Here is a 47,350-nt window from a genome sequence, read left to right as displayed (position 1 = left end):
ACCAAAAGAACAAAACCGTTGGTTATACCAGTGTCAAGAACACAACAAGTGTTTCATATGTTCTGAGACATACTGTCTCGGATCTCATGATACTGTACAGCAAGGGTCGCCCCTACAATTATTATCCCATGTAAATGATTGGGCATGATGACAAATTCATCTAAAACAATATTGGGATAACGGCGTGGCGTCATCAACCACTCCTCCCGCATCATCACCCCGGCTTCATTCAACCGCATCTCGCCATCGATCACATCACCGAACAGACATTGTTTCTCATACGTACCAATGGTAACGAAATACGCGCCTTCGGTGGCATAATCAAAATCTTTCAGACGGATGTTTCTGCGATATGGAATTTCGAGTGAATCTGCCATTTTATACTTATTCATTAAATGAATAAAATCTGTCAATCACATTATTCTTGACAATTTTCGCATCAAATCGATGGTAAATTGGTCGCGAGGGGGTATTATAGAGGAGTAATAATATAACTATGTCTAAGAGTGTGTCAAAAATGTGGATTGTCCATACCTTAATCCGGGGCAGGCTATTTTTTCGCGGGGGAACAAGTCTTGAAAATATTTAAAAACGCAAAAACAAAGCCAATTTCCTGTAACCGAATGGGACATTATATAGTACAAGGAAATATTCGTCAAAATCACCTCGAAAAAGATGGCAATTTTATTACGCCGCGTTGCACCGATAGCCCGGTGTCTCTTCCGAAGCTTACCGGACGAGATGGATTATTTCGCCTGATCCATTCTCACCAACCCAATGAGCGGGGCGCCATGTCTTGCATGCGGCCCCATTTTTCCCTTTAAAAATCTGTTAAAACATGTATCTTATTTCCCTTTGGTGCGTGAATTTCATTTTCAAGGAGGACTGATGGACATCAGGAAATGCATCGCATTGATTTCAATGATTCCCATAATAATTATCCTGGCGTGCGGGACACAGAAGGAGGCGCCGAAAAATATCTCCGATCTGGAGCTTCTGCTGTCATATATGAACGGTTCGTTTTCATCGCAGGAACAGGCCGCGGCCGATTCGAGTTATCTTGATATCCGGCTGGAGATGGTTCCGATCTGGAAAGAGCGTTCCGATGCGCACTGGCTGTATGTCGAACAGGCGACAGCGGCCACTCTCGAGACACCATACCGTCAGCGCGTGTACCGTATCAGCCAGCTTGATGACTCCACGTTCGAGAGCGCCGTTTACACTATCGAGGAGCCGCTTCGATTCGCCGGCGACTGGAAGAAAGAACTGCCGCTGGAACATCTGACGCCCGACTCGCTCAGTTTGCGCGAGGGGTGCACGATTGTTTTGAGAAAGGTTGAGGATAAGTTTGTCGGCTCGACGGTCGGGACCGGCTGTGAGAGCACGCTTCGCGGGGCCGCCTATGCCACCTCGGAAGTGGTCATCGCTTCCGACCACATGAGAAGCTGGGATCGGGGTTTTGACGCCGATGGCAACCAGGTCTGGGGCGCCGAGACCGGAGGTTATGTTTTCAGGAAAATCGAAAAGAACCCGGAATAATATTTTTTTACCGGTGTGATGTGATTGACGCATAATCAATAATGTTCTATTTTGAATAACACAAACACCACAGAAGGGAGAATTAAAATGAGGTTGGGAACGATTTTGATGCTGTTGACGCTGACGGTTCCGGCCGCGATATTTGCGCAAAGCGAAAAAGAGGCGGTACCGGAGCAGGCGCCATGGATGGAAGAAGCCATGCGGCTGTCGCAGCCGGGCCCGGAGCATGCACTGCTGGCCGGTCTTGAAGGGAAATGGGATATGACCGGCTGGATCATGCCGATGCCGGGCGCAGTGCCGATTGACTTTTCCGGCAAAGCTGTCAATGAAATGATTCTTGGAGGCAGGTTTCTGGAGATGACTTCCGAAAGCGGCGAAGGGGAGATGTACACCGAAACATTGACCATCCTTGGTTTCGACCGGCGTAGTAATAAGTATACCTTCGTTGGTTACGATACCTGGGGGACTTTTTATGTGACGGCGGCGGGCGGTTATAATGATACGACCAAAGTGATCACGATGTACGGTGAAGAGGTCGATGTTATCGCCGGCTTTACCCAGAAATATGACCAGGCCATCCAGATCATCGATAAAGATAAATTTATCCTGACGACGGTTTTTTACAACAAGGAAATGACCGGCGGCGCCGAACAGTTCAAGATGCTCGAGATCACCTATACCAGGGCCAAATAAAAAAAAGAAAACAACTTAGATTTATTTTATAAACCGGAGCGGAAGGAACCCGCCCCGGTTTTGTTTGTATCCTTAATTTTCTATTGACATTGATCTCCAAAAGCGGCAAATTAAAATAGTATTAATATTTTGGGTTATATATTTTCAGAAAATAGACGGATCTTCTCGAATATCATCATCGCCCGGCATCATTGGGAGAAGATTTAATAACCATAAGGAGGTTTATATGGGTACCTATCTCAGTACGTTCTACATTATTAAATCGGATAAGCCCGTGGAATTTGTCGTGGAGATTGGTCACGGGCAAAGGGCGGAGTCGACCGTTTACTTGAATGATTTGAAAATAGGAGATAACAAGATCGACTCATTTTCACTCGTGTTACCCGGGACAGGAAAGGACCTGAAACGTCAAATCCTGAACTGTACCACAATGGTCAGGGATGAAAGAGTCGAGACAAATGAGACCAGCGTTACCTATCAGTTAAAGGGAGGGCGCAAGGATTTCAAGGAAATGCTTCAGTCCGGCGTTGAAAAGCACGGGGATGTGAAATTTTATGTCTTTAATGTCGAATTTATCTAATTTCTAAAGGGGATGGTGAAATGAAAATAATATCTGGAGTCGGTTTCGCGCTATTTGCCATGTTATTTTTGCATTGTCCACTTTTCGCGGCAGATGCAGATAATGAGGAAAATGATGGGACAGTCTCTTTTGATATGTTGTTGCCGCCGGCATCGCCGGGTTTTGTACTAATGGGAATTGAGCCGGCTGCCGTCGAACGGCCCGGTACATCAAATGACTTGATGATAAGCATTCTTAATAATACAAACGATTTGAATAACTTCCCCAGGAACATGGCGGTGGAAATTATGCCGTACTGGATATTTTGGGGACAAAAAATCAAATATGAGGATTACTCCAGTAATAGGCCGGGTGCAAATTTGCTTCAGTCGCTGTCTTTATCATTGACGACGTCAATAGATGATGCCATTGAAGATTCGGCAGTAACATCACAAGCCGTGGGTATAAGGTTTTCATTATTTCGCGGGCGGATTATCGAAGAAATGGATAGAGAAATAGACAGTCTGTCGAGATCCCTGCTGGAGCGGTATGCTTACGAATTCTTGAGTGAAGCAGATTCTTTGGATGCTGTCAAAGAACTTGCCGCGAAAGCCATTGACATTCTCCGGAATCGGATTGAAAATGGCGGTGACAGTGTCCGCCTGGATGCCGAAATCGAAGTTTATGCAGAAATATTGGAAAAAATTTCTGCTCGAAGAACTGCTGCCGGGGAAAATGCCAAAATCAATATCGATACCGAATTTCTGGAAGACAATAAGACAATAATTGAGCGACTGCGGAAGCTGATTACTGATCGGCAACTTAAGAGACTTGGATTCAAGGCCGATTTTGCCGGAGGAATGGTCTATGATTTCCCCAATAATGATTTTGACAAAGGAAAATTCCGCCGCTGGGGTGCATGGATGACAGCCGGCTATGAATGGCGCAAATGGAGTATGCTTGGCGTTATAAGATGTCTGACAAATGATAATAATGGCGATTCCACTGTGATTGATTTCGGAAGCAGAATTATATTGGATAATGTAAAAAAACTGTCGCTATCGGCGGAAGCAATATATCGCTATTATCCCAATTTGACCGATGGGGATGATGAATACAGGTTGGCGCTTCAATTCGACTATGCCATTGCCAGGAACAAGAGCGTCTCGTTTACATTCGGTCGTGATTTCGAGGGAAAGCAGTCGGGAAATCTGATATCAATTATAAATATCATAATGGGATTCGGATCGGATCGACCCGTTATTAAATAAAAAGTCGCCGTGCGATCAGACTGTCGAGTGGGCGACGTTTTCAACCGGTGCCGGTTTCATCAGGACCCAGATCGTATATATTCCCAGAACCGTTCCAAGCGGAGAATTGAAAAGCATTATTATCCCGACAACCAGGGCGACCGGGCGGCCCCAGCTCTTTTCGTTCAATAGTCCAAACCCGCCGGCCAGACAGGGTATGGCAATAATCATCGGGATGATGATAAGCGTGGCCCAGATGATATCCATCAAAACTGCCGAAGTGATATACGGCAGCCTGTTGCCGACATAAATTGCCCCGTGAATATTGTGAAGCAGCACTTTCAGCAATCTGATGCCGATCATGGCCAGGATACTCTGGGAGACCAGCAAGAATCCGTAAATAATGTGCAGGGTCCCTAATGTTTTTATATGACGTTCCACAAAATCCTCCCGTGTGAACACGGTTCCGACATCAATGTCTGACTTAGAGTATCATTTTAATAAATAATATGTTGCCTGTGATATCTGCCCTTATTACGGTTCCCCGGGCGACAGAGTTTCGGTTTTCATGAAATATATTTTGAGGGCGCATTATCTTACAGTTAAGACAATGATATTTATCGAGTTAATAATCTTTTGCTTGTCGGATTTTCAAATATATTATATATTATAATGGAACCGGGATACTGGAATATCATCGCAGATTGACCAAGCTTAATATAGAAAATCGAGTTTTCAATAAAGGAGGTTTGTCATGCCGACTTACGTGCTTATGACCAAGCTTTCGCCCGAGGTTTCAAAGCAGATAAAGGACCGGGCGAAAATCGGCCGGGCCTGGCTGGACCAGGTTCGGGAGAAATGCCCCGATGTAAAATTCGTGGCGCATTATGCACTTCTGGGGGGATATGATTTCATGGATATTTATGAGGCCCCCGACCCGGAAACGGCGGCGAAGGTTTCGATGATATCGCTGGCTCACGGCGCCTTCGAATCGCAGAGCTGGACGGCGATACCCTACAAGCGGTTCCTGGAGTTGACGGAGGAGATATAGGTGGGAAGGTTTTCAGTTGGTGGCCTTGACGAGAACATTATAGAATAGCGAATTAATTCCAAAATATTTTTGTTAAAATTTGGAGGAGAAGTGAAAATAAAGAAACATATTGGGCTTATTGCTGCTATTGTTGCCATTCTTGCAGGAATTGCCACAATAATTACATTGGTGATTAATATTATCGACATGAAAGATAATAATAGAATTCTAAGCGATGATTTAGGTAGATATCATGATCTCGTGATTACACTTGTCTCGCAAAATAAAATTAATATCGGTGATGTATCGACATATCTGCCGGAGAAAGAAACGGAAATTATCGCGAGACAAGCAGCTTCTCAAATGCCACCATTACCGATGGATATTGACGCCTACTTTTCTTGTTCTGGATTTACGGGAGATATGGCCAATTCGCATATGGGTATAGATGTTTCGCGGACATCTGAAAGTATAAAAATTGTGCTTGAACATGCTTTCGGTAATAGATTGCAGGTATATTGGTTGTATCCTGAAAACAACTGGGGTGATAAGCCGGGTCGATCATTATCAGGAATTAATCGGCTTGTCTTTGAGGCTAAGGGTAGGTGGGGTAACGAGGTCATTGAATTCAAATCAGGTGGACTCCGCGATCTCAATTATAAGGATTCGTATGAAGTCTCCATGGGTAGAAAAGCCTTATCCATGACCTGGCAGGAATTTAAAATGGATTTATTGAATCAGGATTTGTCCAATGTGATAAGTGCGTTTTCATTGGTTTCATTGAAAGAAATTAACGGGGGAGAATGTACTATTTTTCTGAGAAATATAAGATTTGAATAAATGGCAAATGCCAAATTATTCCGCGGTTTGCCGTCAGAATGATTTGGTCAATTCTCTCCGAGAATTGACGTCAAGAATGATATGCAACAAGGATTCGAATTGTTTCTGCCGGACCACATAAAAGGAGGTGCATATATGACAAAAAAAATGGGCATCATGATGACACTCGCATCTGTCTTTCTTTTGATGTTTGCATGTTCGGGGCAGGACTCGGTCGGACTGCTCAAGAAATATGAGGTGACATACAACAGCCACAATGTGGACAATATCATGGCGCTGATTGCCGATGATGCCTCGTTCATACTGGATAACCGGGCCCTGAACGGGAAAGCGGCCATTCGCAGCCTGGCGGAATACGATTCGGTGCTCGATGTCCAGCTTGAGTTCCGCAATATGAGCACCGAAGGTGATTCGGTTCTGTTCGATGTCAGGGAGATCAACGAGTGGCTGAGACTGGCCGGCATCGATGAATATCATTACCGGAGGTGCGTGGCGGTATTCGAAGATGGTTTGATAAAAAGAATCGAGGCCAAAACCACCGAGGAAACGCTGGCTGATATCGGGAAAGTATTTCAGGAAATGGCCGAGTGGATTCCCGACAGCCTGGCTTTTGAAATAAACGACCTGCTTCAAAGCGGTTATAGCGCGAGGTCGGCCGAGCGATGGAAAGTAATTCTGCAACAGTGGCAGAAGGATAGAATGAAATAGACAGATTGAAACTACTCGGTTCAAGTAGCGTATGTACGTGAGTAATGAATTTTGGAAGGTGGAACCGTGAAAAAAGAGCTCATATTAGCCGTATTTTTTATTTCGATTTGTTCGGGAGCAATTCAGGCCGGGTCATATGGTTTGACGGTCAATGATTATGGTCTCAGTTTCGGCAACTCAAGTTATCTGAACGGCATACGGTTCAATCTGGTTGACAGACATGTCAGAAATGTGAACGGACTGAATATTACGTTCTGGAACCCGGATGAAAATCCGAATTTTGTCATGAATGGTTTGGCGCTGGCAGTGGTAGCGCCGTCGATGAGCAGACTGACCGGTGTGGCAATAGGGGGAATTGCCGGGGTTGCGGATCGGGTCGATGGACTGGCCCTGGCCGGAATAGGATTGGCGGTTGATACCGTTAATGGTGTGGCCATCGGCGGGATAGGTCTTGGCGGGAACAGTATTCACGGATTCGCAGCCGGGCTGATTGGATTGGGTTGCGATGATTTGCAGGGTATCGGCATCGGGGGGATCGGTGTCGGCGCGAGTCAAATTAAGGGCATCGTAATCGGAGGCATCGGCACTGGAGCCGATATTATCCATGGCCTTGCCATCGGCGGAGTGGGCGTCGGCGCGGATGAGATCAAAGGAATTGCCATCGGCGGTATTGGCGTTGGCGGGGATGAAATCAGCGGTCTGACGATCGGAGGAATCGGTATCGGCGGCGACTATATCAGCGGCCTGCAGATTGCCGGTCTTGAAATCAAGGGCCGGGAGCTGAAAGGAGTCAAGATTGCGTCGTACTGCCATGCCACGAGGGATATGATTGGAATATCAATCGGTCTTTTAAATTTCGCGAAAAATCTCAGGGGACTGCAGATCGGGATAGTTAATATTGCCAGAAACAATCCGGCGCCTTTTAAGGTCCTTCCCATATTCAATTATCACAAGTAGCCAGGTTATCCCGAAAACAAATCCGTATGGTGCATCAGGGCGAATAACGTAATGTTAACGATAGTTGAATCCTACGATAAAGAGTCGCTTGAGACCGCCAAATTGCTAATAGCCGAATATGCGGAGTTTTTAGGGTTTGATCTTAATTTCCAGGATTTTGCGGAAGAGATGGAAAGTTTTCCCGGGAAGTATGCGCCTCCCGGCGGCTGTCTGCTTCTGGCCAGGGATGGCGACAGAATTGCCGGATGCATTGCCCTTCGCAAAATGGACAATGATACGTGCGAAATGAAGCGGCTGTTCGTCCGCCCGGAATTCAGGGGACACGGGGCCGGACGCAGACTGGCAGAGGAGCTTCTTGCCCGGGCACGTGAGATAGGATATAAAAAAATGCGTCTGGACACAGTGCCGCAGCTGGCCTCGGCGATTGCCCTTTATGAAATAATCGGTTTTTACGATATTGAGCCATATTATCATAACCCGGTTCCGGGAGCGCGGTTTATGGAACTGGAGCTTTGATTGAATTACAGGATTGAATGAGTGAATTTATGGAAGATTACTACAATCTCAGAGCCGGAGAATATGAGGAAATATATAACCGCGATGATCCGGTTCGTCAGGCGGAGCAGAAAAAAATCGCCGAGGCTGTCAAAAGGTATTTTGACGGTCGGAGGGTGCTTGAGGTCGCCTGCGGAACCGGATACTGGACGAAGTCCTTATCGGAAACGGCCAAGTATATTTGTGCCGTCGATAATTCACCGGAGATGCTGGCCCGAGCAAAGGCCGGAAAGTACGGTTGCCCGATTGATTTTATGCTGGAAGATGCCTATAGTTTGAAGTTCAAGCCCGGGTATTTTAATGGGGGACTGGCCAATTTCTGGTTCTCGCATATACCGAAAAAGGCGATTGAAAGTTTTATGGAGTCATTTCATCGAGTCCTTGGACCGGGCGCCCGTGTTTTTATGGCTGATAATGTATTAATTCCGGGTTTGGGCGGCGACCTTCACCGGCCGGAAGGCAGCCCGGACACATTTAAACTGCGGAAGCTGCAGAATGGAAGCGAGCATCTGGTACTGAAGAATTATTATAATCCTGAACAACTTCTGGAAATATTTTCCAGATACAATTCTTCATTAAGTGCAGAAAATATCTTTTATGGCGATTGTTTTTGGTATATATTTTATGAGTTAAGTTGATACTATTAAATCGGAGTCAGCTTCAAATTGCGGCTTTTTATAAAAATATCTTTTCTCTTCAATACTTCAAAAATAAATATGAATAAAAATCGCCTGGCGGCGTTTCTGAAATATAATTTTGATGAGTATAATTTATCGGGGGAAATATGTTCGCTCGCAAACATGTGACACTCAGGATAGCCTTTTTCGCTGCTGCCTGCGGTCTGTTATTCAATTTTGCCGTGGTAAGGGCGCAGGCATTGGATGGTGATTCGGGTCTTGTTTTCGGCCCGCATGAGATCGGCTTTATGACGATTGAGAAATATGACTATACCAGAAGTTTTATGCCGAAGTATGATTATGACGGGCAACTGCTGTCGGAGGAACGGGCTCGACCAATACAGGTTTGTATCTGGTATCCTGCGGCGGGCTCGAGTGAAGCGGGATCGATGGTTTATGGCGAGTACGTATATCCATATCCCAATGTCGGCAGGTTCAACATCCTTGTTGCCGGTATGCAGGCCAGGGAATTGAATTATCTGGCACAGCTCACGAATAATAATCGCGCCATGGTGCAGGATTTCATGAACCTGAAAATGAAGGCGGTAAAGGATGCGCCCTATGCGCAGGGAAAATTTCCTCTGATCATATATCATGCCAACAGTATGGCCGGCTTTTCGGAAAATCTGGTGCTATGTGAGTTGCTGGCGAGTCATGGATATGTCGTTGCCACGACACATTCAATGGGAGTCAGGGTATTTCACCCTCAGCCCACCGAGGCCGATATTGAAGCCATGACACGCGACAAGGAATTTGTGTATTCAATTGTCAGGGATATGGGGTTTGTGGATAGGGACAAACTGGGGCTATTGGGTATTGGATTCGGGGGATTGACCGCGTTGATAATGCAGATGCGCAATAAGGAGGGCGACGCGGTCGCGGTAATCGAGGGTTCGTTTATATCGGATGATTTTATGAAATACTCGGGGTCGAATCCGAATTTTATCTATAATGATATGAGTGTTCCCATGATGCTTGTTTTCGGTAAGGACCAGGCCGGTCATGATCTGTCGGTTCTTGATTCGCTTAAATATTCCGACCGATATATTCTTGCCTGTGATGGCATGACTGGAAACGATTTCAGTCATGCCGTTCTTTTTGCCTCGCAGGCTTTTATGGAAACTACTCCAAGATCGGCGCAAATCTGCACGCGCTACGGGTCCGCTTGCCGGACAATACTGGAATTTTTCGAGGCCGTTATCGGAAAGAATGCAGACAAGCTCCGGACATTCAAAGACGGACTTTCGGATTCGGAATCGGCCGATTTCACGTTTATGGCCGGATTGGACCTTCCGCCCCTCGAGGCTGAATTTGTCAATATCATCAGAAATGAAGGAAGTGCGCGCGGAGTAGAGCTTTTCGAGAAATTCAGGCTGCAGGATCCGGACTACCGGATCTTTCGCGAAGTGATGATGAATGCGCTTGGTTATGAAATGCTCCAGTCCAATCGGCTCGATGATGCGGTTCAGATATTTCGATTGAATACCATTGCCTATCCTAATTCGGCCAATTGCTGGGATAGTTATGCCGATGCGCTTACGGCATCGGGCGACAATGATGGGGCGCTTAAATGTTATGAGCAAGTCATGAAAGTGCTGCCCGGTGATACAGCCATCGATCCCGGAATGAAAGAAATTATTCTGAATAATGCCAGGGATCGGCTGGGTTTGAATCAGGAACAAGGAGAGTCAAACTAATATATATGGGGGTATTATGACGATGTCGAAAGCATCATCGGAAATCAATCGGCGGAAATTTTTGACCGCCGCGTCGGCCGGTATCGTCTCGGCCGGAATTGCAGGGCTGGTGCCGTCCGCCGTGCTGGGGCAAGTAACTGAGAAAAAAGAAACGGCGGCGAAAAAGGAAGTCATTCAGCGGACCCTGGGCCGCACCGGGCTGAAGATGCCGATTATCAGCATGGGCATGATGAATGCCAATAATCCCGAAGTCGTCCAGGCGTCATATGAGATGGGCGTCAGGCATTTCGACACTGCCGCATATTACCAGTATGGAAGCAACGAGCAGATGGTGGGAAATGTCATCAGTAAGCTGAAGGTTCGCGATAAGGTAATTATCGGCACCAAAATACATACGCCGGGGCAGCGCAATGGGCTCGATCCGGAAGAATCAAAGAAGAAACTGATTGCCAATTGTGAAGCCAGTCTTCAGCGGCTTAAAATGGATTATGTCGATATTTTGTATTTGCATGATGTCTCCGATACCGCGGATGTTAGCAATCCCGGCATAGTTGAGGGGATGAAGCTGCTGAAGGATCAGGGAAAAGTGCGTTTTGTTGGTGTTTCGACGCATTCGAATATGACCGGCATTATCAATGAAGTGACACGGCAGGGAAGCTGGGATGTTGTCCTGACGGCCGTCAACTTTACAATGGCCGATGACGTCGATTTGCTGATGGCCATAAAAAATGGGGCGGACAAGGGAGTCGGGATTGTCGCCATGAAAGCGCTGGCCGGGGGCGGTCGCTGGCCCAATCCGGAATCGCGCCGTAATTACAGCAGTTCGACCATTGCCAGAGCGGCACTGAAATGGGTGTTGAGAAATGAAAGTATTACTACAAGTATTCCCGGATATACCAACTTTGAGCATATGAATGAAGACTTCTCGGTGGCCTTCGATCTTGATTATGCTCCCGAGGAAAAGAAATTCCTGGAGGATAATCAAATCAAGCTTGGTTTTGGTTTCTGCAGGCAATGCCGCGGCTGTCTGGCCAGTTGTCCCAACGGCGCCGATGTTCCCAATCTGATGCGGACGCATATGTATGCCGCGCAGTACGGCAATTTTCATCAGGCCCGCATTACCCTGGACGATATACCGAGGAGATCCGGCCTGGATGCATGCCGCAATTGCGATACATGTATGGCCGGTTGTGTCAACACGGTCGATATCGGGCGGCGTATCGAGGAACTGAAGCTGATCTATTCCTAGACCGGAAATTAAACTTCATAGAAGTGCGGCCGATCGGAGATAACTCCCGATCGGCCGGTTTTATTAAGGAACCTGGTCATTGAAATCATTCGCTGTCATTTGCAGGTCGGGAACGGGCCGCCCTTATAAAGATAGCTGACCAAATATGTGCCGTCCATGAGATTGACAATGCCGTCGGAATTGACATCACAATTTGCGAGTTGGCCAGGCGCCGGGCCATGGCGGTACAAATAAATCATCAGAAAAATAACATCCATCAGATTAATATTGTCATCGTTGTTGATATCGGCGCATAAGAAATATGCGTTGGTATAAATGTTTGACACTTCCGACCAGTTGCCGGCATCATCGACCGCCCTGATGGCGAAATAATAGACGGAATCGGGTTCAAGGCCCTGAATGGTAAAGCTGTCCAGATATCCGGCCGGACGGGGATAAGGGACCCCCGGGCAAAGGGTGGCCTGGCCCCACCAGGCGAGTGTATCGACTCCACAATTTTTAAAGGAACATCGAATTTGATATGAACTGGCCCGGCCGATAGAACCATCATCACCGGGTGCGGTCCAGTGAAGTGTGACCGAGGTGCCTTCCATGCTAACGGTGGTTAAGGCAAAAGATGGTTTAGCAAGCAGTAAACAGAGAATTGCGGGAAAAATGAGGATAATAAAATGGCGGGTAAAATAGAGGTGTGTAATAGACCTGCGGGTCATGGATGCTGCCCCTTTGTTTAAAGATTCCATTCTTTCAAATTCTTCGCGAGTAAGCGCTATTTTTTTCAGCTCAGTTAAATTTCACCGTTACCATTAATCGATAGGCTGTTTACTCCGGAATTTGAATGAAAAGAGCCCCAATGCCGGACATGCTTCAACCGTCATGGCACTGGAGCGCCAAATCACAAAAGGACAGCAGTATATACTGCAGTTGTTGTCAACCGTTTCCATAGTTTCCGGCCGATATATAATGAATTATGCGCATTGATGCAAGAAATATGTTATATTATTCACAAATATTGCAAAAATATTTGTCCGTAAGTTTCATAAATACATAGAGTTATGGTATAATTAGGGAAATAGAAATCTATAATAAATAGTATATTATTAATCCGGAGTGTATTCGCAGCAAGATTCTGATTGACTTCGAGGTTACATTCTTTTATCAAGCTGACATATAATTCTATGATCGAAATCAAAGGAGAAGTATCATGAAAAGATTTTATTTGATTTGTTGTCTTGCACTTAGCCTGACAGCAATGATGGTGATAACGAGTGAAGCGGCATCATCCACCGATCCTGTCGACACCCTGTCCGCTCAGGTGGATTTAACTGATCGCCAACCGCTTATCTCTACTTTTTCGATTGTGGGGCGTGATCCGGCCACCGGTGAACTGGGTGTGGCAGTGGCCTCGAAATTTTTTGCGGTCGGCAATGTCGTGCCGTGGGCGAGGGCGGATGTCGGGGCGGTAGCGACGCAGGCGTACGCCAATACGACATTTGGCTGGCGCGGGATTGACTTGCTCGAGAGCGGTTTAACTCCCAAGAACGTTCTGGATTCGCTCTTGAAGACAGATGAGAGTCCGACCCGCCGCCAGGTTGGGATTGTCGCGGCCGACGGCAGTTCGATTACCTACACCGGTGATTCATGTCTGTCCTAGGCGGGTGGAAGATCCGGCCCCAATTATGCGATTCAGGGAAATATTCTCGCCGGTGAAGATGTTGTTATGGCGATGGAAAAGGTCTTTCTTGCATCTGAAGGGACTTTGGCCGATCGTCTTTTCAATGCCCTGGTAGCGGGCGAGTCGATGGGAGGCGATTCCCGCGGCAAGCAATCGGCGGCAATGCTGGTGGTTAGGGCAAAGGCCGGGTACGGCGGTTATACCGACCATGCCATCGATATCCGTGTTGATGATCATCCCGAGCCGTTCAAGGAACTGGGGCGGCTGTTGACCCTGGCGCAGACGAATTATGCCTGGAATGATGCCTGGACCCTTTTCACCGAGGAGAAATATACCGAGGCGCTGGAGCCGATGGAGCGGGCGGCCCGGCTGGCGCCGAATTATGCCGAGGTTCTTTACGACCTGGCCTGCATCCGGCTGGCGGCCGGCAAAATAGATGGCGCCGTCGAGGCGATCACCAAGGCGCTGGCGCTTAATCCGAAACTTAAAAAGCAGGCGGCCGTAGATAATGATCTGGCGGGATTGAAGGGCAACCCCGTTTTCGAGGCACTTCTAAAATAGCAGGAGCAATCTGATGATCGGATGTACTTTTTTTATTGCTGATGTTTTTGCCGAGGATAAATTTGCCGGCAATCAGCTGGCGGTTTTCATAGACGGATCATTTCTGGCCGACGGCGAAATGCAAGGCATCGCACGCGAGATGAATTATTCGGAAACGACTTTTATTTTGTCTGATCAGGAGCGCGACGGTGGTTATGATGTCCGGATTTTTACTCCGGCCGCGGAGATGCCGTTTGCCGGACATCCCACGCTGGGTACTGCTTATATCATTCAGCAGGAGATTATCCGCAAAAAGGTCGAAAAGGTGAATTTGAATTTGAAGGTCGGACAGATTCCGGTCACCTTCAGCTATATCAATGACAAACCCGACATTCTCTGGATGAAGCAGAATACGCCGGAATTCGGAGAGGTCTGGGACCGGAACGAAATTGCCCCGCTGCTCGGGCTCGATGTTGAGGATATTGACGATAGATTTCCGATAGAAGAAGTCTCTACCGGTGTTTATACCAGTATCGTGCCGCTCAGAACCATCGATGCAGTCAGAAGAGCCAGGATTTCGGTCGGGGATTTTCTTCATTTTGTCCATGATAAAAGGTCCAAAACGGTTTTAATTTTTTGCCCGGAGACCTTTCACGAAGAGAATGATTTGCATGCCCGGTTCTTTGCCGACTATCTGGGAATTACCGAGGATCCTGCGACCGGATCGGCCAATGGGTGTCTGGCGGGGTATCTGGTCAAACATAAATATTTCGGAAAAAGCGATATTGATATAATGGTGGAACAGGGTTATGAAATCAAAAGGCCGTCGCTGCTCATGCTGAGAGCGGGTCTCAATGGCAGGCTGATTGACGTGCATGTCGGCGGCAGGGTGCAGTTGATGGCGAAGGGAGAGCTGTATCTATGAAAAATCAGCCGACCCTGACAACCGACAGGTTGATATTGAGACCTTTTTCTTTTGATGATGCACCGGCTGTCACGGAACTTGTCGGCGCTTATGAGATAGCATATAACACCTTGATGATACCGCACCCATATGAAGAAGGCATGTCCGAGGAGTGGATAAGTACGCACCAGCCGGATTTCGAGGCCGGCAAAGGTGTGACTTTCGCCATAGTGCAAAAAGACGGCCTGGCCCTGGCCGGCGCCATCAGCTTACACATTAATAAACTCAGTGAACGCGCGGAGATGGGTTATTGGATCGGCGTGCCGTACTGGAATAAAGGTATTTGCACCGAGGCGGCCGGGGCAGTTCTGGAATATGGTTTCAGCAAACTGCAATTGAATCAGATTTTCGCAACACATTTTGTTCGTAATTCGGCTTCGGGAAAAGTGATGCAGAAAATCGGGATGAAATACATCGCCTGCCTGCCGCAATGGGTCAAGAAGTGGGATGAGTATCTCGATCTGGAACTGTATGCTATTTTGAAAGATGAATTCAAAAAATAGCCTTAGCACTATTCAGGATGATTAATCTCGAATGGATATAAAAAAGAAACTGCTTCCTTTCGTCAATTCGACCATGATTCCCCTTGTGGACAAAATACCCCTATTGCGGAGCCTGTTTTCATACGTTGGGAAAAATGTCTGTGCCGACAGTTATCGCGACCTGCGCCGGAAATTCATCAAAAACGGCGAAGGCTCAAAATGGGACGTCAAGCTTCGAACCGAAATAATTCTGCGTTTTGAGGTGGTCGATGCCATGGTACCATCACAGACGACGCCTGCCGACGGTCTGATGCTGGCCGAGGCGCTGTTGTCGGTTGGGGCCGAGGGCGCGGTGGTCGAATGCGGCTGTTTCAGCGGTGCGAGCACGGCCAAGTTGTCTATTATAAGCAAGATCACCGGACGGAAGCTGCATGTGTTCGACAGTTTCGAGGGACTTCCGGAAAGCGCCACCGGTGATGCAAGCGATTTCAGCATACAGAAAGCCGGCGAAGGAACCGACTGGCGGCCGGGAAGCTTTGCCGCTGGACTGGAACGGGTGAGGGACAATGTTGAGAAATATGGTGAAATCTCGGTTTGCAGTTTCTATAAAGGATGGTTCAAAGATACTTTGATTTCCGAAAATCTGCCTGATAAAATCGCCATGGCCTTTACCGATGTCGATTTGCCGGAATCGGCGAAAGAATGCCTGGCGGCCATCTGGCTCACACTGGCTGAACGAGGTATTTATTTTACGCATGATGCCGCTTTTATTAAGGTGCTTTTGACGGTAATGGATGAGAAGCTCTGGCGGGATAAACTGGGTGAATTTCCGCCGATTTTATTCGGCGCCGGGTCGGGTTTGGCTCATTCGGCGCGGCATCTGGGCTTCGCGGTAAAAGGAAAAGGTCTTCCGGCTGAGTACTATAAAAGCCTGACAATAGAAAAATGAACATGACCTGGTATGAAGTCATATATTTCATTCTGGCACTGATTGTCATGCTGTTCGGTTTGATCGGGGCGGTTCTTCCCATTATCCCCGGCGTCCCGATAATTTTTGCGGCCTTGGTGATATATGCAGTGCTGACCGGTTTTGCCACGATCAGCGGGCAGACGATTGTTATTTTTGCCGTTTTGACGGCGGCCTCGATACTGCTGGACTGGCTGGCCGGTTCGCTGGGTGTCAGGAAAATGGGCGGCTCCACAGCCGGGATGATCGGAGCCGTGCTGGGCACGATTGTCGGGTTGTTGATCCCCGGGGCCGGATTGCTCATTTTTATTTTGAGTGCCTTTGTCGGGGCGGTCGTTTTTGAAATGATGGCCGGCAAAAAAAGCCGGACGGCATTGAAGGCGGGGCTGGGCAGTTTTATCGGATTTCTGGCCGGGACCGTCATTAAACTGGCCATCGCGGTGATTATGATTGTTTATTTCGTCTGGAGCATTCTATTTTGAAAGTTTGGTATCGCAATTTTATAATTTTTCAAAAACCTCTTGTTTATTTATCAATTTATAATTAAAGTAAAAAAACGACCCGACTTCATGCTGGTTTAAGGCATTATTCCCTTAACCTTGTTCTCCATATCAAGTTTAGCGGATGTTGCTGATATAATCAGAAGAGTTAAAGGTGAGATTTGTTATTTTAAATACATTTTGGAGGTTTTAATGAGCCAGGTAAAAGAAGGCAGTAAGGTTAAGGTACATTATGTTGGCAAGCTCGAGGACGGAACCGTTTTCGACAGTTCCGAAAATCGTCCGCCGCTTGAATTTGAGATCGGCAAGGGAAACGTTATAACGGGGTTCGAGACCGGGGTAATCGGTATGGAACTGAATGGCAAAAAGACCGTGACAATCGTGCCGGATGACGCCTATGGCCATCACCGCGAGGAGCTTATGGTGGAAGTATCCAAAGGCGATTTTCCCCCGGATATCGATCCCAATGTCGGACAGCAATTGCAGATAAAGAGACCCGATGGTCATGTTATCGATGTTACTATCACCGGTGTGGAAGGCGACAAAGTGACTCTCGATGCCAACCACCCTCTGGCCGGGAAAACGCTTATTTTCGAGATCGAACTGGTTGAAATAGCCTGATTATTGCCCTCCTTTATTTGGGAATTTGAGTAAATTCTATTATGAAGGGGGGTATTTCTTTGCCCGGAATTATTATTTTCGATTATTAGAAACATTATTAGACAATCATCGTAGATTCGGCTGTATGTTTAGCAAAAACGTGTACAATTACAACGACCTTTTCATGAAACCGGAGAAATGAAATGAAAATCAGCAGGATAATGCTGGCGGTGGCGGTTATTGCCGGCACAACAGGTCTCGGCGCAATTGCCGGGGCCGATCTTAGTGATCCCTATCAAATCGTTAATAAAAATCTTGAAGCAATCGGCGGACTTGATAAATTAAAGGCCGAGAAAACCAGTTATTTCGAAGCGGCAGTTTCAATGGCCGGTTTGGAAGGAACCATCAAGCAATGGGGCATGGAGCCGATTCTCACGCGCCAGGAATTCGATTTAAAAGTCTTTAAACAGATTTCCGGGGACAACGGTGATTTCAGCTGGGTGGTGGACGGCAACGGCAAGCTTCTGGTTATTAAAGACGAGGAAAGCCTGAAACGTAGAGAAATATCGAAGCTGAAAGCGGCCTTTGATTTCCTTGACCGGGATTCCAAAAATTTCAAATTGATTTTCGAGGGAGTCGAGCAGGTAAATGATATTGAGTGTTATGTTATCAAGACAAGCAACAGTATTAATGATGATCTATCCTTTGATTACTATAGCACGGCCGATTTCATGCTGGTTAAATCGGTTGAAAAACATCCGGACGAGGAGACCAGCATTCTTCACTCGGATTACAGGGAAGTAAACGGCATTAAAAGGGATTTTGCGCAGGAAATCGAGATTCTTCCCGTCGGGCAGCAAATATCAATGAGAGTCGAGAAATATGAAACCAATCTGGATATAGACCGGAGCCTGTTTGAGCCGCCGGCCGAAGATGTCCGGGATTTTGAATTTACCAATGATGAGAATGCCGAAAATGTTCCGTTTCAATATATCGGTGAACATATTTATCTAATGGTAAATATTAATGGCCGGGAAAGACTGTGGGTGCTGGATACCGGGGCCAGTATGACGGTCCTGACGACCAAATATGCCGAAGAATTGGGGCTCGAAATAAAGGGCAATATGAAAGGATCCGGTGCCGGGAACACGGTGGAAGTTGCTTTTGCGACCCTGCCGCCGTTCAGCCTGATGGGTATAAAATTCAGTTCCCAGCAGGTGGCAGTTATCGATATCTCTCAATTCTTCGACAAATACGGTCTGGATGTGGCCGGTATTCTCGGATATGATTTCCTGTCGAGGTTTGTGACTAAAGTGGATTATGCCAATCAAACCCTGTCATTCTATGATCCCGAGAAATTCGCTTACAATGGAAACGGCACCATCCTGAACGCACCGTTAAGAGAGAACATGTTCAGTGTCCAGGTTACTATTGACGGTAAGTACACCGGCCAATGCACCATGGATCTGGGGGCCGGTTCGACCAATTTCCACTATCCTTATGCGCTGGATAACGGATTTCTCAACCGTCCCGGCATTGACAGGCTTGGTATGGGAGCCGGCGGGGAGTTCCAGGAAAAGGAGCTTCGTTTTGAGAGCATCGAATTCGGAGGCTATACTCTTGAAAAGCCGCTAATCGACATCGCCGCCACCGAAACCGCGGGAGCCTTTGGTTCAAAGGAACTGATGGGCAATCTTGGCAATCCCCTGTTCCGCCATTTTGTGCTGTATCTTGATTATAAAAATCAGCAGGTCATGGTCGAAAAGGGGCAGGATTTCGATCGGAAGTTTGCCGAGGATAAAGCCGGTTTCCAAATCTGGCTGAATGACAAGGGTCAGTACGAAGTGCGGAATGTTCCGGCCGGGACTCCGGCGTTTAAAGCCGGATTTATGAAGGGCGACATAATCAAGTCGATCAATAACATCGAGATGCGGTTTTTAGGCGGATATTTTACCGTGGTCGATCTTTTCAAGGTTGAAAGCGGCACTCAGTATGACTTCCTTGTTGAGCGAGACGGCGTGGAAAAGAAACCTAAATTGACCTTGAAAGAATATTTGTAATATAAATTTACACAGACCGGCAAAAAATTAATTGCGATATTTCAAGAGTTCTCTTATCTGATAGTCAGGCTTGCCGCCCGGGGCAGGCAAAAGACAGAAGGAGGGAAGCGAAATGAAATACTCGCATATAAGAATACCAGTTTACATTGCCGGCCTTTTATTATCGGCAATAGCCATGTCGCTCATTTCCGCCTGCTCATCCGATTCGGGCGACATGCAGAATCAGAATTTCGGCCTGATCCCGTTAAAGAAGGATTGCTTCGGAAAAGTCGTCAAATTTTCCACGCCCGAGAGTTTTATTTTTGATGAAACATCGAATTGCTATTTCATTTCGAATATTAATGGTGACCCCTTCGGCAAAGACGACAACGGCTATATTATCAAATTGGACAGCAATTTCAGGTTAATCGATAACTATTTTATTGACGGCCGGTCGGAACAGGTTCAATTAAATGCTCCGAAGGGGATGGCCGTTTTCGATTCAATTTTGTATGTGGCCGATATCGGTAATGTGCGGGCCTTCGAAGTCTCATCCGGCCGGCAATTGTCCGGGATCGATTTCTCACCGTTTAGGCCGAAATTCCTTAATGATATGGCAGTGGATGCAATTGGCCGCCTGTATGTATCCGATATGCTCACTGACAGGATTTTCATGGTAGATACAACGGGTGAAATAACGGAAATTGCCGTCCTCGAATCGCCCAATGGCCTGCTTTGGGACAAGGGTGGTTTCCTTTATGCCGCCTGCTGGAGCCCGCCACGTATCGCGAAAATTGCATTTAGTGAGACAGTGCGGGATATTTTGACTGATGAAAATTTCGGGCAGTTGGACGGGATAGATGTGGACCGGCGCGGCTCCCTGTACTTCTCCGATCACCGAAAGGGTGCCATTTATAAATTCGACCCGGTCAACGCCCGCCTTGATACTGTACTTACCAATATGGGATTGCCGGCAGATATTTCAATAGACCGCAAAAACAACCTATTGCTGATACCTGATTTTCGGGGCAGTTGCTGCGTTTATAAGTTGAATTGACATTTTTTCCTGGTCATAATCGCAAATCGTATGACGCCAATGCGATAAGGGCGAAAACAGGCCTGATACCGGTTTCCGCCGCTTTGCCGGTGGCATTTTATACTTGACTTCCGAATTTGTATAGTATTACTTATAAGCAATACGGATTTGGTTTGAGATAGCAGTTAATCTGACAGCCCTGATTTGGTCATGCTATCTTTTTTCTGTCCCGGAATTTGCAGCGCTAAAATAACTTTAAAACTTCGAGGTAATTACCGACCCTTAACCAATTACCAATATTGTACAGGTACCGGAAAAATTGTTTGTCAATATGAGAGTGTCATTAGAAGTAAAATGGCACATGCATTTTATCTACCGCTCAACCCTTTGACCACATCTGAGGAGGTGAGACAATGCTATTCTTGGTCGATCCGGACAAGCCCACACTGAATGTGTGCACGTTTGACTGCAAGAAGTTCTGCAAGGGAGTATTTTATCCGCTTTATGGCATCGAGATCTAATCCCCGCTGCAAAACTTTATCAGCATGGAAAGGGATTTTTCCCTTTCCATGCTTTTATCCGGGGAACCTGGAGTATCATTGAAGAAAATGGCTACTTTATCACGATATAATCATATCCAACCCTGGAGGGATCAATATTTTATCGTCTATAATGCGTTCACCGGCGCCGTGGCGCTGTTGGATCATGGAAATCATAAAATCTATAATGATATAATTGAAAAAATAAAAATCCGGTCCGATCCTGAATTCACACCGAAAGAACAGGAACTTTTCAAGCAGATGGAATATGCCGGGATGGTTCATCCTGATCACTATAGTCAGCAGGAGGAATTAAAATTCCTTCATCATTTTGCCCGCTATGGTGGCACCGCTCTCGGTCTGGTGGTTGCACCGACGATGGCCTGCAATATGGCTTGCGAGTATTGTTTCGAAGGCAATAAGAAGGGGCGGATGTCGGACGACACCATTAGGGAAATTGAGGCTTTTGTAAAAAAGGGCGCCGACAGCATCGGCCGTTTCGATGTCACTTGGTACGGCGGCGAGCCGCTGCTGGCCATGGATATTATAGAGCGGCTGTCCCGCAAATTTCTTGATCTCGGCAAAGAACATCGTTTTGCGTATAATGCCGATATCATCACCAACGGCTACCTGTTAAGGCCCGAAATTGTCGATCAGCTGGTGGAGTGGCATGTCGGCGTGGCCCAGGTTACGCTGGACGGCCCGGCCAGACATCATAACTACAAGCGCCGCCTGAAGAACGGCGGTCCCAGTTTCGAAACCATCATTGAAAATTTGAAATATGCCGTAGGTAAGCTTAATATAAGTATTCGAATAAATGTCGATGAGAAATTCAATATCGAACTTTTGGGCGAGTTGCTTGATCAACTGATCGAAGCCGGCTTGAGAGATAAGGCACTGTTATATTTTGAATTCCTGGAACCTATTAATTCGGTTTGCGCCAATATCGCCGAGACCTGCCATACCACCCGGGATTTTTCCCATGTCGAGGTGGATTATTACCGTCTTCTGCTGGAGAAGAATTTCAAGATTGACAAGCTGCCGTCGCCGATGATGATGTACTGCCTGACGCAATGTCTGTCCGGATTTGCGCTGGATCCTGATGGCGACGTTTACCGCTGCCTGAATACGGTCGGCGATAAAGCCAAATCCATAGGTAATATCAGAGAGAAAATTAATTACATGCACCCCAACTTTTTGAGTTTTTTCAGATTCAATCCCTTTGAAGATTCGGAATGTCGGGAGTGCAATATTTTGCCGCTCTGTCTGGGTGGATGCCCCATGAAGCGAGCCGAGCGGGGACTCACGAAAGATGAACTATGTGACAGCTGGAAATATAATCTGCCTGAGATGCTGGAAGTGATAGCGCTTTCCAAATACCGGCAGTTGAAACCGGAGATGAAGGAGCAGTTATGAGTGGCTATACGTTTTATCCCGCTACCGTCGTCTGGGAGATCACCTTTGCATGCAACATGCGCTGTTTGCACTGCGGCACCGCGGCAGGAAAGAAAAGACCGGATGAACTCACGACCGATGAGGCGCTGGCTCTTATCGACGAAATGGCCGATCTGGGCACGAATGCCATTATTCTCTCCGGGGGCGAACCGCTGATGAGAAAAGACTGGAGAGAACTGGCCGCACGAATTGTCGCCGGAAATATGAAAGCGGGCCTGATTACCAACGGTTATCTGGTCACAAAGGAAATCGTCGATGATTTTGAGCGGCTGGGCTTCAGTACGATCGGGGTCAGTTTTGACGGGACCGAAAAAACGCATAATTATATCAGGCAGCGCGATGACAGCTGGTCGAAGGCATTGAACGCCATGAAGTTGATGAGCGAAAACGGCAAGGTCCGTTGTGAAGCGGTAACGCAGGTCTCCAATATCAATTTCGAGGAACTCGACCAGATCAGGGACCAGTTGATCGAGGTCGGCTGCCCGTTGTGGCGCGTTCAGATGACCACCAGCACCGGCCGCATGTGCGAGCAGAGCGATCTGGTTCTCTCTCTTGATAATTATCCCAAACTTATCGAAAAATGTCTCGAATATACCAAAGAGACACGCCTGAGTTTTGATCTCGGCGAAAATATCGGCTATTACGGCTGCCAGGGGCAGGAACTTTGGAAGGACCGGCGGTATCTGGGGTGTTTTGCCGGAACGCGGGTGCTTGGAATAGAATCAAACGGAGATATTAAGGGGTGTCTCTCGATGCCGGAGAATTTCGTGGAAGGCAATATTCGGAACTCCTCACTGACCGAGATCTGGAATAATCCCGACGGTTTCGCCTATAATCGCAAATTCAACCGTGACATGGCCGAGGGAGAGTGTCATGACTGCAAATATCTGCCGCTCTGTCGCGGCGGCTGTACGGTGACATCATTTTCCGCGACCGGCTGCCGGGCCAATAATCCGTACTGTATTTATCAGATAGAAAAGCGGCAGGGCATCAAATGCGAGGATACGCCGCAGGTCAGGGAAATGCTGGAGCCTTTCCGGGAAGCCATGACCGATATCTTTGAAAAGGATTGATGGGAGACCGTGCCGCCTGCGGGATACAGCAAAGGTATGACTGAAATGAGATAAGTGCGGCTAAATCTCTGGCGGACAGCCATATTTTGATATGAGGACAGGACTTCAGCTTGTCCTTTTTTTAATATGTCGAAGATACCGGCAATTTATACTTGACAGTCCTGAGCGTATAATTTACCTTACATGCACCAAGGCGCGGATTTTTGGATAGCATTCGGCTTTGCAACCTGAGAATTTTACCGCTATCTTTTTTTGCCTTGAGTAATTGCAACACTGAAAAATAATTAACCTCAAATTGGGGTGATGCACTTCGATCAACCACTGTTTGATTACCTTACATTGTAGAGCAGTACAGCAACATTATAGGGTGTCATTTATAAAATTTATGACACCGGCATTTCTTCAACCACCGAACCATTTAATTAATTGGAGGAGGTGAGACTATGCTGTTTTTAGTCGACCCCAACAAACCTAAAAAGGAAGTCTGCATCCCGCTGATTTTCTGCACCACCAAGTGCTATGACGTGGCCTATCCGTTGTACGGCCTGCCACCGGATTAATTGTGATATGAATCAAAAAGGCATGGAAGGGCGGTATCCCTTCCCTGCCGATGTAAAACGAGATGACCTGATGTACAAACTTTCGATATATAACCATTTACAACCCTGGAACGACGGCAATTATATCGCCTACAACGCCTTTTCCGGAGCGGTGGCCATGATCACGCCCGAAAATTATAAGGCACTGAAAAGAATCGGCGGTAAGCTGACCTCTTCGGAAACTCCGGATTTAGGCGCTGAAGAACAGGAGTTTTTCAATCAGCTGGTATATGCCGGCTTTGTCCACCGTACCGATACCGATCAAACCGAAGAGATTGCTTTTAATCATTACCGCGCCCGTTATGATGCCGCCAATCCGGGATATATTATTGCACCTACGATGGCATGCAATATGGCCTGCGCCTATTGTTTCGAGGGCGACAAAAAGGGTAAAATGTCCGATGATACAGTCGGCGCGTTGCTCGACCGAATCGAGAAAAATCTTGTCGGCACCAAAAGCATCGCTGTTTGCTGGTACGGCGGTGAACCGCTTCTGGCCATGGATATTATCTCAAAAATCACGGACTCGATTTTCCGAATGAAGGAGAAAGCGGGATTCAGATATTTTGGCAGTATCATAACCAATGGGTATCTCCTGACTCCGGAGAATATCGACCGCCTTCTTGAATTGAAGGTGCCGACGGCCCAGGTTACAATCGACGGCCCGGCCCGTTTGCATAACCGGAAACGGCCCCTTAAAAACGGTAAGCCAAGCTTCGAACGGATAATCGAAAATATAAAGTACGCTTCTGATAAAATGAATGTCAGCATCAGGGTGAATATCGATAAAGACTTCAATATAGATATGCTCGACGAAATGCTCACGGAATTGGCCGCGGCAGGTCTGGGCGAGAAGGCCCGGATATATTTCGGATTTCTTGAACCGGCCACGGCGGTCTGCGCCAATATTTCGGAAAACTGCCACAGTCCCGAGGATTTTTCCAAAGCTGAAATAGAATATTTCCGCCTCATGCTTGAAAGAGGCTTTTCCATAGATAAACTGCCCCGCCCGATAACGAATTTCTGTCTCGCCCAGACAATTAACGGCATTGTTCTGGACCACGAGGGTGTTCTATACAAATGCCTGAACCATATCGGCGACAAATCTCGTTCCCTGGGAAATATCCGCGACAGCGATGATTACAACCACCCCAATTTCACCCGGCTATTCAGATTTGACCCTTTTCATAATGACAAATGCAGCAAATGCAATATTCTGCCCATCTGTCTTGGCGGGTGTCCGTCGCGACGTGCCGACCGCGAAGTCGGGGCGGAGATGATGTGTGAAGCATGGAAACACAACCTGCCGGAAATGCTGGAAATCATCGCCCTGTCCAGATACCGGCGGCTTAAACCGGAGATAAAGGAGAAGATATGAGCGATTTTGATTTTTACCCCCATGCGGTTGTCTGGGAAATAACCTTTGCCTGCAATATGCGCTGTATCCACTGCGGCACTTCGGCCGGCAAGAAGCGCCCTGACGAGCTCAGCACCCAGGAGGCTCTGAATCTTATTGATGAACTGGCCGATCTCCGGGCATACATGATAGTTCTCTCCGGGGGCGAGCCGTTGCTTCGTGACGACTGGCGACAGCTGGCCGAGCGGATCGGCCGGAGGGGCATCAAACCGTGTCTCATAACCAACGGTTATGCGATCACGAAGGGTGTCGTCGATGATTTTGAGCGGCTTGGCATGAGCAAAATCGGTGTTAGTTTCGATGGAACCGAAAAAACCCACAACTATATCCGGCAGCGTGATGATAGTTTCCGCAGGGCCTATAGCGCCATGGAAATGATGAGCAAAAACGGCAATGTCAAATACGCAGCCGTCACGCAGATATCGAATATCAATCTTGGCGAACTGGATGAGATCAGGCAACACCTCCTCGATGTCGGCTGCCGGCAGTGGCGGATTCAGATGACAACCTGCACGGGGCGGATGGCGGAAAACAGCAACCTGGTTCTGAGCCTGGAAAATTATCCGAAGCTGATCGATAAGTGCATAGAATTCAAAAAAGATGGCAGGATGGATATCGATATCGGGGAGAATATCGGCTTTTACGGCCACAAGGGATACAAGCTGTGGAACGAGCGGCCGTACTACGGCTGTTACGCCGGGATGCGTGTTCTCGGAGTCGAGTCGAACGGCGACATCAAGGGTTGTTTGTCGATGCCGGAAACTTTTGTCGAGGGCAATATTCGCGATAGATCGCTTTCCGAAATCTGGAATGATCCCGACAGTTTCGCTTATAACCGCAAATTCACGCGCGAAAGCGCCGATGGTGATTGCCATGACTGCAAATATCTCCCGCTTTGCCGGGGGGGATGCACGGTAACTTCGTACTCCGCCACCGGGTGCCGGGCCAATAACCCTTACTGCATCTATCAGATGGAGCGGCGCGAGGGTGTTCCTGAGCGCGAGGATACCGAGGAAGTGACAGCGCGGCTGGAACTTTTCCGGGAAGCGATGGCTGATGTGTATGAAAAGACCTAGGCCGATCCATCGGCATTCATGCTTACGGATTCAAGTGTCGGTTCTTATTCACGGCAACAGTATTATGTACGAACGTAATGACTATTAAAGAATACAATGTCCATTGTCCGATCTTAAATCGAAATTTTGATTGATTTTTTGAAATTATTTCATCAGGTTATATCACCCCGGCGGCTACTGCATCTTTGCCTGACAGCAGGGCCATTCATACAAGATATACAATCAAAATCTTGCGGCGTTAAGAATGCCGGGATTCAGGATTGTATTTCTGCCATGGAAGGAGGTGAAACTGGATGCACAAGAAGTCTTTTACAGTGCTGGTATGTGTCTTTGTCCTGGCCTTTCTGGTCGGCGCGCTGGTTTCGACGGCGCAGGCCAAACCGAATTGTATCGCCACATGTCTCAACGGCACCTGGTATATCTGCTGCCCGATTCCGGGCGGCTGGAATTGCTACTGGGGCGATGCCTGCAACTGGCCGGGCTGGATACCATAATTTAATCGACCGCCGGATTCGCCTGATCGGAAATTCAGGGATGCAATTCGGTGTTTGAAGCGAAAACACGGCTACCATTCATGCGGGAACCGCGAAATAAGGCGGTTCCCGCTCTTAATAATATCCTTCCATTATATTTGGTAACAATGCGTGATTTTATTCGTATATTAGCCCTTGATTGACACTGGCTTTTTTCCAGCAGGAGGATACAATGACGGATGATAATAACTGCAAGCATCATGGAACGGCCGATTCGGTCGGGGGTGACTTTCCCAATGAAACGATGAGACTGCTGATCGAGCGCGGCAGCTGCCGGTCGTTTCTTGACAAGAAAATACCGCCGGAGATGATGGATCTGGTCCTGAAGGCGGGCATTCATGCCGCAACCGGGGGTAATCTCCAACCCTTCTCCATTATAAAGATCGAGAACAAAGAGGTAAGCGAAAAGCTGGGCGAAATGTGTCATCAGAAATTTATCGGCGAGGCGCCGGTAAATCTGATATTTTGCATTGACTGGCACCGTCTGGAACGCTGGGCGAAACTGGAAACGGCGCCCTTTTCCGGCAAAAGCGCTTTCCGCCATTTCTGGATCTCTTTTCAGGATGTCATTATCGCCGCCCAGAATATCTGCACCGCCGCCGATGCCATGGATCTGGGGTCAGTATATATCGGTACCATAATGGATTTCCCTCGTGACATCCGCCGCATGTTTGAGCTTCCCGACGGTGTCTTTCCCGTGGTTCTGCTCTGTCTTGGCTATCCCAAAGTCAGGCCGGCGCCCAGAAAGAAACTTGGCATCGACGTGATCGTGCATAATGAAAAATATCATGATCCCGCCGATAAGGAACTGCTCGAGGCTTTCGAGCGCAAATACCCCGACCGCAAATTCGAGACCAACGATGAGCGGATGGAATATATAGAACAGGTCTGCCGGGCGGTGCATGGCGATGATTTTGCACGGAAATGTCTGGCCTCGATAAAGGAACGAGGTTATATAAATATGGCCCAGTATTATTTCGGGCTGCATTACACCGCCGATGTGATGCCCCAGGGTAATGAGGATTTTGTAAAAATGATCGAAGAGGCGGGATTCGGCTGGTTTAAGAAATTCCGGCCCCCGGTCGTATAAAATAGATGTCATTCGGGGATATTGAAATGGATAGAAAAAAAATTATTGAAGCCAATCGAGAGGCCTGGAATGAGGCGATTCAAAAGCATCAGCAGGCACGGGGAGATGAACTGAAGAACGGTTTTGCCAGGAAGGGCTTCTCGATTCTGGACGAGACGATAACGGAAAAGATGAAGCAGCTGCGAATCGAGGGAATGGATGCGGCGCAGTTATGCTGCAACAACGGACGGGAACTGCTTTCGATGATCAATCTGGGTGCAAAATCAGGTGTGGGATTTGATCTTTCCGACGATGCCATCAAGGAGGCCGATGAACTGGCTGCGATTGCCGGAGCAAATTGTAAATTTGTAAGGACCGATGTTCTGGAAATAGGGCCCGAATATAATAATTCCTTTGATTTAATATATATTTCGATCGGTGCGCTGACCTGGCTGCCGGATCTCGGCGGTTTCTTCAAGATTGTATCAAGGCTAATGAGAAAGAACGGCACCCTGCTTATTTACGAGCAGCATCCATTCGCTTTTATGCTGGCTGCAGCGGATGAGCCGGAGTATGATCAAAAGCATCCGCTGAACGTCGCCTATTCCTATTATCGAACCGAGCCTTGGGCCAACGATACCGGTATCGATTATGTAGGGATGACGACATATAAAGCAAAGGAAGCCTTCAGTTTTACTCAGAAGCTTTCGGATATATTCAATGCCATTATTGCTGCCGGCATTAATATAACGGAATTCATTGAATATGATCACGATATCTCTAAAATGTGGGAGCATATCGAAAAAGAGAAAAAGATACCGCTGTGTTGTATCCTGGTGGGAAGAAAAAAAGATTGAGAAGGTTGGATTCATATATTATAAATTATCCTTTGTTTATGACATTTCTGATGATACTGTTCATTTGACCCGGTTTACAGAATAATCATATGTCGTTCAAACCGGATTCAGACTGATTGCAATGAAAGATGAAGAGAAGTTTTAGAATGTGGCATTTGACAGGCACAATTGCGGCGATTGCAGCCGGAGGTTATATCGTTTTCGCAATCATGCTATATATAATGCAATCCCGATTTATATATATTCCTACCGCCAAAATCGAAGCCGATCCCGGCAATATCGGCCTGGAATTTGAAAATGTCGATTTTGTAGCATCCGACAGCGTCACGCTAAACGGCTGGTTTATCCCGGCCGAAAATGAACGGGCGGTTCTTCTGTTCTGCCATGGCAATGCCGGCAACATTTCGCATCGGCTGGAATCAATTCAATTGTTTAATCGACTCGGATTGAGCGTCTTTATTTTTGACTATCGCGGTTATGGCCGCAGCGGAGGCAAGCCGACCGAAGAGGGAACGCACCTTGATGCTACGGCCGCCTGGCAGTGGCTGGTACGCGAAAAACAATACGCCCCGGATAAAATCGTAATATTCGGACGATCATTTGGAGGGGCGGCGGCGGCCCGGCTGGCTTCCGAAACCAATCCCCGGGCGCTCATAGTAGAATCGGCCTTCACTTCGATCGAGGATATGGCCTCGAAATTATATCCCTATATGCCGGTGAGACTGCTCGGGCGTTTTCATTATGGAACGATCGATTATATCCGCAGGGTAAAATGCCCCGTATTGATCATTCATTCGACTGATGATGAATTGGTTCCTTACAGCCACGGCCGACGTTTATATGAGGCTGCCGGACAGCCCAAGGAGTTTCTCGAAATATCGGGAGGTCATAATCGGGCGATTATTGATATTCCCGGTAAATACACCCAGGGACTCGATTCCTTTCTGATCCGATATATCAACAATTGATAATCTTGCACAATTCTGCTGATTGAACGGACTTTGGATATTCGTCAATCCGGGAAATGAAGGCCAACCCAACTCCATTCAATTTCAAGGATACGGATAAAGACTGTGACCAACCGTCTCCAGTTTATTTTAAGAAAGCTTTTCCGGTCCGGACCGACCATATGGCAGTAAGATAACTTTTGCTTATGCAGACCTCGACAGAATCCCTCATATCAGAAATTTACCCGGCATCAAACTCAATATTTCCGTTCATCACGCCTGGGTCGCGGGCCGTTTCTCGGTGGGCGGGCCTCATCGATACGCATCGTCCGCCCGTTAAAATCGAACCCATTAAGAGCTTCCATGGCTTTTTCGGCCTCCTCGGCCTTTGACATTTCGACGAATCCAAAGCCTCGGCCTTCGATAATATTGACATGTTTCACCTCACCATAATTTGAAAACAGTTCAGTCAATTGTTCGACCGTTGTCGAATATCGAAGGTTTCCCACATAGAGCTTGCTACCCTGCATCTCTGGACTCCTTAAAATAACTTAGAAATAAATAACGTCGGACAATAATGAATCCTTTTTGGGATAGAAGATACCGGAAAATGCCGAAGGCATCCGGGATCTTTTCATTATTGACGAACTTCAATTGTTATTTAATACTAACCAAAGGGGCCGAATCTGTCAAGCGGAAAGCGGAAGATATTGTACCCGAATGGAATCAATGGATTCTCAACAAAAAAACCATAACCGGATCATTTGATTTTTGGCTTGACATCGATGTGGCATATAATTAGATTCATTTGTTGAACTACCGGGGTGAGTCGGCTGCAATGGATTATGCCGGTTTGCAAGTAAGGATATGAAGAAATATAAAACTTCAAACAAAGAAACGGAGGCCTCACCGAGTTACCGAATAGCTATAACTGTGAGGTCTTTTTGATTTAATATGAAATCTTATATTTTCAAATTTTCTATTCTGGCGCTGCTGGCGGTTTTTGCGGCGACAGTTTCTTTGTCGGCCCAGGAAATGATTGATTCATCACAGGCCGCCGCTGATACTCTGATTCAGGTTCCGCCGGATGTAATGCCGGTTATTCCCAAAAATATTGTTGTTAAGGATCAGCCGAATGACGGCGGCGGTGCAATCCGTATCGATTGGGACATATCGGTTGATGATCATGAGGACGGTAAGGTTACCGCCTACCGCGTTATGCGGTCAGAAGTCGGAGCCGATTCATTTACGGTGGTGGGAGATGTCCCTGCCGGCAAGGTCGAATTTATTGACAATGCCGTCAAGGACGGGGTGGAATATTTTTATCGGGTGGCCGCTGTTAATGAGCTCAAACGTGGCGGCAGCGTCATCTGGTCGGTGCTTTCCGAATCCGATCCGGTCGGTCCGGTCAAGTCTTCGGCCCAATGGTTCAATATGGAGCGAATCAATGTTTTTGTCGGGACCATTTTTGTTTGTGTCGCGATATTTTTCTTTATACAGAAGGCAAAATCGGGACAGGAGTTATATATCAGGAAAATCGCCGGTCTGGAATCGGTTGATGAGGCTGTTGGCCGAGCCACCGAAATGGGCCGGAAGATTTTGTTCGTACCCGGCATCAATGATATGGATAATGTCCAGACTATTGCCGGTGTGGCCATTCTCGGCCGGGTGGCCCAATTGGCGGCTGAGTATGAGACCCAGATCGAAGTGCCGGTCAGTCGTTCGCTGGTTATGATTACGGCGAAGGAAATCGTCAAGGAATCTTACAGCAAGGCGGGTCGGCCGGATGCCTTCAATGAAGATCAGGTTCATTACATTACCGATGATCAATTTGGATATGCGGCCGCGATAGATGGAATTATTGTCCGCGATAAACCGGCCACGATTTTTTATATGGGCGCCTTTTTTGCCGAGTCGCTGATTATGGCCGAAACAGGTAACTCAATCGGCGCCATCCAGATAGCCGGAACAGGGCAGCCCTCGCAATTGCCCTTTTTCGTGGCCTCGTGTGACTATACTTTGATCGGCGAAGAGCTTTTTGCAGCGTCGGCTTATCTCAGCCGCGAACCCCGGCTTCTTGGTTCCATCAAAGGGCAGGATGCGGCCAAAGCCGCCATTTTGTTATCGATTATAATCGGTGTGATATTGGAGACGTTTAATTTATATCAATTCTCCAACTTTTTTAGAGTAATAGGCGAATAGGAATAAGAGGACTGGCATATGCGTCGTGAAATTCCGATGATAATAACTGCGGTGGTTGGATTCGTTTTCCTGATTCAATACTTTATTCCTCACTATCCTTTCAATCAGTTGAATAACTGGTTTTCAGACTGGTTCTCCATTATCGGCGCCTGTGCCATTTGGCTCGGGGCGCTCAATTTGCTGAAAATTTCCTTCGATAAGGTTTACCGTAAGAGTCGCGACTGGGGCTATTCGATCGTGATCGTTGTATCATTTGCCCTGATAGTGCTTATTGGATTTTCCGGAGGCGAGGGGTTTCGTGATTTTGGCACCAAATTCGACTGGCTTTACCAGTGGATATACACGCCGCTGTCGGCCACAATGTTTGCCTTGCTGGCCTTTTTTGTGGCGTCGGCCTCCTATCGGGCCTTTCGGGCCAGAAATCTCGAGGCTACTCTGCTCCTGGTTGCGGCCTTCTTTGTCATGATCGGCCGGGTTCCGGTCGGCGATGCAATTGCAGGAATTTTTCATCTTCCCGAAGTCATATATCCGTCAAAAGTAGCTTCCTGGATAATGAACTATATCAACGGGGCCGGCCAGCGGGCCATCATGATCGGTATTGCGCTGGGCATAGTTTCCACGTCGCTCAGGATCATTCTTGGGATCGAGCGGGCGCATCTTGGAGGTGAATAATGAAAAAGGATTTTCTGGTATATGCGGGCGTACTAATTCTGACATTGTTCTTCTACTTTGTCATTCCCAAACCGGTCGTATTTTCAACGGCAGTTTCATATATTATTATAGTTTTGATTGCGCTGTTCCTGCTTTTTATTCTGGTCAGGACCATTCAGGGTAAAGTTTACGAGCGTCGGGTCGTTTTCCTTTTTGTCGGTATCGCCGTGGTTCTGCCTTTCTTTATGAGCATCCAGCAGAAGATCGAGCTTTCGCCTGAGGTGAAAGCGCTGTATGACACCGTCATGGATCTGAAGCCGGGCTCGAAAGTGCTGGTGTCGCTGGACTATGATCCGCCGTCGGCGCCGGAGCTGCAACCGATGGCTGAATCATTTTTCGGACTTTGCTTTAAACGTGATCTTAAGGTAATAATAATGGGGCTTTGGCCCCAGGGACCGCAACAGGCGGAACTGGCCATCCAGAAAATCATGGAATCGCCGGATATCCAGGCGCTCAATCTTCAATATGGCCGGGATTATGTCAACCTCGGCTTCCAGACCGGAAATGAATTTGTCATTCAGCGCATGGGCGGCAGTTTCAAGAGTATGTTTCAGAGCGATTATTACGGAACGCCCTATGATTCGCTGGAACTTGTCAAGAATATATCCAATTTTTCGAATATAGATTTTTCGTTCAATTTGTCCGCCGGTTATCCGGGGACGATTGAATGGGTGCAAATTGGCGTTGACCGCTTTGGTGTTAAGCTTGGCGCGGGAAATACCGCGGTTCAGGCTCCTCAGGTATATCCATACATCAGATCGGGACAATTGGTTGGTCTTCTGGGTGGCTTGAACGGGGCCGCGGAATTTGAGAAGGTTACCGGGGTTCTCGGCAAAGGGACCAAGTTTATGGTTTCCCAGTCGTTTGCACATGTTATTGTTATCGCTTTTATCATTATTGGTAATGCGGCCTTTTTTCTAGGTGAGAAAAGAAGCAGGAAATAAAAATGAGGCGCTTGGTTTGATACAAACCGGAGTAAGATAATATGGAATTATTTGGGACCTGGCTGGCGGCCTTTTTTACACTGGGAATAATATCATTTCTTTATAAAGACAACCCGTGGTACAAACTCAGCGAAGCGGTCTTTGTCGGGATATCGGCCGGCTATTGGTTTGTTGTTTCATACTGGGATAATCTGTATGGAAAGTTGTATGTCGGTGTCTCCGTCAATCATGATTATATGCTGCTGGTCGGAGCCATTCTTGGTTTTATGATGATTTTAAGGCTGATCCCCAGTATTGGGTGGATTTCCCGCTGGCCGCTGGCCTTTATTGTCGGCGCCATTGCCGGTTTGTATCTGATGAATTATTTCTCCTCCAACGTGATGGCTCAGGTGCAGAGTTCGATTCTGCCCTTTTTCAGCACCCATTACGGAGCGTCGATTTTCTCGGCATCCTTTGGTACGATCGTGGCCAATCTGGTTGTCGTGGTCGGCACTTTTACAGGTCTGGTATATTTTTATTTTTCCAAGGAGCATGTGGGAGCCTTTGGCGGTGCCGCCAAGATTGGTATCTGGGTCATAATGATAACTTTCGGGGCATCATTTGGCTATACGGTTATGAGTCGTATGTCGCTATTGATTGGTCGGATGGATTTTATTTTTGGAGATTGGCTGGGAATGATCCAATAGTGAAAGATGATTTATTCAAAGTGATGAAATTACAGAAGATTTCGATTTTTATTTTTCTTTTTTTTGCCCTTCTATCATTGCCCGTTGCGGCACAGGAACCCGAACCTGCCGCCGAAGATACCTTATCTCACGAAGTTTTTTTACCGGCGCCGCCGACCAATGTTATTGCCAAAGATTTTAATTATGACCGCGGCGACAATACCGGAGTGTCCTGGACAATTTCCCCGGATGACGATGCTTCGGGCAGGATTCTGGGGTATGATATTTATCGGGCGGCAGACGGATCGGATGAGTTTACGCTGGTTGGCGCGGTTCTTCCCGGCGATAGTTCCTTCAAGGACAAGTCGGTCGAAAACGGTATTGCCTATGTCTATAAAATCGGCCTCAATTATAGCGGCGGTCAGATATTTTCCGCCGAGTCCGACCCGGTTGTTCCCAACACCGAATTCATTAACTTTAGATTGCTGAATCTTTTTATTATCGGTCTCCTGATAGCCGGTTCGGTCACATTTTTCATAGCCCATGCCAAGCGCGGCCGGAAGCTGTTTATCAGAAAGATCGCCGGTCTTGAAGCGATCGATGAGGCCATTGGCCGGGCCACCGAAATGGGCCGTCCCATTCTATTTATTCCCGGCATCAATGACATGGATGATGTTCAGACTATTGCCGGTATCACTATTCTCGGCCGTGTGGCCAAGGTGGTGGCCGATTATGATATAAAGATAAATATGCCGGTATCGCGCTCGATCGTGATGACAACCGCCCGCGAGACCATCAAGGAAGCTTATATGGGGGCGGGCCGCCCGGATGCCTATAATGATGACATGGTTCGTTATATTACCGATGAGCAATTCGGCTATGTAGCGGCGGTTGACGGTATTATGGTCAGAGAAAAGCCGGCGACATGTTTCTATCTCGGCGCCTTTTTTGCCGAATCGCTGATTCTTGCCGAAACCGGCAATTCGATCGGGGCCATCCAGATCGCCGGAACCGCCATGCCGGCGCAGCTGCCGTTTTTTGTGGCGGCCTGCGACTATACTTTGATCGGGGAGGAGCTTTTTGCGGCCTCGGCCTATCTATCCAACGAGCCGAAACAGCTTGGTTCTCTTAAGGGTCAGGATGTGGGCAAGTTCCTGGCGATGGTGGCGATATTGATCGGCGTCTTATCCGCGACCATTGCCAGTGCCTGGGGTGTAGAAATTTTCGTGGATTTGTATGAGTTTATGATTAAAATTTTCAATGTTCAAAGCTGATGATTGAAAGCCGGAGATTGGATTGAAAAAACAGATACCATTAGCCATTACTTTTGTTGTCGGAACCGTGCTGGTCCTGTCGGTTTTCTTTCCTCCGATCGAGACGCTCGGTGAGGATTTCTCGCTGTTTTTCGATATTATCGCCGTCTTTGCTTTCTTTCTCGGCGGCGGCAATTTGATACGTGTTCATGCGGATAAGATTTTCAAGAAAAGAACCGATTGGGGCTTTTCGATAGTTACGGTTGTCGCTTTCATTGTTATGCTGGCGGCAGGACTTGGCAAATTATTTAATCCCGGCGGTATTACCGCCGATGTGGCGGCTCCCGGGTCGATGTTCCAGATGATGTACGACTGGATTTTCAATCCGCTGGGCGCCACCATGTATGCCCTTCTGGCCTTCTATGTCGCGTCAGCGTCGTATCGCGCTTTCCGGGCCAAGAACAGCGATGCCACCATTCTTCTGGTGGCGGCATTTATCATTCTGCTGGGCCGAACGCCGCTTGGTGTCTATGCCACTTCCTGGATCCCGGAATCATTTTCCATCCTGCAAATCCCCAACCTGGCCATCTGGATTATGACTTCGCCCAACCTGGCCGGGCAGAGAGCCATTATGATCGGTATTGCACTGGGGGTCGTATCGATGTCGTTACGGCTGATACTCGGCGTCGAACGAACACATCTGGGGACGGACAATGAGTAATATAGGTTTGATCATATCATTGATTATCATAGCGATCGGATTGCTCTGGCTGTTCATTTTATCCCTGCGCGGCAAAGAAGTGGAGAGGCAGATAATTTTCCTGTTTATCGGCTTGTCGGTATCGGTGCCGCTTTTGTTCAATATTACTTTTTCCGAAAAAGCAACTCCGATTGTCATGGATGTTTTTAATAAGATCGAAAATCTGCCCGCGGGATCGAAGATACTGCTGTCGTACGATTACGGCCCTTCGATGGCTCCCGAAGTTGAACCGATGTCGAACGCCTTTTTGCGGCATGCTCTGGCCAAGGGGCACAGGGTTTATGTCATGTGTCTCTGGGCAACCGGGCAGTCGCTGGCGGGGACGGCCATTGATTCTGTCGTCAAAAAAGATTTTCCCGACAAGGTTTATGGTGTCGACTACATTAATATCGGCTTTAAGGCGGGCGGCACCGGGGTTCTGAATGTCATCATCACCGATTTCAGAAAAATGTATTTGACGGATGTGGACGGCAGGGATCTTGACTCATTGGCGATATTCAACGGCATTCGATCGCTCAAGGATATGGATCTTCTGATTTCTATCGGCGGCGGCTATCCCGGGGTCAAAGAATGGATCCTTTTCGCCGGGTCACAGGGTAATATACCGACGGCGGGAGGCTGCGCGGCCGTATCGGCGCCGCTGCTGTATCCGTATTATCCCAAACAGATGGTGGGGCTTCTGGGCGGAATAAAAGGTGCGGCCGAGTATGAATCGCAGCTTAAAAAAGTATATAAGCGATTCGAAAAATCACCCACACCGGGAATTAAAATGATGGGTCCCCAGACCCTGGCCCATTTGATAGTCATGGCCTTTATCGTTATCGGAAATATTTCATACTTTGTATCGAAACGGAAGCGGAGCTGAAATGGCTGACTCGAAGCGGATTAGTAAGATTATTCTGGCGGCTGTCATCGCCTTTTTCCTGATCAGTTGGATCATCAAGGGTATTGCCATTCATGATGAGGATTCAGGGTTATGGTTTTCTGTCCGCGATGCCTTCCTCTTAACTCTGGCCGCATTTCTGACTCTGGCCATCTTTTCATTTCTCTACAAGGATAATCCTTATTATAAGTTTGCGGAGAATTTATTTGTCGGTGTTTCGGCAGCTTACTGGATGTGTGTCGGATTCTGGTCAACCATTGTCGGCAACATGCTTCCGAATTTATCGGAAAGCCTATCGAGTACTTTTGGTGTTCCCTACAAGGGATTCAACATTTTTTATATAGTACCGCTGATTCTTGGCATTTTGCTGTTGATGAGACTGTCCTCAAAAGCTGGCTGGATTTCCCGCTGGGCCCTGGCCTGGATTGTCGGTACCACGGCCGGTTTGAATTTGGTTCGTTATCTGAGAACCGATTTTATCAGCCAGGTCAGCAATACATTCGTGCCGCTGCTCGTCGATTGGAAAGGAATCGGACCGTTTTTCTCCGATCTCTCACTGTCGTCGACCGGTCAGCTTGTTATGACGCTTTCCAACTGGGGTATCTTTATCGGGGTTTTCAGCGGCCTGATTTACTTCTTTTTCTCGAAGGAGCATAAAGGGTTTTTCGGAGTTGCCTCGAAAGTTGGAATATGGGTGTTAATGATAACTTTTGGAGCCTCATTCGGCTATACCGTGATGGGACGCGTTTCCCTTCTGGTCGGCCGCCTCACATATCTATTCAAAGATTGGTTGGGATTAATAAGTTAAATTCACATAAACAGCACGAGGCTTTTATGAAGCTAAAAATGATAGTTGTTTTCACTATGCTTCTTATGATTGCATGGGCGACAACTTCTGCGCAGGAAAGTCCCGGAACCATGGAGACGCCCGATACGGTCCAGGTCGCACCGCCGCCGGCTCCGGTAAAGGGTCTGTCCGCGGAAGATGCTCCGGATGACCATGGCCATGCGATCAATCTGATCTGGGACGAGTCTCCTGATGAGGAGGCGGGTCGGAAAGATTTTGTCGGCTATATGGTTTACCGGGCAGATACCCCCGATGGACCGTTCAGCGTCCGCTCCGGCCTGTTGGTCGGCGTCAACAGTTACAAGGATGCCGGGGCACTAAATGAGGGCGATAATGATTATATGCCCGATTATCAAAATTATTATTATAAGGTCCGGGCTTTGACTATTGACAGTACTGTTTATTCGGAATCGGAGATTTTCGGGCCGGTGCAATCGTACGGCCAATGGTTCAACTGGGAAAGACTGCCGGTTTTGTTGATGGTCGCCGGATTTCTGTTCCTTACCATATACTTCATTAACAGAGCCAAAGGCGGGGCCGACCTGTATGTGCGTCGTCTGGCCGGCATCGAGGCGATCGATGAGGCCATCGGCCGGGCAACTGAGATGGGCAAGCCGATTTTGTATGTCCTCGGGCTGGGAACCGCCGCCGATATTGCCACGATTGCGTCCTACACGATTCTCGGGCGCGTCGCCAAAAAAGTGGCGGAGTACCAGACAGGTTTGATTGTCCCGTGCTATGACCCGATCGTTATGACGGTCGCGCAGGAAACGGTGCGCACGTCATATCTGGATGCGGGCCGCCCGGACGCCTTTAATGAAGATATGGTCTATTTCGTGACCAATCAGCAGTTTGCCTATGTCGCCGGCGTCAACGGCGTGATGCTTCGTGAACGACCGGCCACAAATTTATATATGGGTAAGTTCTATGCCGAGTCGCTGATTTTGGCCGAAACCGGCGTTGTCGCCGGCTCGATCCAGATTTCAGGGACCGATGAAATTTCGCAAATACCGTTTTTCGTGGTTGCCTGCGACTACACTTTGATCGGCGAGGAACTCTACGCGGCGTCGGCATACCTTGGCAAGGAACCCCTGCTGCTGGGTTCGCTGAAGGCCCAGGATTATGCCAAAGCGGCCGTAATAATCCTGACTGTAATCGGCCTTGTATCATTGATGCTGGGTTATCAGGGCTTTGCTGAATTTTTCCATGTTACAGGTTAAGAAGGGCAGACAAAGATGAAAAGACAGTTCCCATTAATGATGGTTTTCGTATTCGGATTCGCCATGATCATACAGTATTATATTCCGCATCAGGCGTCCGAATGGGTAAATGCATTCTTTATGGACTGGATGATGATTATCGGTGTTTTTGCCCTGGCGCTGGGCATCTGGTCGCTGATAAGAGTCTCCTGGGATAAAGTAAAATATAAGAAACCCAACTGGCAATATGCCATTGTCACTCTGGCCGGATTATTTTTTATGACATTCTTCGGCTTCGATTATTTCCGGAATTTCTCGACGCCGGTGGGTTCCGACAATTATATGTTCGTGCATTTTTATAATCATATTGTTATTCCGATTCAGGCCACGATGTTTTCACTGCTGGCCTTCTTTATTGCATCGGCCGCCTATCGGGCCTTCCGGGCAAGGTCTCTTCTGGCGACCCTGCTGTTAATTGCGGCGCTGGTTATCATGCTCCGTTTCAATCCCTTCCTGGGACCACTTCAGCCGATCATGGAAAAATTCTCGGTGTGGCTTCTCAATGTTCCGAACCTGGCCGCAAAACGGGCCATTGTTATCGGAGTCGGTCTCGGCATGGTGGCCACGGCCCTGAAGGTGATTCTGGGAATCGAACGAGCCTACCTGGGCAAGGATTGAGGAGGATTGAAGTATGAATATATTTGATCGTATGATGTCGCTCGATCGGCGCTGGGTCTTCCTCTTTCTGGCGATAGTATGTGTCATCACATATCTCTGGGATTTCGCGGTTCCGATTACAATCAGTAATGAAGTCAAGACAATCTACAATAGATTCGAATCGCTGGAAGAGGGCGATATGATTTATTTGTCGGTTGACTATGATCCCAATGCGCTGGCGGAACTTCACCCGACCACCTATGTCATTGCGGAAATGTGTTTTCGCAAGAAAGTAAAAGTGATTTTCGGGACCCTTTCCAATCTTGGTCAGGGGATGGTCGATCAGGTGATTAAGGATATCACCGACTCGGTCAGTCATGATGCCACCTATAATGATGTCTTCTATAAAGGGAGAGAAATCGTCAACGGGATTGATTATGTTTTCCTGGGATACAAGCCCTATCCGGCCATGGTTATCCAGGCCATGGGTCTTGATTTTCGCGTCCCGTTTCCGACCGATTATTACAGCACGCCGATCGACAGTATCCCGATGATGAAAGGTGTCAAGAACTTCGATCAGTGCAAGCTGGTTCTGGACATGGCGGCGGGCAATGTGGCTGAAATGTGGATCACTTACGGGCACGGAAATTATGGTGTTCCTCTGGCCCTGGCGGTTACGGGAGTTATGGGGGCCGATATGTATCCATATCTTGGTTCCGGCCAGATTTTCGGACTTGCGGCCGGGCTTCTGGGGTCGGCCCAGATTGAGAAACTATGCGACAACCCCGGGCGCGCGATTGATGGTATGAGAATTCAGGTCTTTGCCCATATTCTGATTATTTTATTTATCCTGATGGGTAATGTGGGATATCTGGCAACACGCAACCGACGGAAACTGAGATAGGAGGTGATCATATATGGAATGGAGTACATTTTTATGGACGACATTAGGAGCATTTCTGACATTATGCACCTTCTCGTTTCTGTACAAAGACAATCCGTTTTACAAATTTGCGGAACATCTGGTGGTCGGAGTTTCGGCCGGGTATTTTGCCCTGGTTTTATGGCACCAGATTTTGATTCCCAATCTTTTCGCCAGGCTCAATGACGGCGACTGGTATTTTCTATGGCTGAATTCTTCGCAATTCTGGTATCTGATACCGGCCGCGCTGGGCATCATGATGTGGACCCGGTTCTCCCGGAAAAGATCCTGGATCAGCCGCTGGCCGATTGCTCTGTACATGGGTATCGCCGCCGGCATGGCCGTTCCCCGCGAAATGCAGGCCAGAGTGATTGAGCAAATGCTGTCGGCCATGAGGGGCATTATTGACTGGAGCAACTTCGCGGGTCGTTCTGTGTTTGACACCACTTCCGGTATTGCCAGTATAATAATATTCCTCGGGACACTGGCCGCCTTGTTTTATTTCTTCTTTTCCAAGGAGCACACCGGATTATTCAAGATCGTGTCAAGTTTCGGAATCTGGATTCTTATGATCGGTTTCGGCGCTTCGTTCGGCTATACGGTGATGGGCCGAATTTCTCTTTTTGTGCAGCGCATCCAGATTCTCAACGACTGGACGGCGGTCGCATGGGGCGCCGGCAAGGGGGGCTTCATGCTTTTCTGGTTCCTGGTGTTCGGCGTTTTTATTATCTGGGCGATTTTTGAAATCGTAAGTTATTTTAATAGTCGGGGAAGAGTCACCGAAACATAATGTGAAATAAATATGGCAAAAAAGAGCCCCATTCAATTGGGGCTCTTTTATTTTACAAACATTTGCCATAAGTCTTCGTAATATAGTATATTACAAAAAATAAATTTTATTAAATCGCAATATGCTGACCTGTAAAGAATTACGAAAAATTATTTAAATTTCTCTTGACAAGTAAAGCCATTTTGGGTATTTTTTCACTGTCGATAGGTTGGGCCGAGCGATAAGTTATTTTTTCAATTAGGGTAACATAACTTCATTAGCTGAAAGTGAGGAGGGGATGGCTAATACAGCTAATTCTGCCGGCACCAAAACTAATAGTAAGAGGAAAGGCAAAGGAAAGCTTTCCACGCCCGAGGCACGTCGTGAGTACCAGCGCCGTTATTATCAAATGCACAAGGAAAAAGCCAAGGAATATCAACGGCAGTATAATCTGACTCACAAGAAGAAAGCTCGGGGGGGGAGAGGCAAGGCGAATTTTGTCTGTCCACGCGAGGTGATTCGCTCGACTTTTAATACCTCTGATATTATGCACGCGCCGGTCGAGAAAACGCTGAAGATTTTGGAGAAAATCATCAGCGGTGAGCGTCTTTTCACAATGTAGTTTTGCTGCCAACGAGTCTTGGGCGGCGCAAGTGAGAATTCTCACTTACGCCGCCTTTTTTTATTGCGTATAACTCAAAATTGATGTATTTATGTCCATAATTTAAGGACAGGAGGGGAAATCGGTAATGGTAGCGACGAAAAAAGCAGGAAAAACAAAGGATAAAAGGGGACCGAAGAAAACAGCTAAACCAGGAAAAAAGAGTATGAAAAAAGCCACGCCTAAAACTAAGGCTAAAACCGTAACCTCTAAAAGCAAAGCAGACAAGTCGAGCGCCAAAACACCCAAAGATAAATCGACCAAAAAACTGCTGCAACAAAAACCTTGCTACTTCTTTGGAGCCGGTAAGGCCGACGGCGACGCCAGTATGCGCGATTTGCTTGGCGGCAAAGGAGCCGGACTGGCCGAAATGAGCCAGATCGGAGTGCCGGTCCCGCCCGGATTTACGATTACCACCGAAGTTTGCACACTCTATTATGAGAGTGATCTTAAAATTCCGGAGGATATTGATAAAGAACTTGAAGAATATATGGGCAGGATAGAAAAAATCGTCGGCGCCAAATTCGGCGATCCGGAAAATCCATTGCTGGTTTCGGTTCGTTCGGGCGCCAAGTTTTCCATGCCGGGTATGATGGATACGATTTTGAATCTGGGGCTGAATAAAGACACACTAAAGGGTCTGGCCGCCAAGACCGGCGATGAGCGATTCGCCTGTGATAACTACCGCCGATTTGTCCAGATGTTCGGCAATGTCGTTCTTGGTATCGATAAAATTCAGTTTGAGAGTGTCATCGAGAGCAAGAAAAAGGATAGAAAGATCAAGCAGGATTCTTCGCTCCAGGTTGAGGATCTCAACGATATTATCAAAAAATTCAAGCAGATCATCAAGCGCAAGACAGGCGAAACGTTCCCCGATGATCCCTATGTCCAACTCCGGATGTCCCGGGATGCCGTCTTTCGCTCATGGAACAATCCGCGTGCCATCAGTTACCGCCGCCTCAACAATATACCCAGCGACCTGGGTACGGCGGTAAATATTCAGGCGATGGTTTATGGCAATATGGGTAATTCTTCCGGGACCGGAGTGGGATTTACGCGTAATCCCGCCAATGGCCAAAAGGAATTTTACGGTGAATATCTGATAAATGCGCAGGGCGAAGATGTCGTGGCCGGGATTCGCACCCCGCAGCCGATTACCAGCCTCAAGGATGAAATGCCCGGTGTTTACAAGCAGCTCAAAGAGATTACCGACCGGTTGGAAAAACATTATCGTGATGTTCAGGATTTCGAGTTTACCATCCAGGAAGGCAAGCTTTATATGCTTCAGACCCGGACCGGCAAGAGAACCGTCCAGGCGGCGCTCCAGATAGCGGTCGATATGGTCAAGGAAAAGCTGATTACGAAGCAGGAAGCTTTGATGCGCATTGATCCGAGCCAGCTCGATCAGTTGCTTCATCGCCGGCTGGATCCCGCGGCCAAATATGAAGTGATTGCCAAAGGTTTGCCGGCTTCGCCGGGGGCGTCTTCGGGAGCGGTCTATTTCAACTCCGAGGATGTGGTCAAGGCGACCAAGAACAAAGTCAAGCCTATTCTGGTTCGTCAGGAAACCAACCCGGATGATATCGAGGGGATGCATGCCTCGACCGGTATTCTGACCTCGCGCGGCGGCATGACTTCACATGCGGCGGTGGTGGCCCGGGGCATGGGTAAATGCTGTGTCGCCGGCTGTGAAGCGATGCGGGTCAACGAGGCCAAGAAGCAGTTCCAGATCGGTAAATTGATTATCAAGCAGGGTGAGGTCATTACTCTCAATGGTTCCACCGGTGAGGTTATTATCGGTGAAGTGGCAACCATCGAGCCGGAGCTCTCGGGAGCCTTTGCCGAGTTTATGACATGGGCCGATGAAGTTCGCAAATTGCGGGTCCGCACCAATGCCGACACGCCCCATGACGCCCAGCAGGCGCTTAAATACGGCGCCGAGGGAATCGGTCTGTGCCGCACCGAACATATGTTTTTCGCCGAGGACAGGCTTCCGATAGTGCAGGAAATGATTCTGGCCGATTCCACCATGGAGCGCCAGGATGCCCTGGACCACCTGCTGCCCTTCCAGAAAAAAGATTTCAAGGGTCTGTTCGATGTTATGGATGGATATCCGGTCACTATCAGAACCTTGGATCCGCCGCTTCATGAATTTCTGCCGGATAAGGCCGCCATCAAAGCAGAGATTGAAAGTCTCGACAAGTATGATGAACACTATGATGAGCTCCTGGCGAAAAAGAAGAAGATCCTTCGCCGTATCGATGAACTGAAAGAGGTCAACCCGATGCTGGGCCATCGCGGCTGCCGTCTTGGTATCGTTTATCCGGAGATTACCGAAATGCAGGTCCGGGCGATTATGGAAGCCGCCTGCGAACTTACCAAGGCCAAGAAGAAAATAATCCCGGAAATAATGATTCCGCTTGTCGGCCATGTCAATGAGTTCATAAATCAGAAAGAAGTGGTCGAGAGAATCGCCAATGAAGTGATCAAGAAGTACAAGCTGAAATCGATGGAATATCTGGTCGGAACCATGATCGAGATTCCGCGGGCGGCCATTGTCGCCGATCAGATTGCCAAGGAAGCGCAGTTCTTCAGTTTCGGCACCAATGATATGACCCAGATGGCGATGGGTTTCTCGCGTGACGATGCCGGCAAGTTTCTCCGCTACTACCAGGAGAAGGGCATCCTTCCGAAAGATCCGTTTGTCACGATCGATCAGGAAGGGGTCGGCGAACTGGTGAAAATGGGTACCGAACGGGGCCGTGCCACCAATCCCGATCTTAAGGTCGGAATCTGCGGCGAGCATGGCGGCGATCCCGAATCGGTGGAATTCTGCCATCGAATCGGCCTGAATTATGTCTCCTGTTCACCTTTCCGGGTGCCGATTGCGCGGCTGGCTGCGGCGCAGGCGACTATCAAAGAACAGCAGGCGACCGCCGAACGCGATAAGTAGTTTTTGAAGATAGTGGATGTCAGAAGCCGCCTTCCCGGCGGCTTTTGGCTTATATAATGATCTGACTGCATGGGTAAGGAATGAGGGCAGATGTTGACAGGGCTCCTGAGCCTCGAAGGATCTGCCACCCACGGAAATATCTCAACATGACTGCATAAGGCTGGCAAACCATGGCGGATATAAACACCATCCTTTTCGACATCGGCTGGCCGATAATCGATGAAACCGGGGCGCATCGCGCCTGGAACGGATATCTCCGCAAACGAATCAATGAATTAAAGGGCAAATCGGTTTCCGAAGCCGCCATTAAAAAATATGAAGCGAAGGCGGTCGAGTGCTATGCGCCATCGCTGTTTTCCTATGTTATCTGGCAGTTGGTGAAACCGAACGAGGACGCTTTCTATATGCTTCGCTCCGAGTTCGACAATTTCAAACCGTTCGATCATTACCGGCTTCAGCCGGGTATTGCCGAAATTCTGGGAAAACTACATGGCAAATTCAAACTTGGATTTGCTGCCAATCAACCGCAGACGGTGCTTGATTATCTGGACAGCCATGGGATTCTCAGATTTTTTGATTCGGTCAAGGTCTCCGATGAGATCGGTTATTCCAAGCCGGATGTCAGGATGTTTTTGAAAATACTTGAGAATCTTGGCTCGCTCCCGGAAGAATCGGCCATGATCGGTGACCGTCAGGATAACGATATGGTTCCGGCAAAGATGATCGGCATGACGGCTATCCGGCTGAATGTCGGCCCGCACCGCGACCAGAAAATCCGCTACCCCAAAGAAAAGCCGGATTTTATTATCAATAAACTTATCGATCTCTATGAAATCCCTTTTATTGCTGCGCGGATGAAGTAAGCATCTGAAATATGGGTTATGCTTCCAAAACCCTCATTGTGATATCATTTCAGCGAAGTAAAGAAAGCCGGGACGGATATATAATCCGCCCCGGGATACTAATTATTGTGTTTATGTTATTGGTATACAATATCTTATTATTCCGGGGGACAGACAGGGGCTGACTCTCCCTTATATATATAATCTATTAAATATGTTACGTCCAATACATTAACAGCGCCATTGCCATTGGCATCGGCGGCCCCGATGGGGTTGGGTGCCGGGCCGCTGTAATAAAGATAGTTTAATATATATGTTGCATCCAATAAATTAATGGCACAATCGCCATTGGCGTCCCCGCATTTGAATTCGGGATAGGTCGATTGAGCACCCATCCTTTTTACAAATGAGCCAATATGTTCACCAGGGGAATGTGCAACTCCGCCGGCAATTATATACCCATTATCCAGAGTCTGAAAAATGACACAACCTTCATCCGTGGATTCATCACCATATAACTGAGACCACGTTGTATCGCCACATTTATTAAACTTAAGGATTTGAATGTCCTTTGATCCGGCGCCAAATGACCTCGTAGTACCTCCGGCAATATATCCGCCATCGTTTGTCTCTTGTACTGAGGTAAGGTTATCTTGATACTGTCCGCCGTACCTTTTGCTCCACACCATGTTACCATTGGAGTCGACCTTAAGTAAATAATAATCCAGATTATTGCATGATACCGAATCCACAGTGCCAGCTAATATATAGCCATCATCTGTTGTTTTATCTATGGAATAAATGCCCTCATAATAGACTGGATTACCAATGCTTTTTTCCCAAATCACATTACCACTAAGATCTACATGAAGTTCCCCCGATTTAGTGGACACGGAGAAAGGATACTATTATTATGATTCTTTCTCATCCTGAGTCCCGAAGGACAGGAGGTGTTCAGATGTT

At 47.7% G+C, this 47,350-nt stretch carries 47 protein-coding genes and 2 pseudogenes; 44 read left to right on the top strand and 5 right to left on the bottom strand.

The window, feature by feature from the left end; genetic code table 11:
* Positions 1-53: 53 nt before the first annotated feature.
* On the bottom strand, positions 54-392 hold the full coding sequence (locus CVT49_10845; GenBank protein PKK83033.1) for a hypothetical protein: 339 nt from the start codon (positions 390-392) through the stop codon (positions 54-56).
* A 385-nt stretch (positions 393-777) separates the two neighbouring features.
* Here CVT49_10845 and CVT49_10840 point away from each other — a divergent pair, with 385 nt between their 5' ends.
* The 4 genes from CVT49_10840 to CVT49_10825 all read left to right on the top strand — a co-directional run bounded on the left by CVT49_10840 (position 778) and on the right by CVT49_10825 (position 4,062).
* Complete coding sequence (locus CVT49_10840) at positions 778-1,539, top strand: hypothetical protein (GenBank protein PKK83032.1); 762 nt, start codon at positions 778-780, stop codon at positions 1,537-1,539.
* Positions 1,540-1,626: 87 nt separating this feature from the next.
* Complete coding sequence (locus CVT49_10835) at positions 1,627-2,232, top strand: hypothetical protein (protein ID PKK83031.1); 606 nt, start codon at positions 1,627-1,629, stop codon at positions 2,230-2,232.
* Positions 2,233-2,458: 226 nt separating this feature from the next.
* The gene (locus tag CVT49_10830; GenBank protein PKK83030.1) at positions 2,459-2,812 is read left to right on the top strand and encodes a hypothetical protein; all 354 of its coding nucleotides are present in this window, start codon (positions 2,459-2,461) and stop codon (positions 2,810-2,812) included.
* A 20-nt stretch (positions 2,813-2,832) separates the two neighbouring features.
* Positions 2,833-4,062 carry a hypothetical protein gene (locus CVT49_10825; GenBank protein ID PKK83029.1) on the top strand — a complete coding sequence of 410 codons (1,230 nt, stop codon included), beginning with the start codon at positions 2,833-2,835 and terminating at the stop codon, positions 4,060-4,062.
* 15 nt (positions 4,063-4,077) lie between these two features.
* On the opposite strand, the gene CVT49_10820 is transcribed toward CVT49_10825, so the two are convergent.
* On the bottom strand, positions 4,078-4,482 hold the full coding sequence (locus tag CVT49_10820) for a hypothetical protein (GenBank protein ID PKK83028.1): 405 nt from the start codon (positions 4,480-4,482) through the stop codon (positions 4,078-4,080).
* Between the two features lie 313 nt (positions 4,483-4,795).
* Here CVT49_10820 and CVT49_10815 point away from each other — a divergent pair, with 313 nt between their 5' ends.
* The 8 genes from CVT49_10815 (at position 4,796) to CVT49_10780 (ending at position 11,754) form a co-directional block, all read left to right on the top strand.
* Complete coding sequence (locus tag CVT49_10815; GenBank protein PKK83027.1) at positions 4,796-5,092, top strand: GYD family protein; 297 nt, start codon at positions 4,796-4,798, stop codon at positions 5,090-5,092.
* A gap of 90 nt (positions 5,093-5,182) precedes the next feature.
* Complete coding sequence (locus CVT49_10810) at positions 5,183-5,911, top strand: hypothetical protein (protein PKK83026.1); 729 nt, start codon at positions 5,183-5,185, stop codon at positions 5,909-5,911.
* A gap of 135 nt (positions 5,912-6,046) precedes the next feature.
* The gene (locus tag CVT49_10805) at positions 6,047-6,619 is read left to right on the top strand and encodes a hypothetical protein (protein PKK83025.1); all 573 of its coding nucleotides are present in this window, start codon (positions 6,047-6,049) and stop codon (positions 6,617-6,619) included.
* A 66-nt stretch (positions 6,620-6,685) separates the two neighbouring features.
* Complete coding sequence (locus tag CVT49_10800) at positions 6,686-7,576, top strand: hypothetical protein (protein ID PKK83024.1); 891 nt, start codon at positions 6,686-6,688, stop codon at positions 7,574-7,576.
* 51 nt (positions 7,577-7,627) lie between these two features.
* Complete coding sequence (locus CVT49_10795) at positions 7,628-8,092, top strand: GNAT family N-acetyltransferase (protein ID PKK83023.1); 465 nt, start codon at positions 7,628-7,630, stop codon at positions 8,090-8,092.
* 17 nt (positions 8,093-8,109) lie between these two features.
* Entirely contained in the window at positions 8,110-8,769 is a 660-nt protein-coding gene (locus tag CVT49_10790; protein PKK83022.1) for a class I SAM-dependent methyltransferase, read from the top strand.
* Positions 8,770-8,915: 146 nt separating this feature from the next.
* Positions 8,916-10,505, top strand: coding sequence for a hypothetical protein (locus CVT49_10785; protein PKK83021.1), 1,590 nt, complete (start codon positions 8,916-8,918; stop codon positions 10,503-10,505).
* A gap of 16 nt (positions 10,506-10,521) precedes the next feature.
* Entirely contained in the window at positions 10,522-11,754 is a 1,233-nt protein-coding gene (locus CVT49_10780) for an oxidoreductase (protein ID PKK83020.1), read from the top strand.
* Positions 11,755-11,849: 95 nt separating this feature from the next.
* Here the strand turns inward: CVT49_10780 and CVT49_10775 are convergent, their stop codons facing one another.
* Positions 11,850-12,494: a hypothetical protein gene (locus CVT49_10775; protein ID PKK83019.1), complete on the bottom strand. Its 645-nt coding sequence runs from the start codon at positions 12,492-12,494 to the stop codon at positions 11,850-11,852.
* Positions 12,495-13,003: 509 nt separating this feature from the next.
* Between CVT49_10775 and CVT49_10770 the strand changes: the two are divergent.
* The 16 genes and pseudogenes from CVT49_10770 (at position 13,004) to CVT49_10695 (ending at position 30,140) form a co-directional block, all read left to right on the top strand.
* Positions 13,004-13,987, top strand: a pseudogene (locus CVT49_10770) (DUF1028 domain-containing protein).
* Positions 13,988-14,000: 13 nt separating this feature from the next.
* Positions 14,001-14,891, top strand: a complete 891-nt coding sequence (locus tag CVT49_10765; GenBank protein ID PKK83018.1) for a phenazine biosynthesis protein — start codon at positions 14,001-14,003, stop codon at positions 14,889-14,891.
* Positions 14,888-15,433: a GNAT family N-acetyltransferase gene (locus tag CVT49_10760; GenBank protein ID PKK83017.1), complete on the top strand. Its 546-nt coding sequence runs from the start codon at positions 14,888-14,890 to the stop codon at positions 15,431-15,433. The genes CVT49_10765 and CVT49_10760 overlap by 4 nt, the downstream gene beginning before the upstream one ends.
* A 31-nt stretch (positions 15,434-15,464) precedes the next feature.
* Positions 15,465-16,361 carry a hypothetical protein gene (locus CVT49_10755; GenBank protein PKK83016.1) on the top strand — a complete coding sequence of 299 codons (897 nt, stop codon included), beginning with the start codon at positions 15,465-15,467 and terminating at the stop codon, positions 16,359-16,361.
* Positions 16,358-16,861, top strand: coding sequence for a DUF456 domain-containing protein (locus CVT49_10750; GenBank protein ID PKK83015.1), 504 nt, complete (start codon positions 16,358-16,360; stop codon positions 16,859-16,861). Before CVT49_10755 ends, CVT49_10750 begins: the two co-directional genes overlap by 4 nt.
* A gap of 210 nt (positions 16,862-17,071) precedes the next feature.
* Positions 17,072-17,500: a peptidylprolyl isomerase gene (locus CVT49_10745; protein ID PKK83014.1), complete on the top strand. Its 429-nt coding sequence runs from the start codon at positions 17,072-17,074 to the stop codon at positions 17,498-17,500.
* A 182-nt stretch (positions 17,501-17,682) separates the two neighbouring features.
* On the top strand, positions 17,683-19,539 hold the full coding sequence (locus CVT49_10740; protein ID PKK83013.1) for a hypothetical protein: 1,857 nt from the start codon (positions 17,683-17,685) through the stop codon (positions 19,537-19,539).
* A 112-nt stretch (positions 19,540-19,651) separates the two neighbouring features.
* Positions 19,652-20,575 (top strand): hypothetical protein, encoded by a 924-nt coding sequence (locus CVT49_10735; GenBank protein ID PKK83012.1) that lies wholly within the window; start codon positions 19,652-19,654, stop codon positions 20,573-20,575.
* Positions 20,576-21,099: 524 nt separating this feature from the next.
* A complete protein-coding gene (locus tag CVT49_10730) occupies positions 21,100-22,509 on the top strand; it encodes a hypothetical protein (GenBank protein ID PKK83011.1) in 1,410 nt (469 codons plus the stop codon).
* Positions 22,506-23,621 carry a hypothetical protein gene (locus CVT49_10725; protein ID PKK83010.1) on the top strand — a complete coding sequence of 372 codons (1,116 nt, stop codon included), beginning with the start codon at positions 22,506-22,508 and terminating at the stop codon, positions 23,619-23,621. Before CVT49_10730 ends, CVT49_10725 begins: the two co-directional genes overlap by 4 nt.
* Before the next feature lie 519 nt (positions 23,622-24,140).
* Positions 24,141-25,598, top strand: a complete 1,458-nt coding sequence (locus CVT49_10720) for a hypothetical protein (GenBank protein PKK83009.1) — start codon at positions 24,141-24,143, stop codon at positions 25,596-25,598.
* Positions 25,595-26,713: a hypothetical protein gene (locus CVT49_10715; GenBank protein PKK83008.1), complete on the top strand. Its 1,119-nt coding sequence runs from the start codon at positions 25,595-25,597 to the stop codon at positions 26,711-26,713. The genes CVT49_10720 and CVT49_10715 overlap by 4 nt, the downstream gene beginning before the upstream one ends.
* Positions 26,714-27,006: 293 nt before the next feature.
* Positions 27,007-27,207, top strand: coding sequence for a hypothetical protein (locus CVT49_10710; GenBank protein PKK83007.1), 201 nt, complete (start codon positions 27,007-27,009; stop codon positions 27,205-27,207).
* A gap of 211 nt (positions 27,208-27,418) precedes the next feature.
* On the top strand, positions 27,419-28,336 hold the full coding sequence (locus tag CVT49_10705) for a hypothetical protein (protein PKK83006.1): 918 nt from the start codon (positions 27,419-27,421) through the stop codon (positions 28,334-28,336).
* Between the two features lie 5 nt (positions 28,337-28,341).
* Positions 28,342-29,172, top strand: coding sequence for a hypothetical protein (locus tag CVT49_10700; protein PKK83005.1), 831 nt, complete (start codon positions 28,342-28,344; stop codon positions 29,170-29,172).
* A 128-nt stretch (positions 29,173-29,300) separates the two neighbouring features.
* The gene (locus CVT49_10695) at positions 29,301-30,140 is read left to right on the top strand and encodes an alpha/beta hydrolase (GenBank protein ID PKK83004.1); all 840 of its coding nucleotides are present in this window, start codon (positions 29,301-29,303) and stop codon (positions 30,138-30,140) included.
* A 236-nt stretch (positions 30,141-30,376) separates the two neighbouring features.
* Here the strand turns inward: CVT49_10695 and CVT49_10690 are convergent, their stop codons facing one another.
* Entirely contained in the window at positions 30,377-30,649 is a 273-nt protein-coding gene (locus CVT49_10690; protein PKK83003.1) for an RNA-binding protein, read from the bottom strand.
* 80 nt (positions 30,650-30,729) lie between these two features.
* Between CVT49_10690 and CVT49_10685 the strand changes: the two genes are divergently transcribed.
* The 16 genes and pseudogenes from CVT49_10685 to CVT49_10610 all read left to right on the top strand — a co-directional run bounded on the left by CVT49_10685 (position 30,730) and on the right by CVT49_10610 (position 46,408).
* Positions 30,730-30,921 (top strand): hypothetical protein, encoded by a 192-nt coding sequence (locus tag CVT49_10685; protein PKK83002.1) that lies wholly within the window; start codon positions 30,730-30,732, stop codon positions 30,919-30,921.
* A gap of 152 nt (positions 30,922-31,073) precedes the next feature.
* The gene (locus CVT49_10680; GenBank protein PKK83001.1) at positions 31,074-32,321 is read left to right on the top strand and encodes a hypothetical protein; all 1,248 of its coding nucleotides are present in this window, start codon (positions 31,074-31,076) and stop codon (positions 32,319-32,321) included.
* Positions 32,322-32,339: 18 nt separating this feature from the next.
* Entirely contained in the window at positions 32,340-32,993 is a 654-nt protein-coding gene (locus CVT49_10675) for a hypothetical protein (GenBank protein PKK83000.1), read from the top strand.
* Complete coding sequence (locus tag CVT49_10670) at positions 32,993-33,976, top strand: hypothetical protein (GenBank protein PKK82999.1); 984 nt, start codon at positions 32,993-32,995, stop codon at positions 33,974-33,976. The genes CVT49_10675 and CVT49_10670 overlap by 1 nt, the downstream gene beginning before the upstream one ends.
* Before the next feature lie 41 nt (positions 33,977-34,017).
* Positions 34,018-34,662: a hypothetical protein gene (locus tag CVT49_10665; protein ID PKK82998.1), complete on the top strand. Its 645-nt coding sequence runs from the start codon at positions 34,018-34,020 to the stop codon at positions 34,660-34,662.
* Positions 34,662-35,915 (top strand): hypothetical protein, encoded by a 1,254-nt coding sequence (locus CVT49_10660; protein ID PKK82997.1) that lies wholly within the window; start codon positions 34,662-34,664, stop codon positions 35,913-35,915. The genes CVT49_10665 and CVT49_10660 overlap by 1 nt, the downstream gene beginning before the upstream one ends.
* Positions 35,916-35,937: 22 nt before the next feature.
* Positions 35,938-36,615: a hypothetical protein gene (locus CVT49_10655; protein PKK82996.1), complete on the top strand. Its 678-nt coding sequence runs from the start codon at positions 35,938-35,940 to the stop codon at positions 36,613-36,615.
* On the top strand, positions 36,608-37,519 hold the full coding sequence (locus CVT49_10650) for a hypothetical protein (protein PKK82995.1): 912 nt from the start codon (positions 36,608-36,610) through the stop codon (positions 37,517-37,519). The genes CVT49_10655 and CVT49_10650 overlap by 8 nt, the downstream gene beginning before the upstream one ends.
* Positions 37,520-37,607: 88 nt before the next feature.
* The gene (locus CVT49_10645; protein PKK83034.1) at positions 37,608-38,345 is read left to right on the top strand and encodes a hypothetical protein; all 738 of its coding nucleotides are present in this window, start codon (positions 37,608-37,610) and stop codon (positions 38,343-38,345) included.
* Between the two features lie 26 nt (positions 38,346-38,371).
* Positions 38,372-39,604, top strand: coding sequence for a hypothetical protein (locus CVT49_10640; protein ID PKK82994.1), 1,233 nt, complete (start codon positions 38,372-38,374; stop codon positions 39,602-39,604).
* A 15-nt stretch (positions 39,605-39,619) separates the two neighbouring features.
* Positions 39,620-40,261 carry a hypothetical protein gene (locus CVT49_10635; protein PKK82993.1) on the top strand — a complete coding sequence of 214 codons (642 nt, stop codon included), beginning with the start codon at positions 39,620-39,622 and terminating at the stop codon, positions 40,259-40,261.
* 13 nt (positions 40,262-40,274) lie between these two features.
* Positions 40,275-41,144, top strand: coding sequence for a hypothetical protein (locus CVT49_10630; protein PKK82992.1), 870 nt, complete (start codon positions 40,275-40,277; stop codon positions 41,142-41,144).
* 13 nt (positions 41,145-41,157) lie between these two features.
* Positions 41,158-41,808 (top strand): annotated as a pseudogene (locus tag CVT49_10625) (hypothetical protein).
* 421 nt (positions 41,809-42,229) lie between these two features.
* The gene (locus CVT49_10620) at positions 42,230-42,553 is read left to right on the top strand and encodes a hypothetical protein (GenBank protein ID PKK82991.1); all 324 of its coding nucleotides are present in this window, start codon (positions 42,230-42,232) and stop codon (positions 42,551-42,553) included.
* Between the two features lie 205 nt (positions 42,554-42,758).
* Entirely contained in the window at positions 42,759-45,545 is a 2,787-nt protein-coding gene (locus CVT49_10615) for a pyruvate, phosphate dikinase (protein PKK82990.1), read from the top strand.
* 170 nt (positions 45,546-45,715) lie between these two features.
* Positions 45,716-46,408: a hypothetical protein gene (locus CVT49_10610; GenBank protein PKK82989.1), complete on the top strand. Its 693-nt coding sequence runs from the start codon at positions 45,716-45,718 to the stop codon at positions 46,406-46,408.
* Between the two features lie 137 nt (positions 46,409-46,545).
* Here CVT49_10610 and CVT49_10605 read toward each other — a convergent pair whose 3' ends face one another.
* Complete coding sequence (locus CVT49_10605; protein PKK82988.1) at positions 46,546-47,235, bottom strand: hypothetical protein; 690 nt, start codon at positions 47,233-47,235, stop codon at positions 46,546-46,548.
* Positions 47,236-47,350 lie beyond the last annotated feature (115 nt).

This window comes from candidate division Zixibacteria bacterium HGW-Zixibacteria-1 (assembly GCA_002838945.1).
Classification (GTDB): Bacteria; Zixibacteria; MSB-5A5; order GN15; family PGXB01; genus PGXB01.
Note: the sequence above shows the minus strand (reverse complement) of the source record. Positions and strands in the feature narration are given on the sequence as shown.

Coding starts and splice junctions, on each gene's coding strand:
- CVT49_10840 (PKK83032.1), top strand. CDS start 778: ATGAGCGGGGCGCCATGTCTTGCATGCGGCCCCATTTTTCCCTTTAAA.
- CVT49_10720 (PKK83009.1), top strand. CDS start 24,141: ATGACGTGGCCTATCCGTTGTACGGCCTGCCACCGGATTAATTGTGAT.
- CVT49_10735 (PKK83012.1), top strand. CDS start 19,652: ATGAAATACTCGCATATAAGAATACCAGTTTACATTGCCGGCCTTTTA.
- CVT49_10695 (PKK83004.1), top strand. CDS start 29,301: ATGAAGAGAAGTTTTAGAATGTGGCATTTGACAGGCACAATTGCGGCG.
- CVT49_10765 (PKK83018.1), top strand. CDS start 14,001: ATGATCGGATGTACTTTTTTTATTGCTGATGTTTTTGCCGAGGATAAA.
- CVT49_10640 (PKK82994.1), top strand. CDS start 38,372: ATGAAGCTAAAAATGATAGTTGTTTTCACTATGCTTCTTATGATTGCA.
- CVT49_10805 (PKK83025.1), top strand. CDS start 6,047: ATGACAAAAAAAATGGGCATCATGATGACACTCGCATCTGTCTTTCTT.
- CVT49_10790 (PKK83022.1), top strand. CDS start 8,110: ATGAGTGAATTTATGGAAGATTACTACAATCTCAGAGCCGGAGAATAT.
- CVT49_10745 (PKK83014.1), top strand. CDS start 17,072: ATGAGCCAGGTAAAAGAAGGCAGTAAGGTTAAGGTACATTATGTTGGC.
- CVT49_10635 (PKK82993.1), top strand. CDS start 39,620: ATGAAAAGACAGTTCCCATTAATGATGGTTTTCGTATTCGGATTCGCC.
- CVT49_10775 (PKK83019.1), bottom strand. CDS start 12,494: ATGGAATCTTTAAACAAAGGGGCAGCATCCATGACCCGCAGGTCTATT.
- CVT49_10665 (PKK82998.1), top strand. CDS start 34,018: ATGGAATTATTTGGGACCTGGCTGGCGGCCTTTTTTACACTGGGAATA.
- CVT49_10675 (PKK83000.1), top strand. CDS start 32,340: ATGCGTCGTGAAATTCCGATGATAATAACTGCGGTGGTTGGATTCGTT.
- CVT49_10740 (PKK83013.1), top strand. CDS start 17,683: ATGAAAATCAGCAGGATAATGCTGGCGGTGGCGGTTATTGCCGGCACA.
- CVT49_10755 (PKK83016.1), top strand. CDS start 15,465: ATGGATATAAAAAAGAAACTGCTTCCTTTCGTCAATTCGACCATGATT.
- CVT49_10795 (PKK83023.1), top strand. CDS start 7,628: ATGTTAACGATAGTTGAATCCTACGATAAAGAGTCGCTTGAGACCGCC.
- CVT49_10730 (PKK83011.1), top strand. CDS start 21,100: ATGGAAAGGGATTTTTCCCTTTCCATGCTTTTATCCGGGGAACCTGGA.
- CVT49_10845 (PKK83033.1), bottom strand. CDS start 392: ATGAATAAGTATAAAATGGCAGATTCACTCGAAATTCCATATCGCAGA.
- CVT49_10615 (PKK82990.1), top strand. CDS start 42,759: ATGAAAAAAGCCACGCCTAAAACTAAGGCTAAAACCGTAACCTCTAAA.
- CVT49_10705 (PKK83006.1), top strand. CDS start 27,419: ATGACGGATGATAATAACTGCAAGCATCATGGAACGGCCGATTCGGTC.
- CVT49_10725 (PKK83010.1), top strand. CDS start 22,506: ATGAGTGGCTATACGTTTTATCCCGCTACCGTCGTCTGGGAGATCACC.
- CVT49_10610 (PKK82989.1), top strand. CDS start 45,716: ATGGCGGATATAAACACCATCCTTTTCGACATCGGCTGGCCGATAATC.
- CVT49_10830 (PKK83030.1), top strand. CDS start 2,459: ATGGGTACCTATCTCAGTACGTTCTACATTATTAAATCGGATAAGCCC.
- CVT49_10685 (PKK83002.1), top strand. CDS start 30,730: ATGCCGAAGGCATCCGGGATCTTTTCATTATTGACGAACTTCAATTGT.
- CVT49_10670 (PKK82999.1), top strand. CDS start 32,993: ATGAAAAAGGATTTTCTGGTATATGCGGGCGTACTAATTCTGACATTG.
- CVT49_10690 (PKK83003.1), bottom strand. CDS start 30,649: ATGCAGGGTAGCAAGCTCTATGTGGGAAACCTTCGATATTCGACAACG.
- CVT49_10680 (PKK83001.1), top strand. CDS start 31,074: ATGAAATCTTATATTTTCAAATTTTCTATTCTGGCGCTGCTGGCGGTT.
- CVT49_10835 (PKK83031.1), top strand. CDS start 1,627: ATGAGGTTGGGAACGATTTTGATGCTGTTGACGCTGACGGTTCCGGCC.
- CVT49_10630 (PKK82992.1), top strand. CDS start 40,275: ATGAATATATTTGATCGTATGATGTCGCTCGATCGGCGCTGGGTCTTC.
- CVT49_10785 (PKK83021.1), top strand. CDS start 8,916: ATGTTCGCTCGCAAACATGTGACACTCAGGATAGCCTTTTTCGCTGCT.
- CVT49_10700 (PKK83005.1), top strand. CDS start 28,342: ATGTCATTCGGGGATATTGAAATGGATAGAAAAAAAATTATTGAAGCC.
- CVT49_10815 (PKK83027.1), top strand. CDS start 4,796: ATGCCGACTTACGTGCTTATGACCAAGCTTTCGCCCGAGGTTTCAAAG.
- CVT49_10750 (PKK83015.1), top strand. CDS start 16,358: ATGAACATGACCTGGTATGAAGTCATATATTTCATTCTGGCACTGATT.
- CVT49_10710 (PKK83007.1), top strand. CDS start 27,007: ATGCACAAGAAGTCTTTTACAGTGCTGGTATGTGTCTTTGTCCTGGCC.
- CVT49_10715 (PKK83008.1), top strand. CDS start 25,595: ATGAGCGATTTTGATTTTTACCCCCATGCGGTTGTCTGGGAAATAACC.
- CVT49_10780 (PKK83020.1), top strand. CDS start 10,522: ATGACGATGTCGAAAGCATCATCGGAAATCAATCGGCGGAAATTTTTG.
- CVT49_10760 (PKK83017.1), top strand. CDS start 14,888: ATGAAAAATCAGCCGACCCTGACAACCGACAGGTTGATATTGAGACCT.
- CVT49_10620 (PKK82991.1), top strand. CDS start 42,230: ATGGCTAATACAGCTAATTCTGCCGGCACCAAAACTAATAGTAAGAGG.
- CVT49_10650 (PKK82995.1), top strand. CDS start 36,608: ATGAGTAATATAGGTTTGATCATATCATTGATTATCATAGCGATCGGA.
- CVT49_10825 (PKK83029.1), top strand. CDS start 2,833: ATGAAAATAATATCTGGAGTCGGTTTCGCGCTATTTGCCATGTTATTT.